This window comes from Burkholderia sp. CpTa8-5 (assembly GCF_017815045.1).
In the GTDB taxonomy this organism is placed as follows: Bacteria; Pseudomonadota; Gammaproteobacteria; order Burkholderiales; family Burkholderiaceae; genus Burkholderia; species Burkholderia sola.
In genome coordinates this window covers 513,469-569,309 of record NZ_JAGIQD010000001.1, presented here as the reverse complement: position 1 = coordinate 569,309, position 55,841 = coordinate 513,469, and the positions used below count along the sequence as shown (strand labels likewise).

The 55,841-nt window shown below is 67.2% G+C and carries 56 protein-coding genes and 1 pseudogene (2 of these 57 only partly in view); 29 read left to right on the top strand and 28 right to left on the bottom strand.

Annotated elements, in window-relative coordinates:
• Both J8I35_RS02545 and J8I35_RS02540 read right to left on the bottom strand, forming a co-directional pair.
• Positions 1–575: the 5' portion of a D-amino acid dehydrogenase gene (locus J8I35_RS02545; protein WP_050016941.1), read on the bottom strand. The gene continues 670 nt to the left of window position 1, outside the view; 575 of the gene's 1,245 nt are visible here — the first part of the coding sequence; the start codon lies at positions 573–575; the stop codon falls past the left edge of the window.
• A gap of 17 nt (positions 576–592) precedes the next feature.
• Complete coding sequence (locus J8I35_RS02540) at positions 593–943, bottom strand: RidA family protein (RefSeq protein ID WP_176015987.1); 351 nt, start codon at positions 941–943, stop codon at positions 593–595.
• 318 nt (positions 944–1,261) lie between these two features.
• Here J8I35_RS02540 and J8I35_RS02535 point away from each other — a divergent pair, with 318 nt between their 5' ends.
• From J8I35_RS02535 to J8I35_RS02470, 14 genes are all read left to right on the top strand, one after another.
• The gene (locus tag J8I35_RS02535) at positions 1,262–2,362 is read left to right on the top strand and encodes an ABC transporter substrate-binding protein (RefSeq protein WP_209924384.1); all 1,101 of its coding nucleotides are present in this window, start codon (positions 1,262–1,264) and stop codon (positions 2,360–2,362) included.
• 32 nt (positions 2,363–2,394) lie between these two features.
• Complete coding sequence (locus J8I35_RS02530; protein WP_050016938.1) at positions 2,395–3,288, top strand: branched-chain amino acid ABC transporter permease; 894 nt, start codon at positions 2,395–2,397, stop codon at positions 3,286–3,288.
• A complete protein-coding gene (locus J8I35_RS02525) occupies positions 3,281–4,168 on the top strand; it encodes a branched-chain amino acid ABC transporter permease (protein WP_080334364.1) in 888 nt (295 codons plus the stop codon). The genes J8I35_RS02530 and J8I35_RS02525 overlap by 8 nt, the downstream gene beginning before the upstream one ends.
• Positions 4,165–4,950 carry an ATP-binding cassette domain-containing protein gene (locus J8I35_RS02520; protein ID WP_050016937.1) on the top strand — a complete coding sequence of 262 codons (786 nt, stop codon included), beginning with the start codon at positions 4,165–4,167 and terminating at the stop codon, positions 4,948–4,950. Before J8I35_RS02525 ends, J8I35_RS02520 begins: the two co-directional genes overlap by 4 nt.
• Complete coding sequence (locus tag J8I35_RS02515) at positions 4,947–5,666, top strand: ABC transporter ATP-binding protein (RefSeq protein WP_050016935.1); 720 nt, start codon at positions 4,947–4,949, stop codon at positions 5,664–5,666. Before J8I35_RS02520 ends, J8I35_RS02515 begins: the two co-directional genes overlap by 4 nt.
• Positions 5,663–7,060 carry an MFS transporter gene (locus J8I35_RS02510; protein WP_209924383.1) on the top strand — a complete coding sequence of 466 codons (1,398 nt, stop codon included), beginning with the start codon at positions 5,663–5,665 and terminating at the stop codon, positions 7,058–7,060. Before J8I35_RS02515 ends, J8I35_RS02510 begins: the two co-directional genes overlap by 4 nt.
• A gap of 90 nt (positions 7,061–7,150) precedes the next feature.
• Entirely contained in the window at positions 7,151–8,047 is an 897-nt protein-coding gene (gene rfbA, locus J8I35_RS02505) for a glucose-1-phosphate thymidylyltransferase RfbA (protein ID WP_124630955.1), read from the top strand.
• A complete protein-coding gene (rfbC, locus tag J8I35_RS02500) occupies positions 8,044–8,625 on the top strand; it encodes a dTDP-4-dehydrorhamnose 3,5-epimerase (protein ID WP_050016929.1) in 582 nt (193 codons plus the stop codon). The genes rfbA and rfbC overlap by 4 nt, the downstream gene beginning before the upstream one ends.
• Complete coding sequence (rfbD, locus tag J8I35_RS02495) at positions 8,622–9,506, top strand: dTDP-4-dehydrorhamnose reductase (RefSeq protein WP_124679675.1); 885 nt, start codon at positions 8,622–8,624, stop codon at positions 9,504–9,506. The genes rfbC and rfbD overlap by 4 nt, the downstream gene beginning before the upstream one ends.
• Positions 9,503–10,519 (top strand): dTDP-glucose 4,6-dehydratase, encoded by a 1,017-nt coding sequence (gene rfbB / locus J8I35_RS02490; protein ID WP_209924382.1) that lies wholly within the window; start codon positions 9,503–9,505, stop codon positions 10,517–10,519. Before rfbD ends, rfbB begins: the two co-directional genes overlap by 4 nt.
• A 172-nt stretch (positions 10,520–10,691) precedes the next feature.
• The gene (locus J8I35_RS02485) at positions 10,692–10,883 is read left to right on the top strand and encodes a hypothetical protein (RefSeq protein WP_209924381.1); all 192 of its coding nucleotides are present in this window, start codon (positions 10,692–10,694) and stop codon (positions 10,881–10,883) included.
• Positions 10,884–11,247: 364 nt separating this feature from the next.
• The gene (locus J8I35_RS02480) at positions 11,248–11,691 is read left to right on the top strand and encodes an Hsp20/alpha crystallin family protein (protein ID WP_209924380.1); all 444 of its coding nucleotides are present in this window, start codon (positions 11,248–11,250) and stop codon (positions 11,689–11,691) included.
• A 36-nt stretch (positions 11,692–11,727) separates the two neighbouring features.
• Complete coding sequence (locus tag J8I35_RS02475) at positions 11,728–12,153, top strand: Hsp20/alpha crystallin family protein (protein WP_209924379.1); 426 nt, start codon at positions 11,728–11,730, stop codon at positions 12,151–12,153.
• Between the two features lie 67 nt (positions 12,154–12,220).
• Positions 12,221–12,412, top strand: coding sequence for a hypothetical protein (locus tag J8I35_RS02470; protein WP_124592782.1), 192 nt, complete (start codon positions 12,221–12,223; stop codon positions 12,410–12,412).
• 15 nt (positions 12,413–12,427) lie between these two features.
• On the opposite strand, the gene J8I35_RS02465 is transcribed toward J8I35_RS02470, so the two are convergent.
• The 4 genes from J8I35_RS02465 to J8I35_RS02450 all read right to left on the bottom strand — a co-directional run bounded on the left by J8I35_RS02465 (position 12,428) and on the right by J8I35_RS02450 (position 15,873).
• Positions 12,428–12,859, bottom strand: a complete 432-nt coding sequence (locus tag J8I35_RS02465; protein WP_209924378.1) for a hypothetical protein — start codon at positions 12,857–12,859, stop codon at positions 12,428–12,430.
• A complete protein-coding gene (locus tag J8I35_RS02460) occupies positions 12,835–14,118 on the bottom strand; it encodes a DUF6402 family protein (RefSeq protein WP_245170050.1) in 1,284 nt (427 codons plus the stop codon). The genes J8I35_RS02465 and J8I35_RS02460 overlap by 25 nt, the downstream gene beginning before the upstream one ends.
• 87 nt (positions 14,119–14,205) lie before the next feature.
• Positions 14,206–14,754, bottom strand: coding sequence for a hypothetical protein (locus J8I35_RS02455; RefSeq protein ID WP_209924377.1), 549 nt, complete (start codon positions 14,752–14,754; stop codon positions 14,206–14,208).
• A gap of 51 nt (positions 14,755–14,805) precedes the next feature.
• Entirely contained in the window at positions 14,806–15,873 is a 1,068-nt protein-coding gene (locus J8I35_RS02450) for a hypothetical protein (protein ID WP_209924376.1), read from the bottom strand.
• A gap of 264 nt (positions 15,874–16,137) precedes the next feature.
• Between J8I35_RS02450 and J8I35_RS02445 the strand changes: the two genes are divergently transcribed.
• On the top strand, positions 16,138–16,437 hold the full coding sequence (locus J8I35_RS02445; protein WP_209924375.1) for an H-NS histone family protein: 300 nt from the start codon (positions 16,138–16,140) through the stop codon (positions 16,435–16,437).
• 415 nt (positions 16,438–16,852) lie between these two features.
• The gene (locus J8I35_RS02440; protein WP_209924374.1) at positions 16,853–17,278 is read left to right on the top strand and encodes an Hsp20/alpha crystallin family protein; all 426 of its coding nucleotides are present in this window, start codon (positions 16,853–16,855) and stop codon (positions 17,276–17,278) included.
• Between the two features lie 144 nt (positions 17,279–17,422).
• Here the strand turns inward: J8I35_RS02440 and J8I35_RS02435 are convergent, their stop codons facing one another.
• From J8I35_RS02435 to J8I35_RS02415, 5 genes are all read right to left on the bottom strand, one after another.
• Positions 17,423–18,421, bottom strand: coding sequence for a transketolase family protein (locus J8I35_RS02435; protein WP_209924373.1), 999 nt, complete (start codon positions 18,419–18,421; stop codon positions 17,423–17,425).
• On the bottom strand, positions 18,418–19,263 hold the full coding sequence (locus tag J8I35_RS02430) for a transketolase (RefSeq protein WP_209924372.1): 846 nt from the start codon (positions 19,261–19,263) through the stop codon (positions 18,418–18,420). The genes J8I35_RS02435 and J8I35_RS02430 overlap by 4 nt, the downstream gene beginning before the upstream one ends.
• 49 nt (positions 19,264–19,312) lie before the next feature.
• Complete coding sequence (locus J8I35_RS02425) at positions 19,313–20,638, bottom strand: MFS transporter (RefSeq protein ID WP_209924371.1); 1,326 nt, start codon at positions 20,636–20,638, stop codon at positions 19,313–19,315.
• Between the two features lie 74 nt (positions 20,639–20,712).
• Positions 20,713–21,462 (bottom strand): glucose 1-dehydrogenase, encoded by a 750-nt coding sequence (locus J8I35_RS02420; RefSeq protein WP_124557460.1) that lies wholly within the window; start codon positions 21,460–21,462, stop codon positions 20,713–20,715.
• A gap of 148 nt (positions 21,463–21,610) precedes the next feature.
• Positions 21,611–22,510: a LysR substrate-binding domain-containing protein gene (locus J8I35_RS02415; RefSeq protein ID WP_209924370.1), complete on the bottom strand. Its 900-nt coding sequence runs from the start codon at positions 22,508–22,510 to the stop codon at positions 21,611–21,613.
• Here J8I35_RS02415 and J8I35_RS02410 point away from each other — a divergent pair.
• Genes J8I35_RS02410 through dctA form a run of 3 tightly spaced genes read left to right on the top strand, consistent with a single transcriptional unit; the run spans position 22,509 to position 25,040 of the window.
• Positions 22,509–22,736 (top strand): hypothetical protein, encoded by a 228-nt coding sequence (locus J8I35_RS02410; protein WP_209924369.1) that lies wholly within the window; start codon positions 22,509–22,511, stop codon positions 22,734–22,736. The genes J8I35_RS02415 and J8I35_RS02410 overlap by 2 nt on opposite strands.
• Positions 22,737–22,753: 17 nt before the next feature.
• The gene (locus J8I35_RS02405) at positions 22,754–23,674 is read left to right on the top strand and encodes a LysR family transcriptional regulator (RefSeq protein ID WP_050016900.1); all 921 of its coding nucleotides are present in this window, start codon (positions 22,754–22,756) and stop codon (positions 23,672–23,674) included.
• Between the two features lie 34 nt (positions 23,675–23,708).
• Positions 23,709–25,040, top strand: a complete 1,332-nt coding sequence (dctA, locus tag J8I35_RS02400; protein WP_209924368.1) for a C4-dicarboxylate transporter DctA — start codon at positions 23,709–23,711, stop codon at positions 25,038–25,040.
• A gap of 24 nt (positions 25,041–25,064) precedes the next feature.
• Here the strand turns inward: dctA and J8I35_RS02395 are convergent, their stop codons facing one another.
• Positions 25,065–25,847 carry a substrate-binding domain-containing protein gene (locus J8I35_RS02395; protein ID WP_124592774.1) on the bottom strand — a complete coding sequence of 261 codons (783 nt, stop codon included), beginning with the start codon at positions 25,845–25,847 and terminating at the stop codon, positions 25,065–25,067.
• A gap of 61 nt (positions 25,848–25,908) precedes the next feature.
• Positions 25,909–27,204 (bottom strand): MFS transporter, encoded by a 1,296-nt coding sequence (locus tag J8I35_RS02390; protein ID WP_209924367.1) that lies wholly within the window; start codon positions 27,202–27,204, stop codon positions 25,909–25,911.
• 345 nt (positions 27,205–27,549) lie between these two features.
• On the opposite strand from J8I35_RS02390, the gene J8I35_RS02385 reads away from it, so the two are divergent.
• The gene (locus J8I35_RS02385; RefSeq protein ID WP_209924366.1) at positions 27,550–29,058 is read left to right on the top strand and encodes a GGDEF domain-containing protein; all 1,509 of its coding nucleotides are present in this window, start codon (positions 27,550–27,552) and stop codon (positions 29,056–29,058) included.
• Between the two features lie 111 nt (positions 29,059–29,169).
• Here J8I35_RS02385 and J8I35_RS02380 read toward each other — a convergent pair whose 3' ends face one another.
• Positions 29,170–30,075: a LysR family transcriptional regulator gene (locus J8I35_RS02380; protein ID WP_209924365.1), complete on the bottom strand. Its 906-nt coding sequence runs from the start codon at positions 30,073–30,075 to the stop codon at positions 29,170–29,172.
• A 110-nt stretch (positions 30,076–30,185) separates the two neighbouring features.
• Here J8I35_RS02380 and J8I35_RS02375 point away from each other — a divergent pair, with 110 nt between their 5' ends.
• Both J8I35_RS02375 and J8I35_RS34485 read left to right on the top strand, forming a co-directional pair.
• Entirely contained in the window at positions 30,186–31,049 is an 864-nt protein-coding gene (locus J8I35_RS02375) for an NmrA/HSCARG family protein (protein WP_089490487.1), read from the top strand.
• A 43-nt stretch (positions 31,050–31,092) separates the two neighbouring features.
• Positions 31,093–31,308 (top strand): annotated as a pseudogene (locus J8I35_RS34485) (hypothetical protein); the annotation flags it as partial.
• Here the strand turns inward: J8I35_RS34485 and J8I35_RS02370 are convergent.
• The 14 genes from J8I35_RS02370 to J8I35_RS02305 all read right to left on the bottom strand — a co-directional run bounded on the left by J8I35_RS02370 (position 31,289) and on the right by J8I35_RS02305 (position 49,027).
• Positions 31,289–32,173 (bottom strand): GNAT family N-acetyltransferase, encoded by an 885-nt coding sequence (locus tag J8I35_RS02370; protein ID WP_209924364.1) that lies wholly within the window; start codon positions 32,171–32,173, stop codon positions 31,289–31,291. The pseudogene J8I35_RS34485 and the gene J8I35_RS02370 sit on opposite strands and share 20 nt — an antisense overlap.
• Before the next feature lie 81 nt (positions 32,174–32,254).
• The gene (locus J8I35_RS02365) at positions 32,255–33,442 is read right to left on the bottom strand and encodes a M20 aminoacylase family protein (protein ID WP_124637581.1); all 1,188 of its coding nucleotides are present in this window, start codon (positions 33,440–33,442) and stop codon (positions 32,255–32,257) included.
• Positions 33,443–33,511: 69 nt separating this feature from the next.
• Positions 33,512–34,969 carry an aldehyde dehydrogenase family protein gene (locus J8I35_RS02360; RefSeq protein ID WP_209924363.1) on the bottom strand — a complete coding sequence of 486 codons (1,458 nt, stop codon included), beginning with the start codon at positions 34,967–34,969 and terminating at the stop codon, positions 33,512–33,514.
• Positions 34,966–36,243 carry an FAD-binding oxidoreductase gene (locus J8I35_RS02355; RefSeq protein WP_124637579.1) on the bottom strand — a complete coding sequence of 426 codons (1,278 nt, stop codon included), beginning with the start codon at positions 36,241–36,243 and terminating at the stop codon, positions 34,966–34,968. Before J8I35_RS02355 ends, J8I35_RS02360 begins: the two co-directional genes overlap by 4 nt.
• Before the next feature lie 133 nt (positions 36,244–36,376).
• Positions 36,377–37,702 (bottom strand): FAD-binding oxidoreductase, encoded by a 1,326-nt coding sequence (locus J8I35_RS02350; RefSeq protein ID WP_050016878.1) that lies wholly within the window; start codon positions 37,700–37,702, stop codon positions 36,377–36,379.
• A 2-nt stretch (positions 37,703–37,704) separates the two neighbouring features.
• Positions 37,705–38,439: a cupin domain-containing protein gene (locus J8I35_RS02345; RefSeq protein WP_209924362.1), complete on the bottom strand. Its 735-nt coding sequence runs from the start codon at positions 38,437–38,439 to the stop codon at positions 37,705–37,707.
• Positions 38,440–38,560: 121 nt separating this feature from the next.
• Positions 38,561–38,992 carry an AraC family transcriptional regulator gene (locus J8I35_RS02340; protein ID WP_050016963.1) on the bottom strand — a complete coding sequence of 144 codons (432 nt, stop codon included), beginning with the start codon at positions 38,990–38,992 and terminating at the stop codon, positions 38,561–38,563.
• Positions 38,993–39,015: 23 nt separating this feature from the next.
• Positions 39,016–40,350, bottom strand: a complete 1,335-nt coding sequence (locus tag J8I35_RS02335; RefSeq protein ID WP_209924361.1) for an FAD-binding oxidoreductase — start codon at positions 40,348–40,350, stop codon at positions 39,016–39,018.
• 139 nt (positions 40,351–40,489) lie between these two features.
• Positions 40,490–42,358, bottom strand: coding sequence for an ABC transporter ATP-binding protein (locus J8I35_RS02330; RefSeq protein ID WP_209924360.1), 1,869 nt, complete (start codon positions 42,356–42,358; stop codon positions 40,490–40,492).
• On the bottom strand, positions 42,358–43,314 hold the full coding sequence (locus J8I35_RS02325) for an ABC transporter permease (protein WP_050016872.1): 957 nt from the start codon (positions 43,312–43,314) through the stop codon (positions 42,358–42,360). Before J8I35_RS02325 ends, J8I35_RS02330 begins: the two co-directional genes overlap by 1 nt.
• A 30-nt stretch (positions 43,315–43,344) precedes the next feature.
• A complete protein-coding gene (locus J8I35_RS02320; RefSeq protein WP_176015956.1) occupies positions 43,345–44,298 on the bottom strand; it encodes an ABC transporter permease in 954 nt (317 codons plus the stop codon).
• A gap of 79 nt (positions 44,299–44,377) precedes the next feature.
• Positions 44,378–45,961, bottom strand: coding sequence for an ABC transporter substrate-binding protein (locus J8I35_RS02315; protein ID WP_209924359.1), 1,584 nt, complete (start codon positions 45,959–45,961; stop codon positions 44,378–44,380).
• Positions 45,962–46,641: 680 nt separating this feature from the next.
• A complete protein-coding gene (locus tag J8I35_RS02310; RefSeq protein ID WP_050016867.1) occupies positions 46,642–48,180 on the bottom strand; it encodes a methyl-accepting chemotaxis protein in 1,539 nt (512 codons plus the stop codon).
• A 178-nt stretch (positions 48,181–48,358) separates the two neighbouring features.
• On the bottom strand, positions 48,359–49,027 hold the full coding sequence (locus J8I35_RS02305; RefSeq protein ID WP_050016866.1) for a haloacid dehalogenase type II: 669 nt from the start codon (positions 49,025–49,027) through the stop codon (positions 48,359–48,361).
• Between the two features lie 463 nt (positions 49,028–49,490).
• On the opposite strand from J8I35_RS02305, the gene J8I35_RS02300 reads away from it, so the two are divergent.
• The 7 genes from J8I35_RS02300 to J8I35_RS02270 form a co-directional block, all read left to right on the top strand.
• The gene (locus J8I35_RS02300; protein ID WP_209924358.1) at positions 49,491–50,351 is read left to right on the top strand and encodes a GNAT family N-acetyltransferase; all 861 of its coding nucleotides are present in this window, start codon (positions 49,491–49,493) and stop codon (positions 50,349–50,351) included.
• A 12-nt stretch (positions 50,352–50,363) separates the two neighbouring features.
• Positions 50,364–51,290: a glyoxylate/hydroxypyruvate reductase A gene (locus J8I35_RS02295; protein ID WP_209924357.1), complete on the top strand. Its 927-nt coding sequence runs from the start codon at positions 50,364–50,366 to the stop codon at positions 51,288–51,290.
• A gap of 163 nt (positions 51,291–51,453) precedes the next feature.
• The gene (locus tag J8I35_RS02290; protein WP_124592765.1) at positions 51,454–52,854 is read left to right on the top strand and encodes an aspartate aminotransferase family protein; all 1,401 of its coding nucleotides are present in this window, start codon (positions 51,454–51,456) and stop codon (positions 52,852–52,854) included.
• 85 nt (positions 52,855–52,939) lie between these two features.
• Positions 52,940–53,431: a winged helix-turn-helix transcriptional regulator gene (locus tag J8I35_RS02285; protein WP_006749694.1), complete on the top strand. Its 492-nt coding sequence runs from the start codon at positions 52,940–52,942 to the stop codon at positions 53,429–53,431.
• A gap of 105 nt (positions 53,432–53,536) precedes the next feature.
• Positions 53,537–55,009 (top strand): NAD-dependent succinate-semialdehyde dehydrogenase, encoded by a 1,473-nt coding sequence (locus J8I35_RS02280; RefSeq protein WP_209924356.1) that lies wholly within the window; start codon positions 53,537–53,539, stop codon positions 55,007–55,009.
• 130 nt (positions 55,010–55,139) lie between these two features.
• Positions 55,140–55,736, top strand: coding sequence for a TetR family transcriptional regulator (locus J8I35_RS02275; protein WP_209924355.1), 597 nt, complete (start codon positions 55,140–55,142; stop codon positions 55,734–55,736).
• Between the two features lie 50 nt (positions 55,737–55,786).
• Positions 55,787–55,841 carry the 5' end (the start) of an MFS transporter gene (locus J8I35_RS02270; RefSeq protein WP_209924354.1) on the top strand. Its footprint extends 1,427 nt past the window's final position, so 55 of the gene's 1,482 nt are visible here — the first part of the coding sequence; it begins with the start codon at positions 55,787–55,789; the stop codon falls past the right edge of the window.

Genomic DNA, 55,841 nt, shown 5'->3' with positions numbered 1-55,841 from the left:
CAATGGATCGCGCCCGCGATCCCGGCCGCCGCGTGGCGCAGCGCCGGCTCGCGTTCGACGGTGGCCCGCGCATCGAGGATGTCGAGCGGCAGGCCGTTGTCGGTCAGAATCCGCATGTTCGCGACGCCGCGCTCGAACGATGCAGGGTCGCGATACAGGTACAACAATCCTCCGCTCGTCCGGTCGTACTCGAGCAGTTCATCATTCGTCGCCTGCTGAAGCCGCTGCTGCGCGTAACGACACAGCCTCACCTTGATCGACGTGTTGCGGCGCGAACGCTCGGCCGTGCAGTTCTGCAGGAACAGCGCGCACCAGGCCCACATCCGCCAGTCGGGCGTCCATTTGAGCCGCAGCGCCTGGCCGTCGGCAAACAGCGACTTGAACAGAATCTTCGGCGCGCGCGGCGATGCCCAGGTATACGAATGGCCGGGCGCGATCAACCCCGCATTCGCGAAGCTCGTTTCGAGCGCGACGCCGTCGCGACGTTCGATCACCGTCACCTCGTCGCCGGCCTTCGCGAGAAAATACGCAGTCGTTACGCCGACGATGCCGCCGCCGAGCACGATCGTCTTCATACTCCGCTTCTCCTGTACTAGCTCGCGGCGATCGCCGCGATCTCGACCGTGTACTGCGGAAACGCGAGCTTCGATTCGACGCACGCGCGTGCCGGTGACTCGCCCTGCGGCACCCACGCGTCCCATACGCTGTTCATCTCGGCGAAGCTGCGATAGTCGGCCAGCCAGATGCTCGCGGACACGATCCGGCGCTTGTCGAGCCCCGCGTCTTCGAGCAGCCGGTCGATCTTGTCGAGAATCTGCCGGGTCTGCCCCGCCACGTCGAGCGACGTGTCGTCCGCCACCTGCCCCGCGACGAAGGCCAGCCCGCCCGCGACCACCAGTTGGCTCATCCGTTCACTTACGCCGTATCGCTTGATCTCCACCATCTGACTGCCCTCCGAGGTCGTGTCGAGTTGGGCAGATTTAAGCACTGCAATTCACCTCTGTATACACTTTTTTCAGAAATATTCTCGATTGCGCCGGATTGGCGCGCCCATGCACCATGGCTATCCACGCGCTTTATCCGCGTGCATAAATGCATGAAAACAGGGAAAATTTTCTATCTCAAACAAGACTTTCGCTATTCCTCACAGCGGCTCGAAAATTTATTTGCAAACGATTTTTGTTCTGTGATTCTGTCGACACTTCTGTATATCAAACCATGCCGCCAACCGTGCGGCCGACCATGCGACGGGAGAACGAAGATGAAGGCAAGTCAGTGGAGTGTCGGTGTCTGGATCGCGCTCGGGGCGCTTGCGTCGGGCGCTGCGCACGCCGACGTCAGCGTGGGTGCGGTGCTGCCGCTGACCGGCGCGAGTGCGTCGATCGGCGAAGACCAGCGCCGCGGCATCGAGCTGGCCGTCGCGCAGATCAATGCGAAAGGCGGCGTGCTGGGCCAGAAGCTCGCCGTGCGCATCGAGGATTCGGGCGGCTCGGCCAATACCGCGCTCGACGCCGCGCGCAAGCTCGCGACCGTCGAACACGTGTCGGTCGTGCTCGGCGAATTCTCGTCGTCGGTCACGATACCGGTCGGACAGTTCCTGGTGCGCCAGGGCGACGTGCACATCAACATCGGCTCGTCGAGCCAGCAGGTGCGCAAGATCGGCGCGGGCTCGTTCAGCGTGATCGGGCTGGACGACCTGTCCGCGCGCTTCGCCGCGCAGGACGTGTACGCCCGCAAGCTGCGTCGCATCGCGCTGATCGCGCCGAACAACGGCTACGGCCAGGGGATTGCCGGCGAATTCAGGAAGCGTTTCGAGGCGCTCGGCGGCACGGTGGTGTCGACGGTGCTCTACACGGAAGGACAATCGACCTATCGCCGCGAACTGGAGCAGGCATCGCGCGCGCAGCCCGACGCGTATGTCTACAGCGCCTATGGCCAGGAAGCCGCGACGCTGAACCGGCAGGCATTCGAGATGCGGCTCAACCAGCATCCGTGGTACGGCATCTACCTGACGATGTGCACGAGCGACACGCCCGCGCAGATCGCGCAAGGCCAGATCGGCCTCGAAGTCGCCGCGCTCGGCGCGGGCGCGAAAGCGTATGCGAGCGCCTATCAGGCCGCGTACAACGAGGCCCCGCGCTCGGCGTTCGGCAGCTATGCGTATGACGCGACGCTGTTGTCCGCCGCGGCGATCGGCCGCGCGCAATCCATCGACCCGGCGAAGATTCGCACGGCGCTCGCGGCATTGGGCAAGTCGTATACCGGCGTGACCGGCGCGATCGCGTTCGATGCCGACGGCCAGCGGGAAGTCCAGCCGTACGAGAAGGTGGTCTACCGCCAATCGGTCGTCGCGCAGCAGTAAGCGCCCGCCCGGATGAACCAGAGGATCTCGCCATGCTGTCATTCATTGTCGACGTATTGATCCGCACCGCCGATCTGCTGCTGGTATCGGTCGGCCTGTCGACGCTCTATTCGCTGATCCGCTTTCCCAACATCGCGCATGTCCAGTACGCGATGCTCGGCGCATTCGCGACGCTCTGGCTGGAACGCGCGGGGCTGCCGTTCGCGCTCGCGACGGCCGTGTCCTGCGCGCTGGTCGGCACCGCCGCGACGCTGCTGAACCTGTTCGTGTTCGCGAGACTGCTGCGCTCCGGCAGCGCGGTGGCGATGATCGGCTCGCTTGCGATCTCGATGCTCGCGGTCGCGCTGGTGCTCGGCGTCGCCGGCTCGCGGCCGCAGCAGTATGCGCAGGACGTGCATCCGCCGATGGTGATCGCCGGCGTCGCGCTGTCCGTGCCGCAACTGGGCTCGATCGCATGCGGCGCCGGCGCGCTCGCGATATTCGCGGCGCTGCTGTACCGCACCGGCCTCGGGCGGGCGATGCGTGCGCTCGCGTCGAATCGCGCGCTGGCGCTCGCGACCGGCATCGACGCGACGCGCGTGACCAACGTGATCACGTTCGCGAGCGGCGTGCTGGCGGCGCTCGGCGGCACGATGCTCGGCGCCACCGAGAGCGTGCATGTGAATCTCGGCTATGGACTGCTGATCCCGGTGTTTTCCGCTGCGATCCTGGGCGGCCTCGGCAATCCGCTCGGCGCCGCGGCCGGTGCGCTGCTGATCGCGGTGGCCGAAACCGTCGCGCTGAACGTCGATTTCGGCGGGCTCGTCGATCGGCCGATGCAATTCTTTCCGGTCGAGTACGTCGGCGCGGTGTCGTTCGCGATCCTGCTCGTCGCACTGATCTTCCGGCCTTACGGCATCTTCGATCGGGAGGTACGGCGTGTCTAGCTTCGTCATCCATCTGCTGACCGTCGGCTGCCTGTACGCGACGATGGCGCTCGGGTTGAACCTGCAGGCCGGCTATGCGGGACTCGTCAATTTCGGCTTCATTGCGTTCAGCGGGCTCGGCGCGTACGCGGCCGGCATCGCGTCTCGGCTCGGCTGGCCATTGCCTTCGGCGCTCGCGCTCGCGCTGGCCGCGGCGGGTGCGCTGGCGATCGTCGTCGCGCGGCTCGGGCGGCAGCTCTCCGCCGACTACTGGGGGATCGCGACGCTCGCGATCGCCGAGATCCTGCGCACGATCGCGCTCAACGAAAGCGGGTTGACCGGTGGCGCGCAAGGCATCGGCGGCATCGCGCCGCTATTCCCCGGGCTGCGCGCGCCGTGGGCCGAACTCGCGTTCCTCGCGGTCACGGCCGGCTGCCTCGCGCTCACCTACGCGACGTACCGGCGCCTGACCGCGAGCCGCTTCGGCCGGGCGCTGAAGGTGATGCGCGAAGAACCCGCGCTCGCGGTCTGCTTCGGCTACGATCCGCTCGCGCTGAAAACGCGCGCATGCATCGCGGGCGCGCTGCCCGCCGCGCTCGCCGGGGCGCTCGCCGCGTGGTACATCGGCTATGTCGGGCCGGACGCGATGATCGCGTCCGAGACCTTCGCGCTGTGGACCGTCGTGATGGTCGGCGGCCTCGGCAGCCACCTGGGTGTGCTGGTCGGCACGCTGATCGTGCAGGCCGTCTACGCGCTGGCGCCGTTTCTCAAGGACTGGCTCGATGTCGGCAGCGACCTGACCGGCGCGGTGCGGCTGGGCCTGGTCGGCCTGATGCTGCTCGCGTGCGTGCTCTGGCGTCCGCACGGGCTCGTACCCGAGCGCCTGGAGGTGCGGCCATGAGCACGCTGCTCGATCTCGACGGCGTGACGATCCGCTACGGCGAGAACGTCGTCTTGTCCGGGGTCACGCTGTCGGTCGACGGCGGCGAAATCGTCGGCCTGCTCGGCCCGAACGGCTCCGGCAAGAGCACCGCGCTCAACGCGATCACCGGCTTCGCGCCGCTCGCGGCGGGCGCGATCCGCTTCGACGGTCGGCGGATCGACGCGCTGTTGCCGCACAAGATTGCGCGGCTGGGCGTGCGCCGCACGTTCCAGTTGCCGTCGATGCCCGCACGCATGTCGGTGCTCGAACTCGCGATGGCGGCTTCGTCCGCGCGCCACGGCATCGCCGCCGCCCTCTGGCCCGGCCGTGCGACGCGCGCGCTCGATGCCGATACGCGTGCACGCGCTGCCGCGCTGCTGGACGAGCTGAAACTGTCCGGCGTCGCGCACCTGTCCGCCGCGTCGATTTCCGGCGGCCAGAAGAAGCTGCTGGGCATCGCGTGCGCGATGATGACCGCGCCCAAGCTGCTGCTGCTCGACGAGCCGACCGCCGGCGTGCACCCGAACCTGCGCGGCGAGCTGATCGACGAACTGCGACGGATTCGCAAGCAAGGCGTCACGCTGGTCGTCATCGAGCACGACATGCATTTCATCCGCGAGCTGTGCGACCGCTGCGTCGTGCTGGACCGCGGCGTGACGATCGCGAACTGCCGGCCGGCCGAGCTGGAGCGCAACCGTCGCGTACTCGACGCGTATCTCGGGCGCGCCCATGCCGCCCCTCGTCCGCTGGAGGCGTCATGATCGACGTGCGCGAACTCGTCGCCGGCTACACGCCCGAAGTCGACATCCTGCATGGCGTGTCGCTCACGGTCGGGGCCATCGACATCGTGACGATCCTCGGCCCGAACGGCTGCGGAAAATCGACGCTGCTGAAGGCGATCGCAGGCTTCGTGCTGCCGCGGGCCGGCAGCGTGACGATCCAGGGCACGGACGTGGCGCGCGTGCCGGTTCATCGCAAGATCCGCGAGTACGGGATCGGCTTCGTGCCGCAGACCGACAACGTGTTCGCGTCGCTGACCGTGCGCGAAAACCTGATGCTCGGCGGCCAGTCGATGTCGGCGTTTCCGCGCGAGGCGCGGATCGACGAGCTGTGCGAGCAGTATCCGGTGCTGCGGCGTCGCTACCGGTCGCTGGCGGGCGCATTGTCCGGCGGCGAGCGGCAAATCGTGTCGCTCGCACGCGCACTGATGCCGCGCCCGGTGTTGCTGCTGCTCGACGAGCCGTCGGCCGGCCTGTCGCCGAAGATGGTCGACGAGGTGTTCGACGCGATCGTCCGGATGCGCGACACCGAGCATATCGGCGTGCTGATGGTCGAGCAGAATGCGATCGAGGCGCTGCGCATCGCGGATCGCGGCATCGTGCTGACGATGGGGCGCGTCGCGCTCGAAGGCGCCGCGGCCGAGCTGCTCGACAGCGACGAGATGCGACGCCTGTACCTCGGCGGGAGGGCCGCATGAACGGCGGGCGCGCCACGCCGGTCGCCGGCGCGTACGCCGCCGCGGCCGCGCGTCCCGTGCTCGTGATGGTCGCGCTCGCGTGCGGTTTCGTGATGGCCATGCTCGACGTGACGATCGTCAACGTCGCGCTGAAGGCGATGGAAACCAGCCTGTCGATGTCGCTGACCGCGCTGGTGTGGGTCGTCGATGCGTACACGCTCAGCTTCGCCGCGCTGCTGCTGCTCGGCGGCGCGCTCGCGAACCGCTACGGATCGAAAGCCGTCTACGTCGCGGGGCTCGCGCTGTTCGTCGGCGCGTCGGTGCTGTGCGCGGCCGCGCAGTCCAGCGGCGCACTGGTCGCAGCGCGCCTTGCACAAGGTGTCGGCGCGGCGCTGTTCATGCCGAGTTCGCTGAGCCTGCTCACGCTCGCGTTCCCGCCAGGGCCGATGCGCACGCGGATGATCGGCATCTGGGGCGCGCTGGTGTCGGCCGCGATGGCGCTCGGGCCCTGCGTCGGCGGCGTGCTGGTCGACGCGATCGGCTGGCGCGGCATCTTCTGGGTGAATTTGCCGGTCGGTGCGGCCGGCCTGTGGCTCACGTACCGGCATATCGCGCGGGCGCCGCGTCATCCCGGCCCGTTGAATGCGCTCGGCCATCTGTTCGGCGCGCTCGCGCTCGCCGCGCTGAGCTTCACGCTGATCGAAGGGCCCGGCGCCGGCTGGCGCTCGCCGTCGATCCTCGCCGGCGTCGCCACGACGTTGGCCGCCACCGCGGCATTTGCGTTACGCGAGCGCTACGCGCACTCGCGCATCCTGTCGCCGGCGCTGCTCGCGAATCGGCGTTTCGTCGCGGGCAGCACGCTGGGTCTCGCGATCAACTTCGGCATTCTCGCCGAGATCTTTCTGTTGAGCCTCTATTTGCAGAACGTCCGCGGCGCGAGCGCGCTCGTGGCCGGGTTCGAATTGTTTCCGCTGATGGCGATGTTCGGCATCGGCAATCTCGCGTCCGCGAAAGTCAGCGCCCGGTTCGGCGCGCGCCGCACGCTGCTCTCGGGGCTCGCGCTCGCCGCGCTCGGCAGCGTGGCGCTCGTCGGCGTCGCGGCGATGCCGTATCCGGTGCTGGCCGTCGCGATCGGCTTGGCCAACTTCGGCGCCGGCCAGGCCATTCCGGCGATGAATCTCGTCGTGATGCAGTCGGCCGATGCGGCGGACACGAACCTCGCCGCCGCGTCGCTGAACGCGAGCCGGCAGATCGGTTCGCTGGTCGGCATCGCGATCGCATCGGTGATCCTGCACGTGATCGACGATCCGGACCGCGCGACGGCCGTCGGCTTCGCGGTGATCGCCGCGCTGTACGCGCTCGGCTTCGCGATCGTATTCCGTGCGATTCACGTTGGCGGTGCCGAGCAGCCGTAGCGAGGCGCGCACGGGTATCGACGTTCGTCGACGCATTCGGTGTATTCCGCGTATCACGCACGCACTTTTCCTCTTGCAGCGAGGGACCTCATGCAAACAGCGATTGGCCGTAAAGGACTGATTCTGGCGGGCGGCTCGGGCACCCGGCTCCACCCGCTCACGCATTCGGTATCGAAGCAATTGATGCCGGTGTACGACAAGCCGATGATCTATTACCCGCTCAGCACGATCATGCTGTCCGGCATCCGCGACGTGCTGATCATCTCGACGCCGCGCGATCTCGACGCGTTCCAGCAACTGCTCGGCGACGGCAGCCAGTGGGGCATGAGCCTTTCGTATGCGACGCAGCCGAGCCCCGACGGTCTTGCGCAGGCGTTCGTGATCGGCGCGCCGTTCATCGGTCGCGACGCGGCGACGCTCGTGCTCGGCGACAACATCTATCACGGGCCCGCGCTGTCGTCGCTGCTGCAGCAGGCCGCCGCGCGGACCGCCGGCGCGACCGTGTTCGGCTACTACGTGCGTGATCCGGAGCGCTACGGCGTCGTGTCGTTCGACGCGGACGGCCGCGCGATCGACCTCGAGGAGAAACCGCGCGAGCCGAAGTCGAATTACGCGGTCACCGGCCTCTATTTCTACGACAACGACGTCGTCGAACTGGCGAAGGCCGTGCGCCCGTCCGCGCGCGGCGAACTGGAGATCACCGACCTGAATCTCGCGTATCTCGCGCGCGGCGCGCTGAACGTCGAGATACTCGGGCGCGGCTACGCATGGCTCGACACCGGCACGCACGAATCGCTGCTCGACGCGGCCAATTTCATCCAGGTGATGCAGGCGCGGCAGGGCCTGCAAATCGCGTGTCCCGAGGAAATCGCGTACCGGCTCGGCTGGATCGATGCGGAGCAGCTCGAAACGCTGGCCCACAAACTCGCGAAAAGCGGTTACGGCCGCTATCTGCTCGATCTGCTGAGCAAGGAGGTCGCGGCATGACACGGGTGATCGAAACGCCGTTGCCCGGCGTGCTGCTGATCGAGCCCGGCGTGTTCGGCGACGCACGCGGCTTTTTCGTCGAAAGCTTCCGGGCAAGCTGGCTGCGCGACGCCGGCGTCGACGCGACCTTCGTCCAGGACAACCAGTCGCGCTCGCGGCGCGGCGTGCTGCGCGGGCTGCACTACCAGCGCGTGAATCCGCAAGGCAAATTGGTGCACGCGGCGCGCGGCGCGGTCTACGACGTCGCGGTCGACATCCGGCGCGGCTCGCCGTGCTTCGGCTGCTGGTTCGGGGCGCAGCTCGACGACGTATCGCACCGGATGCTGTGGATTCCGCCCGGCTTCGCGCACGGCTTTTGCGTGTTGTCCGACGAGGCCGACTTCGCGTACAAGTGCACGCAATACTACGATCCCGATTCGGACGCCGGCGTGCGTTGGGACGATCCGGATATCGGCATCGACTGGCCGGACGCCGGCGCGCCGTATCAGTTGTCGGACAAGGATCGGCGGCAGCCTCCGCTCGCCGAACTGGCAGCCGGCGCGCCGGCGCTGCTGCCCGCATACGGGAGTGCGCGATGACGATCGTCGTGACCGGCGCGCTCGGCCAGGTCGGCCGCGAACTGGTGTTGCGCGCGGGCGGGCAGCCGCTCGTCGGGCTGTCGCGCGCCGCGCTCGACATCGCCGATGCAGGCGCGGTGCGCCGTGCGTTCGACGAACACCGGGCCGCGCTCGTGATCAATGCCGCCGGATGGACCGCCGTCGACCGCGCGGAGGCCGAGCCCGATGCCGCGTGGCGGGCGAACCGCGACGGGCCGGCCGTGCTGGCCGACGCGTGCGCCGCGCTCGGGATTCCGTTGATTCATCTGTCGACCGACTACGTGTTCGACGGCCGCATGCCCGGCCCGTACGCGGAAACCGCCGCCGTCGCGCCGCTCGGCGTGTACGGCCGGAGCAAACTCGCGGGCGAGGAAGCGGTGCGCGAGCGACTGCCCGACCGTCACCTGATTCTGCGCGTCGCCTGGGTGTTCGGCGCGCACGGCGGCAATTTCGTGCGCACCATGCTGCGGCTGGCGCGCGAGCGCGAGGTCGTCGGCGTCGTCGCCGATCAGTACGGCGGCCCGACGCATGCCGGTGCGATCGCCGACGCGCTGCTGACGATCGCGGCGCGATACCGGGCCGGTGAAGCGCTGCGCTGGGGCACCTATCACCTGTGCGGCACGCCCGTGACGACATGGCACGGCTTCGCCGAAACGATCTTCACCGAGGCGCGGCGCGCCGGCCTGATCGACCGCGTGCCGCTGGTCCGGCCGATCCGGACCGACGCCTATCCGTTGCCTGCGCCGAGACCGGCGAATTCCGCGCTCGACTGCAGCCTCCTGCGAGAACACTTCGGGGTCGAATCGCCTTCGTGGATCGCGGGTCTCACCGACGTGTTTGCCACCTGGAAGCGAACCTCATGAGCTATCGACCGAAACATGTTCTCGTGACGGGCGGCGCCGGTTTCATCGGCGCCAATTTTGTCCGGCATCTGCTCGAAAGCGATCCGCAGGTCAGCGTCGTCACGCTGGATCTGCTGACCTATGCGGGCAGCCTCGACAATCTCGGCGACGACCTGCCGGGCGCCGATCGTCATCGCTTCGTCCTCGGCGACATCTGCGACCGACCGCTCGTCGAGTCGCTGCTACGCGACCATGCGATCGACACCGTCGTCCACTTCGCGGCCGAAAGCCACGTCGACCGCTCGATCGACGGCCCCGGCGAATTCGTTCGCACGAACGTGCTCGGCACGTGGACGCTGCTCGACGCGTGCCGCCAGCTGTGGCTGAACGATCAAAAACTGGGCAGGGCCGACGCCCTCGCGCGCCGCCGCTTTCACCATATCGGCACCGACGAGGTGTACGGCTCGCTGGGTCCCGACGACCCGCCTTTTTCCGAAACGACACCGTATGCGCCGAACTCCCCGTACTCCGCCACCAAGGCAAGCTCGGACCATCTCGTCCGCGCCTATTTCCATACGTACGGATTGCCCGTCACCACGACGAACTGCTCGAACAATTACGGGCCGCGCCAGCACGGCGAGAAGTTCATTCCGACCGTGATCCGTCATTGCCTCGAAGGCACCGACATCCCCGTGTACGGCGACGGCGCGAACGTGCGCGACTGGCTGTACGTCGACGACCATTGCCGTGCGATCGACGCGGTCATCCGGCGCGGGACGGTCGGCGAGACGTACACCGTCGGCGGCTGCAACGAATGGCGCAACGTCGACATCGTCGCGCTGATCTGTACGCTGCTCGACGCGCGACGGCCCGAACACGCACCGCATGCGCGCCTCGTCCGGTTCGTCACCGATCGCGCCGGTCACGACCGGCGCTATGCGATCGATGCGGGGAAGCTCGCCCGCGAATTGCAATGGCGGCCGGCGGAGAGCTTCGAAACGGGGATCGTGAAGACGCTGGATTGGTATGTATAGAGCGGTGGCGCTCGGCACGTCGATGTCGCGCCGTGCCGAGGGTCGAGGTCAATCGCCGGGCCATGGTTGCTGACGGTATCGCGCGAACCTTTCTATTTGAAAGCTTGGCGCGGCCCGCGCCTTGCTCACCTGCAACGTGCGCAACATCCCAGGTTGCGACCAGGAGAGCGAGATGACACGTCAACAGCCACAGGCAGACAAGCAGACAGGTAGCGAGAAGCCCGCGGAGAAACGCGACGATGGGCAGCAGACCTTCGAAACCGATATTTCGGAAACCGGCGAGGACGGCACCACGGTGCGTCAGGCCGAGGTTCGCGAGGACGACCTGTCCGAAGTGAAGCCGCCGTCCGGGCCGTCGCGCTGAACAGATGGACGCGACGGCGCAGGTACGCCGCCGCGTCATTTCCAGCGTGCCGTTGCAAATTCCGCCCTCTATCGCCGTGCCCGATCCGCGCAACGTCGGACATATCGGACCCCGTCATCGCGACGCCGATCATGCCGGCGCCCCGACGATGAGTCTCCTGCAGGGCACACGCACGTAGCGACGGAATGCCGTCGCCCTCCCCCTTGAAATTCGCGCGCCGTATCCTATTTTAGGTATCGCTCAAGGCAGTCGCGGTTGACGCGCTGCGTGTTTCGATTTGTTAGTCAGCGACCCTGTCGCGGATGGACGAACTGGAGCGCGTGGTCCGGTTCGTCCCTTCGCACGGGGACAACAGGAGCCAGTCATGAGCGATGTCTTCTTTCCCACCGATCTGCTGGCGGAACTCGACCGCCTGCAACGGCAGATGGCCAGCGTGTTCACGGGTTTTCCGGCCAGTCTGCGCGCCCCGCGGCCCGGTGCGTTTCCACCGGTCAATATCGGCAGCACCGACGACACGATCGAGATCGTCGCGTTCGCGCCGGGTCTCGACCCCGCCGAGATCGACATCTCCGTCGATCGCGGGCTGCTGACGATCAGCGGCGAGCGTACGCCCCCGGACGATGGCGCGACCGACGACGAGCGACGCATCTACGCGAACGAGCGGTTCATGGGCGCGTTCCGCCGCGTGGTCGAACTGCCGCAGCATGCGGACCCCGACAAGATCGAGGCGCGCTATACGAACGGCTGCCTGACGATCAGCGTCGGCAAGTCGGAAGCCTCGAAGCCGCGGGCGATTGCCGTCCAGTAAACAGCACGACGTCACGAACGCATGACGGAGGACATCATGAGTGACACGAACACCACTGAACTGACGACTCATCCGGCCGATACGCGAACGGCCGTGACGAACCGTGAAGCGGCTCAGCGCGACACGCCGCGCACGCGGATTGCGCCAGCCGTCGACATCGTCGAGGATGCGCACGGCATCACGTTGTACGCGGACCTGCCGGGTGTGCCGCGCGACAAGCTCGACGTCCGCGTGCACGACGGCAGCCTGGCCATCGAAGCGGAAGCCGTCGTCCCGACGCCGGCGGGATTGCGTCTGCAGCACGGCGAAGTGCAGCATCCGCACTTCTCGCGCGCATTCACGCTCAGCCCGGATTTCGACGTGTCGCGCATCGACGCGCAACTGCGCGACGGCGTGCTGAAACTGAGCATCCCGCGTCGCGAAGAAGCGAAGCCGCGGCGAATCCAGGTGACGGCGGGGTGAGGAGGTTCGCCGCAAGCGCTACATGAAGCGGCGCAAGCCGCGAGGCTTGCGCCGCTTCATGCGCAGAATGCGAGCGTCCCGCGTCGGCGCAGGCGGCCCGGGCGTTGCGCGTCGACACGCGGCTGTCGAACGGCCGACCGATCATCCGAGCCACGACCGGATGTCGCTCGGCACCACGTCGATCTACGTGTCGCCGGAAGAGGCGCGGATGCGCCGCGAGGCGGCGAAGTACCATGCCCGGCTAACACGCGACGTCTGAGTGCGTCTCCCGATCTTATGAAAAGAACGCGAGCAGTCGTTGCAGCAACGGTATGCGTGCCGTCCACCAGTCCGTTCGGGACGGCGGCATGGCAATGAAGCGCAACGGAGACGACTTCGATTGGTCGTAGTAGAAAATGTTGTCGTCGCTGTACCGCAGTTCCGTGGGTGCTGCATCGTTGAGCGTGCGCACCGCAAAATAACGCTCCGCCAGCACGTCTCCTGCCGGACCCATCACCCGGAGTCGAATTTCGTCACCATCGGCAAAAGAGCGGGGCGCCCCACATAGCTCGATCTTGTACTTCTTGCCACCGAACTCTTTCGTTCCCCCGTTAAGATCCTGCGTATAGCTCTCGCAACCTTCGTATGACTTCCGTAACGCAAGAGACGGAATCGCTAGTACCAAGACAAGCGCGATCGCGATTACATGTTTTCCGGTGATCTGCATATTTCGCCGAGATTGATCTTAATGGGATTGGTCAGCTTGAGATATTGCAGATTTGAATATATCACGAAATCCTCTCCGCGATTATGCTTGTTTCTCCAATCGTTGTACGTTCGGTTGAAAACAGGATAGTGCACGTCGCATGCTCTAAATTTTTTGACGATGCCTTTACGGATATCGATCGGTTTATCTAGAAAGTCATCAATCAGATACTTCCATTTGATCTTGGACTCGACGTCGGGCGAATTTCCGAGGTTCGAGTTCACGCCGCTCCGGTACAGAAGCTCCCGAATTCTCCCACCATTCGTGATCACCATGCCGCTTTTATTCCAGTGTCCCAAATACTGACTACTCGATCCCGGCTTCCCGTCATTGAAGGAGTAGCTGTCTTTTATGTAGGCGTAGATATGGGTTATGGATGCAGTCAGGTCAGCGCAGTACGATTTCGTCTTCTCCTGGTTGTTGTATTTGTAATATCTGTCTCCGGAAAACTCGACGCGCCCGATCGCAGCATAGATGTTGAAGTTGGCCAGGGCAGCGGTCAAATCGGTCGGCGCATAAGGAAGGCCGCCCGTCGTGTCAAAGCTGGACACTTTCACCCACTGGAATTGCCACTTCCTGCAAAACTCGACGAGATTGCCCTTGTCGCCAACCGTCTGGAAATCAAAATCCACCGACGAGCCGAATTTTTCCTTCACCACATCCCGCAGCAGATCTCTCAACAGCACTCTGGCATTCTCGTTGTAGATGCTTTTCGAGATAAGCTCGTCATAACGCTCGCGGACCTTCCCGAACTTTAGCGCCCATTCAAGCGTCACGATCGTGTTATCAAAGGGTTGGTCCGTTTTGAAACTGTTATCCCAAACGTGTTTCGGGCCGCTGAACCATCGCCTGGCAAGCTTGGCTGCAACAGGCCATTTCATCCGCTCCATCGCAGTGGGAACGTCCAGTAAATCGAAGGGTGGGGGATTCTCGCAATCCTCCGCGTCGGCTGGCTCTGTCGGCTTGGGAGGTGGAACCTGCTTGGCGGGTGGCGCCTTTGCCGGCTCCAACGCTTTCGTCGTCTCGGGCTTCGTCGGCATGGGCTCCGGAAGCTTGAACGGCTTGGGTTCGCCAGGAGCAAGCCGATCCATGCAGATGCCTTGCGTTGTATTCAAAGGAACGCATCCATCGGCCCCGGCGTATTCCTTCCACTTCGGCAGTGAAAATGGAATGGACGACGACTTAATTTCATAATACGGCACTTTCTTGACGTCTGGCATAGGGCCTTGGATATCGACTTTTCAAACGGACAGGCATCAGATTAATCGATGCATCTGAAAATCGAACGGCAATAATGAAAACAACTGTCAGATCAAGCCGCGATCGCGCAGGATGAAACGGTAGGGGCAATCCGCCGGCGGCACGATCGACACGGAAGGCTTGGTCGCCAGTCGAGCCAACATTGCGCTTTCGAGTTCGGCCGCCTGGTTGTCCAACCACCCTGGCTGCCAGGTTCGGGCCCACGCGAGCCAGGCCGCTGGCGACAGGCTGGCGGCCGCGGTCGGCCTCGATGGCACGTAAACCGCGTCACGCCACGAGAGGCCCGAATGGAACCGCACGCCAGTGACTCGAAGATGCTTGCGTGTGCAAACGAAGATGAACGCGCGGTGTGGCCGCTCGTCATACAGCACATCCGGCTCATGCACACCTCTCGCCGGCGCAGCGGAAACCGGTCCAGTCCATTCGAATTCCAGGGTAGCGCCGGTTCGCTCGGCCTGGTCGCGGTTGTAGAGGCCACCATCAATGTAAGCGTTCATGCCTGCGTCACCGAGGATCGGGCCGCCGATAAACGAGCCGGATTCTACGATGTCGCGCGCAATGTACGGCGCTGTTTCATGCGTCAATTTGATCGGCATAGCTCGACACTGTGTTAGAAAAGTGGCCGGCCATGCCGGCTTGGTTGTACGTCACCGGATCCCCGCTGCCTTACGCTCGAGCGGCGAGAATTTGCGTAGCGACGCGTAGGGATCGACGAGCCGTCGCGGCGCACGAAGCAGCTTGACGCCAGGTGTTAGCAAGCCGCCAAAGCCCAAGCCGGCGACGACTCCGGCCGCGATGCGAAGATTCGACCAGTCTGCTGGCATGATGCAAATCAACATGATCGCGATGATGCTGACGCCGAACATTACCTTCAGAAAGAACCATGGTGCTGAGAGCGCGTCGATGTCGAGGATCGAGCACGGAATCTCTTCCGATTCGTATTCCTCTTTCTCGCGGATCAACTCCAAGTCGAGCGGTGCCGGCCGACTGGAGACCGGATTGACCAGGCGTTCGGTAAGCGCTGCAGTGACTACTTCGACCGCAGGGAACTCGTGCGGCCACCGATGATGTTCCGCCACACCGTAGGCCCGCAGGATCGGCAGCACCCAGGCAGGATGGTTGATCGGTTCTAGCAGTTGGCCGTCTAGCACGGCCCAATACATGGCCTGCTGCGCGTGCTTCGCCGCGTAGACCGCGAGGTGATCGGCGGCCGGGTAATCGTACGGCGCAACGTGCGCCGGGATCCATTGCGCACCCATATCGCGGAAGAATCCCACGCGATTCTTGCCCTCGTGCGCCAGAAATAGACCGAGCGGTTTGATCCAGATGAACTCGGCTCGATCGTAGCCTTCTGCCGTCGCGCGAGCCGGGTCTTGCAACCTGGCCAGCAGAGCCGGTCGCTCGTTCTCAGGAACAGAGGAGGTAGTCCATCGCCAGCTCGCGCCGATCGTCTGCGAAACAGGCGCAAGCGCGCTAAACGAATCGCCGCACGGTTCGAGATTGCTGAACGGAAAGACGGTTCTGAAAAAAGATGCTCCGATCCGTGGGCCGTAGGCACCGTCGTGGAACGGTTCAATGAGACGCCGACCGGCCGCACTGCGGCATGCGAGCTCGTCGACTTCGTATTTTGCGTCGACGAGCAGCTTGATCTCGTCGCGCAGCTTCGAGGAAATGTTGTCCACGACGGCTTCGAGTGAGGTGGTAGTTGCGCTCATCGCTTGTTCCATTTTCAAGTCGCTCTCAACCGACTGACCGGGTATATGTGCGCCTCGTGCGAGCGTAGCTCTACATTGAAATCAAAATCTAGAGACGTATGAAATGCAACATTTGCACATGGACGTCGCATACCCGTCTTCGAACCTTGTGCCGCGAAAAACGGAAACCGACCGTATTTGTGGTTATGCCGGAACCGTGTCGACGAGACCGAGTTTTCCGACTAGGCTACTCATTCGCTGTTTAACTGATTATCCTCTATCTCCATGGCAACTTATCTTGAATTGAAAGCGCAGGCTGATGCATTGGCACAGCAAGCAGAAGAAGCACGTCTCGCTGAGCTGGACAACGTCATTGCAACGATGCGCGAGCAGATCGCTGAGTACGGCATCACGGCAGAGCAGCTGTTTGGTCGCCGACGTGCCGTAGCGGCAGTAGCGCGCGCGCCGCTGGCACCTAAGTATCGTGATCCGAAAACGGGTGCGACCTGGGGTGGCCGCGGTAAGGCGCCGCGATGGATTGCAGGGAAGAATCGTGCCCGCTTTCGGATTCAGGAAGCCGAATAACTCGAAAGTTTGCCTAACGGAGTTGCGGTGATCGGGTAGACAGACTGGGTTCGGACGTGACGGCTTCGAGCTCGGATCTCGTCACGACACCGGGGAGGACAGTTGCCGCAGCAGGCGAACTCGTTCTGGCTCGATAGCCGGCAACGGACATGGTTGCACCGTTTGCGCGCGGCGTGGGGCGAAGACGTCGTCGTTCAGATATACGGCGGGTGGGTACGATTGCGCGGCGATGACGGCGACTGGCGCTTCGCCAGCAAGGCGGAACTCCATTTCGCGACGCTGCGCAGACGGCGTCAAAGCCAATCAGCAACTCTTTGATTAATAAGTACCTTATTTAAAGGGCGGACCGGAGAGCCTTGTCGCAGCTAGATCGGCCTACACCGGTAAACTGCACCGAAATCCAGGGGACCTCATCATGAGTGACACGAACACCACTGAACTGACGACCCGTTCGACCGATACGCGAACGGCCGTGACGAACCGTGAAGCGGCTCAGCGCGACACGCCGCGCACGCGGATCGCGCCCGCCGTCGACATCGTCGAGGATGCGCACGGCATCACGCTGTACGCGGACCTGCCGGGCGTGCCGCGCGACAAGCTCGACGTCCGCGTGCACGACGGCAGCCTCGCCATCGAAGCGGAGGCCGTCGTCCCGACGCCGCCGGGATTGCGTCTGCAGCACGGCGAAGTGCAGCATCCGCACTTCTCGCGCGCATTCACGCTCAGCCCGGATTTCGACGTGTCGCGCATCGACGCGCAACTGCGCGACGGCGTGCTGAAACTGAGCATCCCGCGGCGCGAAGAAGCGAAGCCGCGGCGGATCCCGGTGACGGCGGGGTAAGCGAATACGCCGCAAGCGTTGCATGAGGCGGCGCAAACCCGAGGCTTGCGCCGCTTCATGCGCAGAATGCGAGCGAGCGTCCCGCGTCCGCGCAGACAGCCTGAGCGTTGCGCGTCGCCCCGCGAGTGTCGAACGATCGACCGATCACCCGAGCCACGACCGGATATTCACGCGCATCGCGCCAGCCGAGATTCCGTAGCGCTCATGCAACGTCGGCAGCGCGCCCGCGGCGAGATACGCATCCGGCAGCGCGATCTGCCGGAACGGCACCGCCACGCCCGCCGCAAGCAACGTGGTCGCGACCGCTTCGCCGAGCCCGCCGATCGTCGTATGGTTCTCCGCGACGATGACCATGCGCCCTTTTCGCGCAGCCTCGCGGACGATGGTCGCCGTGTCGAGCGGCTTGATCGTCGGCACGTGCAGCACGGCGACATCGACGCGATCGGCTTCGAGCGCCTTCGCCACCTCGAGCGCACGCATCGTCATGATCCCGGACGAGATCAGCAGCACGTCGTTGCCGTCGCGCAGCAGCTTGGCCTTGCCGAGTTCGAAGCGGTAATCGTATTCGTCGAGCACGGCCGGCACGTTGCCGCGCAGCAGGCGCGCATACACCGGCCCCTTGTGCGCGGCGATGGCCGGCACCATCTGTTCGATGTCCAGCGCGTCGCACGGATCGATCACGGTCATGTTCGGCATCGCACGCATCAGCGCCAGATCCTCGGCGGCCTGGTGGCTCGGCCCGTAGCCGGTCGTGAGCCCAGGCAACGCGCAGATCAGCTTCACGTCTAGATCGTCTTCGGCGATCGCCTGATGAATGAAGTCGTACGCGCGGCGAGTCGCAAACACCGCATAGGTCGTGACGAACGGCTGCGCGCCTTCGTGCGCGAACCCGGCGGCGGCCCCCATCAGCAACTGCTCGGCCATGCCCATCTGGTAGTACCGCTCGGGGAAGGCCTTCGCGAAGAGGTGCAGGTCGGTGTATTTGCCGAGATCGGCCGTCATGCCGATCACGTTGCCGTTCGTGCGGGCGAGTTCGGTCAGCGCATGGCCGAACGGCGCGGAGCGGGTCGCCTGCCCTTCGGCCGCGATGGAGGCGATCATCGCCGACGTCTTCAGGCGCGGCTTGTTGTCGACGGTGCTCATGCGTGTCTCCCTGCTTCGAGTGCGTCGAGCGCGAGTTGCCATTCGTGCGCATCGACCCGGATGAAATGGCTTTTCTCGCGTGCTTCGAGGAACGGCACGCCGCACCCCATCTTCGTGTCGCAGACGATGATGCGCGGCTGCGGTGCGTCATGCTGGCGCGCGTGGTCGAACGCGCGTTTCACCGCGTCGATGTCGTTGCCGTCCACGCGTTGCACGTACCAGCCAAAGGCCTCGAGCTTGTCGACCAGCGGCTCGAACGCCATGACCTGCGTCGACGGGCCGTCGGCCTGCTGGTTGTTCACGTCGACGATCGCGATCAGGTTGTCGAGCTTCCAGTGCGCGGCCGACATCAGCCCTTCCCAGATCGCACCTTCGTCGAGTTCGCCGTCGGAAAACAGCGTGTAGACGAACGCATCCGAGCCCTTGCGCTTCAGCCCCAGACACCGGCCGACCGCGATCGTCAGGCCCTGCCCGAGCGAGCCGCCGGACATTTCCATGCCGGGCGTGTAGCTCGCCATGCCGGACATCGGCAAGCGGCTGTCGTCGCTGCCGTAGGTGTCGAGTTCCGCGGCCGGCAGGATGCCGGCTTCGAACAGCGCCGCGTACAGCGCGATCGCATAGTGCCCGTTCGACAGCAGGAAGCGGTCGCGCCTTTCCCAGTCGGGATCGTCGGCGCGATAGCGCATCGCGCCGAAATACGCGACGGCCAGCACGTCGGCGATGTCGAGCGCCTGGCCGACATAGCCCTGCCCCTGCACTTCGCCCATCAGCACGGCGTTTCGTCGGATGCGGTACGCGCGCTCGGCGAGCGGGACCGCGTCATGGATGGTTTCGGTAGCCATCGATTACTCCAGTATCAGGTCGGAAGGAATGCAAATGAATCGGCGGTTGTCAGCGGTTCACGGACCGGGGCACGACGAACACCAGCAGCGCACCGGCCGCGATCGCGACCGAGATGAACACGAGCCCCGCGGTGGACTTGCCGGTCAGGTCGTTCAGCCAGCCGACGATCGCCGGCGAGAAGAAACCCGCTAGATTTGCGAAGCAGTTGACCGCGGCGATGCCCGCCGCCGCCGACATCCCGCCCAGCAACGCGGTCGGCAGCGACCAGAACTGCGACGACGACGCGAGGATGCCGGCCGACGCGATGCTCAGGCACACGATCGACGCGCCGACGCTGCCGAGCATCGGCAACGTGGCGAAGCCCGCCGCCGCGACCAGCATCGGCACCGCGAGATGGAAGCGGCGCTCGCGGCGACGATCCGCGCTGATGCCGATCAGCGGCAGCGCGACGATTGCACAGGCATACGGAATCGCGGTGAACAGGCCGACCCACAGCGGATCGGCGACGCCGGCCTTGCGAATGATCGTCGGCAGCCAGAACGTGAGGCCGTACTGCCCGAGCACCACGCAGAAGTAAATCGCGGCCATCACCCACAAGCGGCGATCCGCGACGAACGTTCGAATCGACACATGGGCGGTGGTGTGCGCGGCGTCGGCCGACACGTTGCGCGCGAGCAAGACTTTTTCCGCGTCGGTCAGCCACTTCGCGCCGGCGATGCCGTCGTCGAGATACAGCAGGATCGCGAAGCCCAGCACGAACGAAGGCAGCGCCTCGAGCAGGAACAGCCACTTCCAGCCGGCCATCGACATCGCGCCGTGCAGCGAGTGCATGATCGCGCCCGACAGCGGCCCGCCGATGATCCCGGCGAGCGGAATCGCCATGAAGAACAGCGACAGCGCCTTCGCGCGCCGCGCCGACGGGAACCAGTACGTGAGGTACAGGATCACGCCCGGCGCGAAGCCGGCTTCGGCGACGCCGAGCAGGAACCGCAGCGCGTAGAACGCAGCGGGCGATTTGACGAACACGAAGCTCGCCGAAATCACGGCCCAGGTCAGCATGATGCGCGCGAGCCAGCGGCGCGCGCCGACGCGATGCAGGATCAGATTGCTCGGCACCTCGAACAGGAAATAGCCGAGGAAGAAGATGCCTGCGCCCATCCCGTAGACCGTCTCGCTGAAGCGCAGGTCGTTGAGCATCTGCAGTTTCGCGAAGCCGACGTTGACGCGGTCGAGATACGCGCCGAGGTAGCACAACATCAGAAACGGGATCAGCCGGCGCGCGACCTTCGCGTAGGTCGCCGCTTCGAACGTCTGCGCGTCGTTCCGCTGCAGAGGCTCGCCCTGGACCGGCGATGCGGGGTACTTTGCTCTCATCCTTGTCTCCTGCCATGGCCCCGGGTTGTCCCGGGTGCATGATGGTCGGCGCCGCGCATCGGGCGGCGCCGTTCTCAGTGAATCAGCATCCCGCCGTTGACGTCGAGCGTGATGCCCGTCAGGTAGCTCGACAGGTCGCTCAGCAGGAACAGGCACGCATGGGCGACGTCGGCGGCATCGCCGAGCCGGCCGAGCGGAATGCCCTTGACGATGTCCTCGCGCATGTCGGGCGTCAGCTTGTCGCCGGTGATGTCGGTCTGGATCAGGCCGGGCGTGATCGAATTGACGCGGATGCGGTCGGCGCCGAATTCGCGCGCCATCGCCTTCGCGAGGCCGAGCACGCCGGCCTTGGCGGCGCTGTAGTGCGGGCCGCCGAAGATGCCGCCGCCGCGTTGCGCGGACACCGACGACATGCAGACGATGCTGCCGCCGCGCTGCGTCTGCATCGCGGGCAGCACGGCTTGCGACATGTACAGCGTGCCGCGCAGGTTCACGTCGACGATCGCATCGAAATCACGCGCCGAGATATCGAGCGTGCGCACGGGCTGCGTGATGCCGGCGTTGTTGACGAGACCGTCGATGCGGCCGAAGTGCTCCAGCGTCGCGCGAGCGGCCGCCGCGCACGCGTCGCGGTCGGTCACGTCGCACGCGAGGCCGAGATGGCCGGCGCCGAGTTCGGCGGCGGCCGTTTCCGCATCCTCGCGGCGAAGGTCGAGGATCGCCACGCGTGCGCCCTGCGCGGCCAGCGCGCGGGCCGTGGCCTTGCCGATCCCGCGCGGCGACGCGGCGCCGGTGACGATGATGGTCCGGTTGTCGAGCAACATCGCTTGTCTCCTGTGTTGATGTGTTGTCCGGAGTGTCGGCTCACCGGACACCCGCATCAACGCGGAAACGCTCAGCCATAGTTGAGAAAAATTCAGATGACGGCGCGCGGCCCGCCGATGCTGCAACGCAAAATCACGGATGCGCCGCTCAGCCCGCCCCGCCGTGCGCCGCGACCTCCCGCTCGATCCACGCCAGAAAGCGCTTCACGCGCGGCAGTTCCGCGTTCTGCCGCGGGTAAACGAGATGATGCGCGCCGACTTCGACCGCATGGGCGTCGCCGAACACCGGCACCAGCAGCTCTTCGCGGATCCTCACCGACGCGAGCATCAGGCTTTCGAGCGCGATACCGAGGCCGAGCGCGGCGGTCTCGAGCGACATGTACGAACGGTCGAACGAAAAATCGAAGGTCTTCTGCGCCGCCAACGGCACGCCGGTCCGGCCGAACCACTGCTTCCACTGGACCAGCGGCGTTTCGGAATAGATCAGCCGGTGCGCGAGCAGGTCTTCCGGCGCGTTCACCGGATGCCGTTCGAGATAGCGCGGCGACGCGAGCGGCGCGATGAACTCGCCGCGCACGGTCCGGACCTCGAGGTTGTCCCAGTTGCCGTAGCCGTGCCGGACGTCGATATCGTAGAAGCCGTTCGAGAACGACACGTTTTCGTACGAGCACGCGAGGTTCAGCTGGATATCGCCGTTCGCCTCCTGAAACGACGACAGGCGCGGCAGCAGCCACATCAGCCCGAAGCTCGGGCTCGAATGCACGCGCAGGATATCGACCTCGGTTCGGCTCGACGCGCGCTCGGTCGCGCGGCTCAGATCGGCCAGCGAGCCGGTGACATCGGCCAGGTAGCGTTCGCCGGTCGGCGTGAGGACGAGGCCGCGCCCCGAACGCTGAAACAGCGGCTGCCCGATCTGCGATTCAAGATTGCTGAGCTGATGACTGACGGCGGATGCGGTCAGGCCGAGCTCTTCCGCCGCGCGGTTCACGCTTTTGGTCCGGGCGACGCTTTCGAACGCGATGATGGCCTTGAGCGGCGGAATGCGCATGCTGGAATCCGTTGAAGAGAGCGGCCCGGCGCTGCGCCAGCGCTGGCGCATTACCCGCCCAAAAGCGATACGGTACATCAGGAAGCGGCGTCGGGCGGCCCGATTCGCGGCTCGGCCCGCGCGATTCCGGCCGGCCGTGCCGCACACCGCGCCGCGCCAACGCGGCCGCATCGACGACGCCACACGCCTGACGCCCACGGAATCATGCAAAATGCTGCGCATCTGAGTGGCGGAGTTCGACCGGTGGGCATCAATTTCGATTTGACGGACTTGCAGGCGTTTCGCGCGGTCGTGGAAACCGGCAGTTTCCGCAAGGCCGCCGAAGCGGTCAGCCTGTCCCAGCCTGCGTTGAGCCGCCGGATCGACAAGCTCGAAGACGCGCTCGGCGTGCGGCTCTTCGAGCGCACCACGCGCCGTGTCGCGCTCACCACCGTCGGCCGCGTGTTCGCGCAGAGCGCCGAACAACTGCTCGACGATCTCGACGCCGCGCTGCTCGGCATCCGCGACGTGTCGTCGAGCCGCCTGGGCCATGTGACGATCGCGTGCGTGCCGTCGGTCGCCTACTATTTCCTGCCGCCGATCATCGCCCGCTATCATCAGCGCTTTCCGCGCATCCGGGTGAAGCTGCTCGACGCCAGCGCCAACGAAGTGCTGGGCGCCGTCATCAGCGGCGAGGCGGATTTCGGCGTGAGCTTCATCGGCAGCCAGGAGGCGGAGGTCGAGTTCAAGGTGCTGCTCCAGGAGCGGTTCGTCGCCGCCTGTCGCCGCGACCACCCGCTCGCGCGCAAGAAGCGCGTGACCTGGAACGAGCTTTACGAGCACGATTACGTGTCGGTGGACAAGACGTCCGGTAATCGCCTGCTGCTCGACCAGGCATTGGCGGCCGTCGCGCCGCGCAAGCCGAGCGTCTGCGAGGCGCGCCACGTCACGACCCTGCTCGGGCTGATCGAGGCGGGGCTCGGCGTCGCCGCGGTGCCGTCGATGGCGATGCCGGGGCATGACCACCCTGTCCTCACGAGCGTGCCGCTCGTCGAGCCGGCCGTGAAGCGGCGCGTGGGTATCGTCAAGCGGCGCGGGCGCTCGCTGACGCCGGCCGCCGAGGCGTTCCACCGGATGATCGTCGACGCGAAGCGCGGCGACGCCGGCGGCGGCACATCGGCATGACGACGACGGAACGGAAACGAAGGAAGGCTGCATCGTGAGGTGGACCCGGCTGTTCAAATCGCTGTACGTGCAGGTCCTGCTCGCGATGATGCTCGGCATCGGCATCGGTCACGTGTGGCCGGAGGCGGGCGCGATGCTCAAGCCGCTCAGCGACGCGTTCGTCGCGCTCGTGAAGATGACCATCGCGCCGATCGTCTTTTGCACGATCGTGTCGGGCATCACGTCGCTGTCGAACGGGCGGGCCATCGGCCGCACGATCGTGCGCGCACTGGCGCTTTTCTATCTGTTGACGGCCGCCGCGCTCGCGTTCGGGCTCGTCGTCGCCTACGTGCTGCAACCGGGCGCCGGCATGCACATCGACGTCCGTCATCTGGATGCGAGCATTCTCGCGCCGTATGCGAAGCATGCGGCGCCGCGCAGCCTGGTGGCGTTCGCGCTCGGCGTGATTCCGGACACGATGCTCGGCGCATTCGCCACCGGCGAAGTGTTGCCGGTGCTGCTGCTGTCGCTGTTGTTCGGCTTCTCGCTGAATGCGCATCCGCGCGCCGCCCGGCCCGTGCTGGCGCTGATCGACGGCATCGCGCAGGTCGTCTTTCGCGTGCTCGCGATGATCATGCGGCTCGCGCCGCTCGGCGCATTCGGTGCGATGGCGTTCACGGTGGGCCGCTTCGGGATCGGCTCGGTCGGCTCGCTCGCGAAGCTGATGGTGTGCTTCTACGTGGCCTGCGCGCTGTTCGTCGCGCTGGTGCTCGCCCCGCTCGCGCGACTGCACGGATTCGCGCTGTGGCGGCTCCTGCGCTACCTGCGCGAAGAGTTGCTGATCGTCCTCGCGACCTCGTCCACGGAGCCGGTCCTGCCGCGCCTGATCGTCAAGCTGGAAGCACTCGGCTGCGACAAGGGCGTCGTGGGGCTCGTGCTGCCGGCCGGCTATTCGTTCAATCTGGACGGCACCGCGATCTATCTGACGCTCGCGGCGTTGTTCATCGCGCAAGCTTGCGACGTCCCGCTTTCCGCGCCGCAGGTCGCGACGATGCTCGCGATCATGCTGGTCACGTCGAAAGGGGCGGCCGGCGTGTCCGGCAGCGGGCTCGTCGCGCTGGTCGCGACGCTCGCCGTGATGCCCGACCTGCCGGTCGCCGGGGTCGCGCTGCTGGTCGGCATCGACCGCTTCATGTCGGAGGCGCGCGCGCTGACCAGCGTGATCAGCAACGCGTGCGCGGTGATTTTCGTGTCGGTGTGGGAAGGTGCGTGCGACCGCGCGCGTCTGGTGCAGCGGCTCGCGGCGGCCGGGCCGGCGTCGCCGGACGCGGCCGATGAAGACAGTGCCGCGGCAGACGGCGGCGGGAGTGACGGGAAGACGGTCTGATCGGCACCTTCCCGTCGATCGGGTTCAATGCGCGGAAACGGAATCCAGGCCGGTCGACTTCACGTCGGCCTGCACGTCGGGCGACGCAAGATAGTCGAGCAGCGCCTTCGCTTCCTTGGGGTGCTGCGCGCCGACCGGGATGCCGGCGGCGAAGCGCGTGACGGACTGCAGCGATTCGGGGATCTTGCCGACGAAGGTCGCGCCCTTGACGGGCAGCAGCTCGCTGACCTGCTGGAAGCCGATTTCGTAGTCGCCGTTCGCGACCACCGACGCCACCGGAATCCGCGGGATCATCTTCGCCTTCGACTTCACCTGTTCCTCGATCCCGAGCTTCTTGAACAGTTCGCGTTCGATATACACGCCGCTCGCGCTGTCCGAATAGGCGATCGATTTCGCGTGCAGCAGCACCTGCTTGAGCCCTTCGGCGGTGCTGATGTCGGGCTTGGCCGCGCCGTCGCGCACGACCATGCCGATGCGCGAGTCGGCCAGATCGACGCGGGATTCGGGGATGACCTTGCCCTGCTTGATCAGATCGTCGAGCGCGTAGCCGACCATGATTACGGCGTCGGCCGGCTCGCCGCGCGCGAGCCGGTTCGGAATCGCTTCGGGCGACTTGCCCATCGACGGGCCGAGCGCGGTCGCGAGCGTATTGCCCGTCGTGGACGCGAACCGCGGGCCGAGCACCTTGTAGGCGGCGGTGAAGCCGCCCGAGCTCATCACGTGCAGTTCGGCGGCCTGGACGTTGGCCGCGACCGCGGCGGTGGCGACGAGCGCGGTCGCGCAGTATTTCAGGAACAGGTTTCTCATGGTCGTGTTCGTGGTCGTGCGAATGCGTGGGTGGGGATGAACGTACCGGATGGCCCGGACATCAATGCGCGGGCGTCAACGTCGCCGTGCGGTGACGATACAGCGCGAACGTCGCGAGCAGCGCGCACACCGCGGCGAAGCTCATCCAGTAGCCCGGTGCGGCCTTGTCGCCCGTCGCGTGAATGAGCGCGGTCGAGATGGCCGGCGTGAAGCCGCCGAACACGGCCGTCGCGAGGCTGTACGCGAGCGAGAAGCCCGCGACGCGCACCTGCACCGGCATCACTTCGGTGAGCGCGACGACCATCGCGCCGTTGTAGATCCCGTACATGAACGACAGCCAGAGCAGCACGAGCAGCATGTTGACGAACGACGGCGCGTGAGCGAGGAACGACAGCGCCGGATACGCGGTCACGACGGTGAGCATCGTCATGCCGACCAGCAGCGGCCGCCGGCCGATCCGGTCGGACAGCGCCCCGCCGATCGGCAGCCACACGAAGTTCGACACGCCGACGCACAGCGTCACGAGCAGGCTGTCGGCGGTGCTCAGATGCAGCACGGTCTTGCCGAAGGTCGGCGCGTAGACGGTGATCAGATAGAAGCTCGTGGTGGTCATCGCGACCAGCATCATGCCGGCGATCACGACGCCCCAGTTCTGGACCAGCGTACCGAACACTTCCTTCATGCCCGGACGATGCTTGCGGGCCTTGAACTCCTGGGTTTCCTCCAGGTTGCGGCGCAGCATGAAGATGAACGGCACGATCATGCAGCCGACGAAGAACGGCACGCGCCATCCCCAGGCGCCGATCTGCGATGCGCTCAGCCACTGATTGAGCGCGAAGCCGAGGGCCGCCGCGACGACGATCGCCACCTGCTGGCTGGCCGATTGCCAGCTCGTGAAGAAGCCCTTGCGGCCCGGCGTCGCGAGCTCGGCCAGATAGACCGACACGCCGCCCAGTTCCGCGCCCGCGGAAAAGCCCTGCAGCAGCCGGCCGATCAGCACGAGCACGGGCGCGAGCAGGCCGATCGTCGCGTAGCCCGGCACGAACGCGATCAGGATGGTGCCGCTCGCCATGATCGACAGCGTGACGATCAGCCCCTTGCGGCGGCCGACCTCGTCGATGTACGCACCCAGCACGATCGCGCCCAGCGGGCGCATCAGGAAGCCGGCGCCGAACACGGCGAAGGTCATCATCAACGATGCGAACTCGCTTTGCGCGGGGAAGAAGACGTTGGCGATCTGCGTGGCGTAGAAGCCGAACAGGAAGAAGTCGAACTGCTCGAGAAAGTTGCCGGCCGTGACGCGAAAGATCGCGGCGGCCTTCGAGCGTTCGGCCGGAAGGCTGGACGAGGGGTGCATCTGGGTGTCTCCTGAAAATCCTGGAATACGCGGGAGGGGCTGGTCGATTGTCGTTTTCCGGCATGTTGGCGCGGTATCGATCAAACGATAAGTGCGATTTTTGGAAGGATTGATGCAGTGTGGTTATCAATCGACGTGATTTGCACGGGTCCGGGGCCGCGCCCGGGCCGTCTCGCCGCATGGCCGCGTGGCCGCACACGTTTGCGTCGTCGCGTCGGGCCGTGGTCGTCGACGGGCTGTCGACGGGCAGCCATGCCGGCCTCGATTTTTTGTTAACCGTGCCGTTAACGGGAATTGGACCCGCGCCGGCGCTAGTGCAGCCGGCATCTCAACACGAGCGCGAGCATGCCCGCATTCACTTCGATCGAGAAAATCGCCGACTGGGCCGGACGCCACCCGTTCGTCGTCGGCGCGTTGGGCACGCTGATGTCGCTTGCGGCGCTCGCGATCAGCGCGGTGACGCTGTGGGTCGCGCGCAGCGAAGTCGTCGAGCATGCGCACGAGACGTCGCGCAACGTCGCGGCCGTGCTCGCGAGCCAGATCGCGAGGACGGTCGAAACGTCGAACAATGCGCTGATTGCGCTGGCGGCCGACCTCGGCAAGCCGGCCGTGCAGCGCATGGACGCCGGATTGCGGCACGACCTGCTGTTCGAGCGCACCGCCGCGCAATACGTGACCGGCATGGGCGTGACCGACAGTCGCGGCCGGCTGATCGACGGGTGCTGCAGCACGACCCACCGCTGGGACTTCGCCGATCGCGACTACTTCAAGGTCCATCGCGATGCGGACAACATCGGGCTCTACGTCTCCCAGCCCTATCGCGCACGCTCGCGCGGCGGCAAGGAATCCATCGCGCTGTCGCGACGCATCGAGCGGCCGGATCATGCGTTCGACGGGATCGCGGTCGTCGCCGTCGATCTCGCCTACTTCGAGCAGTTGCTGTCCCGCCTCGATGTCGGGCCGAACGGGGTCAGCGCGATCGTGCGCGCGGACGGCACGATCCTCGCGAGAAACCCGTCGTTGAACGAAGGCCAGATGAACCTCCTGCGTCGCTCGACCTCCTTCAAGCGGATGGTAAACAGCGAATCCGGCTTCTATCCCGCGCGTTCGAGCATCGACGGCATCGTGCGGTTGTATACCTACCAGCGGATACCGGGCACCCCGTTGATCGCGGTCGTCGCGCCGGCCGAACACGACGTGCTGGCCGGCATCCGGCGCCTGTCGTGGACGGTCGGCGTGTCGGCATCCGTGATCTGCGCATTGTTCGGTGCGGTGGTCTGGCTGCTGGCCTTCGCGTTGCGCGACAATTTCCGCAAGCAGACGCTGCTGACCGATCTCACGCGTACCGATCCGTTGACCGGATTGCGCAATCGTCGCGCGCTCGATACCGCGCTGGCCGACGAATGGGAGCGGTTGCAGCGCGGCAGCGGCGGCACCCTGTCGGTGCTGTTCATCGACGCCGATCACTTCAAGCAGTACAACGACCGGCACGGGCATGCGCAGGGCGACACCGCGCTGCGCTTTCTCGCCGAATGCATCCGCGCGCATACGCGGCGGCGCGGTGACCTCGCCGCGCGCTACGGCGGCGAGGAATTCGTCGCGGTGTTGCCCGATACGGATGAAAGCGGCGCCGCGCGGGTCGCCGAAGCGATTCGCCGCGAGGTGGAACGCAACCGGCTCGACGGGTTTGCGGAAACCGTTCCGCCTTTCACCGTCAGCATCGGCTGTGCGACCGGCCGGCGCGCGCGGCACGCTTCCATGCACGCGCTGTCGCACCAGGCGGACATGGCGCTCTACCGCGCGAAGCGCGAAGGCCGGAACCGCGTGTGTTGCGCGCAGCCCGAGCCGGCATGAAACGCGGCGGTCCGAATCGGGACGGGCGGCGGCACCCGCGCTGCCGATCGCGACGGCATTCCGCTCAGGACGTCGCGGCGACGCGCGTGCGCGGCCTCGACCGTGGCCGTTTCACTGCCCGGGTTCGATATACGCGGCCAGTTCTTCCGGCTCACCTGACGGAAACGCGTCCTTCAGGTGATCGAGAAACGCGGACACGCGCGTGCTCAGTAACCGCCTGGACGGATACAGCGCCCACAGCGCGATATCGGAACCCGGCACGTCGCCCCAACTGACGAGCGTGCCGGCGGCCAGGTCGCGGCTCACCAGTGACGCCGGCAGGCACGCGGCGCCCAGGCCGAGGCGGACCGTATCGCGCACCATGCTCAGCGACGACAGCCGTGCCACGGGGTCGATCGGGATGCGCGCCGTCCCGGCCGGCCCGGCGACCTCCCAGGCAGTGTGCGTGTCGTTCGCGCCGCGCACCACGGCCGGTGCCGGTGCGGGCGCGTCGTCGCCCGGCCGCGGCAATTCGGGCCGCGCGACGACCACCAGCCGGTCGCGCAAGAACACGCGCCCGATCAGGCTCTCGTCGGGGTCCGGGTTCACGCGAATCACGAGGTCGTACCCTTCCTCGATCATGTCGACGGGCCGGTCTTCGGTCGTCACCTCCAGCCGGACGTCCGGGTATCTCAGCGCGAACGTCGCCACCAGCTTGCCCATCGCGAACTGGGAAAACAGCATCGGCGCGCTGATGCGCAGCCGGCCGCGCGGCCGCTCGCTCCCCGCTGCGATCGCCGACGCGCTGTCGGCCAGCTCCGCGAGCAGCGCGCCCGTCCGCTCGTAGAGCGCGCGCCCTTCCTGCGTGAGCTTCACGCCGCGCGAGCCGCGCTCGAACAGACGCAGCGACAGGGTGTTCTCCAGTTCCGCGACGCGGCGCGACAGCGTCGCCTTCGGGCGATCCGCGACCCGCGCAGCCTCCCCGAAGCTGCCATGGCGGGCGACGAGATTGAAATCGGCGAGAGCGAGCAGGTCCATGTGTTCCACCAGTGAGACGACATGTCTATTTATCACATCTTCCGGATCATAGGTGGATCACATAACTTACGTGGGCAGTCAATCCCATCGTTATCTCAGGAGTGAACATCATGACCATTCTCGTTACCGGCGCCACCGGCCGTGTGGGCCGCCAGGTCGTCCGTCAACTCGTCGATCGCGGCGCCGACGTGCGCGTGCTGGTGCGCGATCCGGCCAAGGCCGATTTTCCGGCGGCCGTGACCGTCGTGCAGGGCGACATGCTCGACGTCGACGCGCTGCGGGCGGCCTTCTCCGGCGTGCGCACGCTGTTCCTGCTCAACGGCGTGGCGGGCGACGAATTCACGCAGGCGCTGATCGCGCTGAACCTGGCCCGCGAAGCGGGCATCGAGCGCGTCGTCTATCTGTCGGTCCTGCATGCCGACCGCTTCGTGAACGTGCCGCACTTCGCGGTGAAATTCGGCGCCGAGCGGATGATCGAGCAGATGGGCTTCGGCGCGACGATCCTGCGGCCCGCGTATTTCATGGACAACGAATCGATGGTGAAGGACGTGATCGTCGGGCACGGCGTGTACCCGATGCCGATCGGCGGCAAGGGCGTCGCGATGGTCGACGTGCGCGACATCGCGGAAGTCGCGGCGATCGAGTTGATCCGCCGCAACGATGCGCCGGGCAAGCTGCCGGTCGACACCATCAACCTGGTGGGCCCCGACACGCTGACCGGCACGCAACTGGCGTCGATCTGGTCGGACACGCTTGGCCGCCCCGTTGCGTATGGCGGCGACGATCCCACGCCGTTCGAAGACAATCTGGCGACGTTCATGCCGAAATGGATGGCGTACGAAATGCGGCTGATGGCCGAGCGCTACGTCAGCGACGGGATGGTGCCGGAGGCCGGCGACGTCGAGCGGCTGACCGCGATCCTCGGCCGCCCGCTGCGGACGTATCGCGACTTCGTGGCCGCGCTGGCGCGTTGAGCGGCGTCCCGGGCGATGCCGAGCGCTTACACCCGTCTACTGGATGCACGTCGTGCCGCGCGGCACGCGGCACAACCCGGTCGCCGACGATGAATGCTGGATCGTGCTGATCGAGCCCGTGCCGACGCGGCACACCGGAGACGTGCAGTCGCCGTTGACCCGCGCGATCGACGAGCAACTGGGCCGGACGCGCCGACGTCACCGCACGCGCGAGGCAAGCCCGCGCGTGCGGCCGAGGGCTACAGCATCGCCTGACTGACGAGTGCGTACTGTCCGCAGACGGGGTCGGCCGGCCCTTCGTGCGCCGAGGCCGGCGCGTTGCGCACCATCTTCGAACACGTATCGACCCGCGCCAAACCCTGTTCGGCCAGCCAGTCCGGCAAGCCGGTCCCGTCCGGCACGTCGATGCGGACGAATTCGCCTTCCCGTTGCGTCAGCCAATGGCTGACGAGCGCCTTCGCATACGCATCGTCGCTCGCGCGCGGCGCCGCCACCGGACCGATCACGTCGCCGCGACCGAAGCGCCGCAGCACCGAAAACGCGACCACCTCGCCATCGCGTTCGAGCACGACGCTTTCACCGCGCTGGAACAGCGCGGCCATCAGCGCATCGCGCTGGAGGCCGGACGCGCGTGCGTCCAGCTCGACGAGGCGCGGCCAATCGGCCGGCGATCCTGCCCGCAGCCGCACGCCTTCGGGCAGGACCACGTCGGCCGGCTGCACCACGTTCCCCTGATACTGGCTCAACGATCCGCACACGTTGAAGCCGAGCTTTTCATAGAGCGGCCGACCGGCCGGCGTCGCATGCAGAAACGTGATGCGTGGCCCAAGTTCGTCGATGAGTATCTCCATCAGCTTGCGGCCGATGCCGCGCCCTTGGTGCGCGTCGGACACGATCACATGCCCGATCGCCGCGCGGTCGGCACCGTACTTCCAGCACATCGCCGTACCGATGACCACGCCGTTTTCCTCGGCCGCGAACGCGATCGACGTGTCGGCGGAAAACTGCCAGTCTTCCGCCCTGAACGGCCAGCGAAGCGCCACCGAGAGCGCGTGGGCCGCGGGGACGTCCGCGGCGGTGAAGCGCCGGTAGCGAAGCGCCGGCATCGTGTCGGAATCGTTCATCTCGTTTTCCTGTTTCATCAAGCAATCGTTACAAAAGTGTCGTCGTGCGCCACGGCCCGACTTCAATGCCGGCTTCGCGCATCATCGCGATCGCGCGAAGTAATGCTGCGCCAACGCGACCCAATACCGGACGCCGGCCGGAATGATGTCGTCGTTGAAGTCGTATTTCGGGTGATGCAGCGCCGGTGAGGCCGCGCCGTCCTGCGCATTGCCGATCAGCACGTACGCACCCGGCCGTTCCTCCAGCATGAAGCCGAAGTCCTCGGACGTCATGTTCGGCGGCACGTCGCGCTCGACGCGCGCGTCGCCGAACGTATCGCGAATCACCGCTTCGCACAGCGCCGTCTCGGCCGGCGTGTTGACCGTCGCCGGGTAGTACTGAAAAAACTCCACGTCGACCTGCGCGCCATAGGCCGCCGCGAGCCCTTCGCACGCGAGCCGCACGTCGCGCTGCAGCTTCTGCTGCAACGCCGACGACAGCGTGCGGATCGTGCCGCGCAGCTCGGCGGTGTCCGGAATCACGTTGTCCGTCGTGCCCGCATGGAACATGCAGACGGAAATGACCGCCGGGTCGACAGGGTCCTTGTGCCGCGCGGCGATGGTTTGGCACTGCAGCACCATCGAGCACGCAAGCGGCACCGGATCGATGCCCAGATGCGGCTGCGCCGCGTGCGCGCCCTTGCCCGTCACCGTGATCCTGAAGCGCGAGCCCGCGGCCATGATCGGGCCGGTGCGCAACCCGAAATGCCCGGCCGGCAGACCGGGCCAGTTGTGCATGCCGAATACCGCTTCCGTCGGGTATTGCTCGAACAGCCCGTCGTCGATCATCTTGCGCGCACCCGCGCCGCCCTCTTCACCCGGCTGAAACACGAAATGGACGGTACCAGGCAACTGCGGCAGCGCCTTCAGCACGCGCGCGGCGCCGAGCAACATCACGGTATGGCCGTCATGGCCGCACGCATGCATGATCCCGTGCGTGCACGACGCGTGCGCGAAGTCGTTGGCTTCGTGGATCGGCAACGCGTCCAGATCGGCGCGCAGCACGATGCCGCGGCGCGGATCCGCGCCGGGCAGGCTCGCGACGACGCCCGTGCCGCCGAGCCCGCGCGACACCGCATAGCCGAGCGCCTCGAGCTCGCGGGCGACGACGTCCGCCGTCCGGTGTTCTTCGAATCGCAACTCGGGATGCGCATGCAGATCGCGGCGCAGCTTCGCCCAGTGCGCGTGATGCGTTTGCAGCGATGTGTCGGGAATCACGGGGTTGTCCAATTTCGGCACCTTCGGAATGTAGCGGGCTTCGAACTGTACTGCCGGCGCGAATCGCGCGCAGCGACTGCGTCAGTCGTAAAAGCCGACGATCGACTTGATCTCCATGTACTCCTCCATCCCTTCGATCCCGTACTCGCGGCCGTTGCCCGACTGCTTGTACCCGCCGAACGGCGCCTGAGGGTCCCATGCCGGGTAGTTCAGATGCACCTGCCCCGCCCGGATGCGGGCGGCCACCGCGCGTACGCGGTCCTTGTCGGTGCCCTGCACGTGCGCGCCGAGCCCGTAGACCGTATCGTTCGCGATCGCGATCGCTTCGTCGACGGTGTCGTAAGGCAGGATCGCGAGCACCGGGCCGAAGATTTCCTGCTGCGCGATCGCCATGTCGGTGCGCACCTCGGAGAAAATCGTCGGCCGCGCATAAAAGCCGCGCTCGAGACCCGCGGGCCGGCCGGGGCCGCCGGCGATCAGCTTCGCGCGTTCGTCGATACCCACGTCGATCATCTGCGCAACCCGCCCGAACTGTGCGCGATTGGCCAGCGGCCCGTGCGTCGTGGCCTCGTCGAACGGATCGCCGACGACGAGCGTTTGCATCGCCGCGACGGCCAGTGCCTCGACCTCGCCGAGCACGGCGCGCGGCACGATCATGCGGGTCGGCGCGCTGCACGACTGCCCCATGTTGCGGAACGCGGCGGCCACGCCGGGCGGGACCGCACGCGACAGGTCCGCGTCCGGCAACACGATATTCGGCGACTTGCCGCCCAGTTCCTGCGCGACGCGCTTGACGGTCGGCGCGGCCGCCTGCGCGACGAGCACGCCGGCGCGCGTCGAGCCGGTGATCGACACCATGTCGACCTCCGGGTGCGACGAAAGCGCCGCGCCCACCGTTTCGCCGCTGCCGCTCACGAGGTTGAAGACGCCGGCGGGCACGCCCGCATCGGCGATCACTTCCGCGAACAGCAGCGCGCTGAGCGGCGACAGCTCGCTCGGCTTCAGCACGACCGTGCAGCCGGCCGCGAGCGCCGGCCCGACCTTCGCGGTGATCTGGTAGATCGGCCAGTTCCACGGCGTGATCAGCGCGCACACGCCGATCGGCTCGCGCACGACCGCGGTCGTTCCGCGCCGCTCGATGAACGGGTAGCGCGCGAGGTTGTCGCGTGCGACGCGGATATGTTCGGCCGCGAGCGGCACGTGCGCGGCACGCGCATAGCCGATCGGTGCGCCCATTTCCATCGCGAGCGCGGCGGCGAACAGTTCGGCGCGCTCGAGCAGCAGCGCATGGATGCGGTCGAGCACCGCCGCGCGTTCCTGCGGTGATGTCGCGGACCAGCGTGCAAACGCATTACGCGCGGCCTGCACCGCGCGGTCGGCGTCGCGCGCGCTGCCCAGCGGAATCTCGCACAGCGTGTCTTCCGTGGACGGGCTGACGACCGCGAACCGGTCGCCGCCTTCGGGCAGCACCCAGTCGCCGTCGATGAAGAAGCGATCGAGCCTTCCGGCTTGCATCAGGTGAACAACGGGTGAATTCATTGGAGAGTGTCCTTGAGTCGATACCAGGCGCCGACGAACGGCAAAAACCAGGGTTTGCCGAAGTGGCCCGGAATCGCGGGCCAGTCGAATCCTTTCCACGGGTTGAGGTCCGCGCGTCCGTCCATGATCTCTGCCATCAACGTGCCCATCAGCGTGGCCATGTGCGTGCCGTGGCCGCTATAGCCCATCGAGTAGTAAACGCCGTCGCGCTCGCCCGCGCGCGGCAGCCGGTTGGCCGTCATGTCGACCATCCCGCCCCAGCAGTAGTCGATGCGTACGCTGGCCAGCCCGGGAAACACGGCGGCCAGTTGACGCCGCAGGATCGCGCCGCTCTTTTCGTCCGAACGCGGATTCGACGTCGCGAACCGCGCGCGGCCGCCGAACAGCAGACGGCCGTCGGGCGTCGTCCGGAAGAAGTTGACGAAGTTCTTCGTGTCGGTGGCCATCCGGCGTGTCGGCAGCAGGCGATCGAGCAGCTCGCGCGGCAACGGCTCGGTGACGATGATGAAGGCGCCCACGGGCACGACCCTGCGGCGAATCCAGCCGAACGGCCCGACGTGCGAAATGCCGCTCGCGAGCAGCACCTGGCGCGCACGGATTTCACCGAGCGGGGTGCGCGCCGCATAGGTGCCGCGCGTGTCCCGCTTCAATTCCAGCACCGGCGCCTGCTCGACGATGTGCGCGCCGCGCGCCTGCGCAGCGCGCGCCAGGCCGCGTACGTAACGGCCGACATGCATCCCCGCGCTCTTGCCGAACAGCAGCCCGCCGTGATAACGATCCGAGCCGATCTCGTCGCGCAGCTCGGCCTTCGTCACCAGGCGCGTGTCGGGGTCCACGCTCGCCGCGAGCAATGCCTGGCTGCGCGCGAGCTTGTCGTAGTGCTCGGGCTTCGCCGCGAGCTTCAGCTTGCCGGTGCGGGCGAAATGGCAATCGATCGACTCTTCTTTCACGAGCCGCTCGACCGTGTCGACGCCCGCGTCGAACGCCAGATAGAGCCGGTTCGCCAGTTCCGTACCGAGACGTTGCGACAGCGACGCGTAATCCTGCGCGAAGCCGTTGTTGCACATGCCGCCGTTGCGGCCCGACGCCGCCTGGCCGACGGTGCCCGCCTCGCAGACGATCACGCGCGCGCCCTTCTTGGCCAGCGCCAGCGCGGCGGCCGAACCGGTGATCCCGCCGCCCACCACCAGCACGTCGCAGCTGCCGTCGGGCAATTCCGGCGAGTGGCTCACGAATGGCTCCGACGTATCGAGCCAGTACGAACTGAAACGCATCACGCACTCCCAAGCTGTCGCATCGCACTGACGGACCGGCGAACGTTCGCCGCACCGATCCGGCCGCTCGCGGGCGGTCCGGCTCGATGCGCGTCGTACTCAGGCGACCGCTCATCCATGTAACGGCGTTGCATCAAAAATCGGCGACCTTGCCCCACGCGGACTCGCTGAACCGGCCGGGCCGGTACGGCGCCGGGTCCACGAAAGGTTGCGCACCGGATGCGAGATCGGCGATCAGGTGCCCGGCGCCCGGGCCGATCCCGAAGCCGTGCCCCGAAAACCCCGCCGCGAGGATGAGCCCCGGCACGCCCGGCACTTCGCCGATGCCCGGCACGCCGTCCGGCGTGCTGTCGACGAACCCGGCCCACGCGTGCGTGATCTTCGCTTCGCGCAGTTCGGGCAGCAGTTCGGACGCGCGTCGGTACGTTTCGGTGATCGTCGGCATGTCGGGCTTCGGATCGAGAATGCGTACGGCTTCCATCGGCGTCGGCGCGTCGAGGCGCCAGCGCTTCAACGTTTCATGGCCGCCACGCACGCCTTCGAGGCCGCCCGGCAGCAGATTGCGCCAGCGTTTCGCGAACATCGGCACGAATTGCGGCGCGAAGCGCAGGAACTGCGGCGTCAGGTCCACGCGCGCGCGGCCGCTGATCGCCAATGCGTAGCGTCCGTCGCTGCGGCGCGTGATGGACACGCCGGACGTGTACATCGCATCCGGCAACGGCGTGTCGACGGGCGACACGCTCAGGATCGACTGACGGATCGACGCTTGCGGAAACCGGATGCCGAGCTGGCGGCAGAACGACGACGCCCATGCGCCGCCGGCCATCACGGCCGTTCGCGTCTTGATGACGCCCGCCTCGGTGACGACGCCCGCGACACGGCCGCCTTCGAGCTCGATGCCGCGCGCCGCGCAGTGCTGGTGGACACTGCCGCCCAGCTTGATCAGCGCGGCGGCCACGGCCGGCGCGGCCTTGCCCGGATCGGCCGTGCCGTCGGTCGGCGAGAACACGCCGCCCTTCCACTGCTGCCCGGTCGCCCGTCCGCGCTCGGCGGCCTGCTTGCTGTCGAGCATGTATGTGGTCACACCGGCGGTCTTCGCGAATTCGCCCCAGCTGGCCCAGCGGGACAGCTCGGCCTCGTCGTTGCTGAGATACAGCAGCCCGCAGCGATGAAAGCCGGTGTCTTCTCCGGATTCGGCGGCGAATCGTTCCCACAGATCGATGCTCTTGCTCGCCATCGGCAACTCGCGCGCATCGCGGTTCTGCTGGCGGCACCAGCCCCAGTTGCGGCTCGACTGTTCGGCGCCGATGCGCCCTTTCTCGACGAGCGCGACCGATATGCCGCGGCGGGCCAGGTAGTAGGCGGTGAAGACGCCGATGATGCCGCCGCCGATCACGACGACGTCGGCCGCGGCCGGCGGCGTGGACAAGGTTTCGATATGGCGCAGCGGAGGGGACATGCTCAGTCTCGTTCGGTGGAGGGTTTGACGTTCTGCATCACGTAGAACTTCGCGACGCGTTCGCTGCTTTCCCACCCGATCGACGCGCCGCGCGGCACGAACAGCGCGTCGCCGGTGCCCAGCGACTGCACGCTGCCGTCGGGCGCCGCGAACCGGACGCCGCCGTCCAGCAGGAACATGAACTCGTTCGCGCGATGCGGCCGGACGATCCGGTGATACGGCGTCGAATCCCACGTGCCCGCGCAGTACCCGGCGCCGTCGTCGGTGAACACGTTGTCGCTGCGGCATTGCGGCGCGGGGCCGAGCAGCACCTCGGCCGGCAGCGTGGCGGACGGTTTGAAGTTCGCGTCGGCGTGCAGCGCGAAGATGCCGCGTTTCGTCGGTGTCTCGCACGTTGCCGCGCAGAACATCAGCAGTACCGGCGATGCCGCGGCGATACGCAGCGCGGTGCCGCAGCCGATCACGGCGCCTTGCCCAGGGCCGACCACCAGCGGTGCGGCCCCGGGCGCTTCGAGCGTCAACTCGCCCTGGACGACGACGAGGGTTTCGATGTGCGGAAAGCTCGGCACATCCAGTTCGCCCACGAAGCCGATGCGCCCCGCGGCCATCGCGTCGGGGCCTTCCCACGCGATCTCGCGATGCGACGCGAACGGATCGCTCGCGCCGAACGCCTGCTTGCTGAATGCGGTGGAAGACGGTGCGCCGTCGGCCCGGTGCAACACGAAAACTGCGGTCATTTCTGCTCCTGTGCAGTGCGTGACGGATTCGTTCGAAAGCGGTCACGCGATATCGGAAATCGTCGTTCGCCGGCTCGCCTGCCGGAAAATCCTCAGCGGGGCATGTCGTCCATACGTGTGCTTACGCCGCGTGACACGATGCATCGCGGCGTTCGGCGCGCATGCGCGTCGATGGCGCTCGCACCGGTGCGCCGCCCGTACGGGCGACCATGTAATCGCGCGGCGTGATCCCGAGCACGCGCCGGAAATGCCGGCACAGATGGCTCTGATCGAAGAAGCCGACGTCGGTCGCGACGACCGACGGCGCGAGACCGGCGCGCAACAGGTCCTGCGCCCGCCGTATCCGCACGAGACACAGATACCGGTGCGGCGACAGCCCGGTTTCGCTGCGAAAGCGCGCGGTGAAGCGCGACACGCTCAACCCGGCCACCGCCGCGAGCGTGTCGAGGTTCAGCGGCTGCGCGAACGACGCGTCGATCGTGCGCAGCACGTCGCCGATCGCCGGCGACACGGGCCGCGCGACACGCGGCGAGCCAACGAATTGCACTGTCATGTCGAATTCTCCCGGCGCGCGCTTCAATGCAGGAAATCCTGCATCCGGTAATACGCGCCGACGAGCGGCAAAAACCACGCGTGCCCGAAATGGCCGGGTATCGCCGGCCAGTCGAGCTCGCGCCACGGGTTCGACGCGGCCGCGCCATACAGCACGTCGGCCATCACGCGGCCCATGTGCACCGACATCTGCACGCCGTGGCCGCTGTAGCCCATCGAGTAATAGAGCCCGTCGTGCTGGCCCGCGCGCGGCAGCCGGTCGGCGGTGATGTCCACCAGCCCGCCCCAGCAGTAGTCGAGCCGCACGCCGGCCAGTTCCGGGAAGTAGCCGGCCATGCCGGCGCGCAGGACGTCGCCGCTCTTCGCGTCGGAGCGCGGGCTCGACATCGCGAAACGCGCGCGGCCGCCGAACAGCAGCCGGTTGTCGGGCGTCACGCGGAAGTAGTTGCCGATCTGGCGCGACGTCACGTAGGCGCGGCGATGCGGAAACAGCCGGTTCAGCTGCGCATCCGGCAGCGGCTCGGTCACGACGATGAAGCTGCCGACCGGCGCGATGCGTCGCCGGAACCACGCGAACGGCCCGTGCTGCGATGCGCCGGTGGCGACCAGAACGCGGTCGGCAACGATCGTGCCGCGGGTGCTGGTGATCCGGTGGCGCTCGCCGTCGAGCCGGTCGATCTGCGTGACGGCCGCGTGCTCGACCACGCGTGCGCCGGCCCGCACGGCCGCTTGCGCGAGGCCGACGCCGAACTTGCCCATGTGCATCTGTGCGCCGTTGCGCTGCAGGAGCCCGCCGTAGAAGCCGTCGGATGCGATTTCGTCGCGGATCCGCGACGGTTCGATCAGTTCGATATCCGGATCCACGTCGCGCCGCAATGCGTTGAAGGTCTTTTCGAGCGCCGCGAAATGCTGTGGCTTCGCGGCGAGCTTCAGCTTGCCGGCGCGCCGGAAATCGCAATCGATCGCCTGTTCGGTCACGATCGTCTCGACGCTCTTCACCGCGCTTTCGTATGCGAGATAAAACTGCTTCGCCTGCGCGGCGCCGATGCGGGCGGCCAGCGACGCGTAGTCCTGCGCGACGCCCGTATTGCACTGGCCGCCGTTGCGGCCAGACGCTTCGCCCGCGACCTGCGCGGCTTCGAGCACGACCACCGAAACGCCGCGCTGCGCGAGCGCGAGCGCCGCCGACAAACCGGTGAACCCGCCGCCGATCACGACGACGTCGGCCCGCCCTTCGACGGGGCCAACGCTTCCGGCGCGAAACGCGGGGCGGGTATCCAGCCAGTACGATTCCAGTTTCATCGGATCCTTCTCGAGCATTTCCGCAACGACGATCGGCGACCGTTCAATGAGAATCATTTAATCACCGTCAAAAACCGCAGTTGCCGCGTATTCGCGCGCGGCACGCGTGCAAATTGCCGTTTTGCGCGACCGCCGCGGCAGACTATGCGGCGGCCCGTTCACCGCCCTGCGCGATGAACGGTTCGCGCGCCACGCACTACAGCTGCAGCGGCGCGACACCGGCGGGAATCGGCTCCGCCTGGAAGCGCGCGAGATCCTCCTCGCTGCGATGGCACAGCACCTGCGCGCCGTTGCCGAGCGTGCGCAGCGACGGGGCCGTCCGGTTGCACACGCCGTCCACGCGCATCGCGCAGCGCGACAGGAACGGACACAGCTCGTCCTCGTTCTCGCGCGCGCCGATCGGCACCAGCGGCCGGTGGCAACGCTCGGCCGCATCGTCGAGCCAGCCCGCGCGCAACTCCGGCGCGGACGACACGAGCAGATGCGAATACGGGTGATAAGGCGGCGCGCACAGCGCGTCGCGACTGCCCGTCTCCACGCGGCGGCCCGCATACAGCACGACGATGTCGTCGCTGATCGCGCGCACCTTCGCGATGTCGTGCGTGATGAACACGTACGACACGCCGAGCTTTGCCTGCAGGTCGCGCAGCAGCTCGATGATCGCGGCGCCGACGACGGTGTCGAGCGCCGACGTGACCTCGTCGCACAGGATCAGGTCGGGCTCGGCCGCGAGCGCGCGCGCGAGGTTCACGCGCTGCTTCTGCCCGCCCGACAGCTCGCCGGTCCGCCGCGACGCCACCGCCGGCGGCAGCCGCACGAGTTCGAGCAGCTCCGCGACGCGCTGGCGGGCTCGCGCGCCCTTGATCCCGTGGTAGAACGCGAGCGGTCGTGCGAGCGTGCGCTCGACGGTATGCACGGGATTGAGCGCGGTATCGGCGTTCTGGAACACGATCTGCACGCGGCGATGCTGCTCCTTGGTGCGCTTGACGATATCGCGTGCGAGCGGCACGCCGTCGAGCAGGATCTCGCCACCGGTCGCCGGCACGAGGCCCGCGATCACCTTCGCGAGCGTCGTCTTGCCAGAGCCCGATTCGCCGATCACGCCGACCGTCTGCCCGCGCCCGATGCGCAGGTCGACTTCGTGCAGGATCACCTTCGCGGGCCAGCCGTTCGCGGCGCGGCCGCCGTAGCCCGCGATCGCGCCGCGCACGTCGAGCAGCGGCGCGGGCGCGGCCGGTCGTTGCGCTTCCACGTCGCGCTCCGCATCGTTCGGCGTGACCGCCGCGATCAGGCTCTGCGTGTACGGGTGCGTCGGCGCATGCAGGATCTGTTCGGTATCGCCCGCCTCGCGGATCACGCCGTCGCTCAGCACGACGATCCGGTCGGCCATCTGCGCGACCACGGCCAGGTCGTGCGACACGTACACCGCGCTCATCCCGCAGCGCTTGATCACGTTCTTGAATGCCTGCAGCACGTCGATCTGCGTGGTCACGTCGAGCGCGGTGGTCGGCTCGTCGAGGATCACCAGCTCCGGATCGGTGATCAGCGCCATCGCGGCCATCAGCCGCTGCAACTGGCCGCCCGATACCTGGTGCGGATAGCGTTTGCCGATCGTCTCCGGCTCGGGCAGCGCGAGCGCGCGAAACAGCTCGATCGCCTTCGCCTGCGCGTCGCGCTTCGTCATCGTCTTGTGGATCAGCGCGCTCTCGATCACCTGGTCGAGAATCGTGCGCGACGGGTTGAACGCGGCGGCCGCGCTCTGGGCGATATACGCGACCTTGCGGCCGCGCAGCGCGGTCAGCGCCGGTCCGGAAAGCGTGCACACGTCGGTGCCGTCGAGCTTCACCGAGCCGCCGGCGATCCGGCATCCGGCGCGCGCATGGCCCATCAGCGACAGCGCGATCGTCGTCTTGCCGGAGCCCGATTCGCCGATCAGCGCAAGCACCTCGCCGCGCCCGATGTCGAAGTCGACGCCGTGGACGATCGTCGTTTCGTCGCCGCCCGGCCGGCCGCCGACCACGCGCAGTCCGCGCACCTCGACGAGCGGATTCGATTCGTGTCGCATCAGTGTCCTCCGGCGGCGCCGGCCGCGCCCTTGCGGCGGCCGCGATGCGGCAGACCGTCGATCAACAGGTTGACGCCCACCGTCAGGATCGCGATCGCGACCGCGGGCATGATCGCGACGGCCGAGCCGTCGCCGAGGCTCGCGATGTTCTCGCGCACGAGCGAGCCGAGGTCCGCGTACGGCGGCTGCACGCCGAGCCCGAGAAAGCTCAGGCCGCTCAGCAGCAGCACGACGAACGTGAAGCGCAGCCCGGTGTCCGCCAGCATCGGGTGGATCATGTTCGGCAGCATCTCGACGCACGCGATGTACAGCGCGCTTTCGCCGCGCGCCTTCGCCACCTGCACGAATTCGAGCGTGCTGATGTTGACCGCCAGCGCACGCGCGATCCGGTACGAGCCCGGCATGTAGCTGACCGCGGCGGTGAGCACCAGCAGCGGCAGCGACGAGCCGAATGCGGCGACGAACATCAGCGCGAACATCTTCGACGGAATCGACGTGAGCGCGTCGAGCAGCCGGCTCATCGTCTCGTCGACCGCGCGGCCCGACACGGTCGCGAGCAGCCCGAGCGTCGTGCCGGTCACCGCGGCGAGCAGCACCGCGGCCAGCGCGAGCAGCACGGTCAGCCGCGTGCCGTACAGGATCCGGCTCAGCATGTCGCGGCCGAGGAAGTCGGAGCCGAACGGCAGCTTCGCGCTGAACGACGCGAACACGTCGGGCGTGACGATCGCGCCGACGTCATGCGGCGCGATCAGCGGCGCGAACACCGCAACGAACAGCATCAGGCCGGCCATCGACAGGCCGACGCGGCCGCCGGTCGTCAACGCGAGGCGCGTGGCGCGGCGCTTGCGCGGCTGTTCGGGAGCAGGCGCGGCAGGCGGCATGCTGCCCCGCCCGAGGGGCGGGTCGCCGGAGGGCGGCAGCGCGCTGCTGCGTTGTACGGGTTCGATCGGTTGCATGGGCGGCATCTCGGAAGAAAGACGAAACACTCAGGTGCGCAGTCGCGGGTTCGACACGATCGAGCACAGGTCGGCGAACAGCACGAGCGTCAGGTACGCGACGCAGAAGATCAGCGTGCACGCCTGGACCAACGGGAAATCGCGATTGCTGACGGCGTCGACCATCAGGCTCGCGAGGCCCGGATAGTTGAAGATCGTCTCGACGACGATCACGCCGCCGAGCAGATACGACAGGCTCAGCGCGATCGCATTGGCGATCGGGCCGATCGCGTTCGGCAGCGCATGGCGCAGCACGACGCGCGCCGGGCTCGCGCCCTTCAACGTGGCCATCTCGACGTACGACGCGCTCAGTTGCTCGATCACCGCGGCGCGCGTCATGCGCGCCATCTGCGCGATCACGACCGCGCACAGCGTCAGCACCGGCATCGCATATGCACGCAGGAAATCGTGCAGGCTTTCGATCGGGCCGCTGTACGACAGTGCGGACAGCCAGTGCAGCTTCACCGCGAACACGAGCACGGCGACCGTCGCGATCAGGAATTCCGGCGTCGCGACGAGCGACAGCGTGCCGAGGCTGATCACGCGGTCGATCGCCGACTCGCGCTTGACCGCCGCGAGGATCCCGAGCAGCAATGCGATCGGCACCGACACCGCGGTCGTGATCGCCGCCAGCGCGAGCGACTTCGGCAGGCGCCCGCCGATCAGTTCCGACACCGGCATGTCGCCGGAAAACGACCGGCCGAAATCGCCGTGCAGCAGCCCGCCGAGCCAGTGCAGGTAACGCACGTGCGCCGGCATGTCGAGACCGAACTGCTGGCGCAGCGCGGCGACCGTCTCCGGCGTCGCCGACTGGCCGAGCGCGGCCTGCGCGGCGTCGCCCGGCAGCAGGTTCGTGATCGTGAAAATGATCGCGGACACGATCAGCAGCGTCAGCGCGGTGACCGCGATGCGCCGGCCGATCAGCCCGATGAGAACTCGGTTCATGGAGCGACACTCCCGAAAAGCCCCCGCGCGGCCGGCGCGGTCGCCCGCACCGGCCACGCAACGGCGGCCAGCAACAACGTCATGCGTTCCACCACACGTTCTCGGCGAACGTGAAGCCCATCATCGGCCCGGTGGGGATCGAACCGAGGCCCGCGAGCCGCTTGTCGTAGCCGTCGAGGAAGCTGATGAACGCGGGAATGCCGACCCGCCCCTGCTGCGCGACGATCACCTGCATGTCGCCGTACATCTGCTTGCGCTTCGCGTCGTCGGTTTCCGAACGCGCGGCGAGCAGCAACTGGTCGAACTTCGCGTTCTTCCAGCCCGACTCGTTCCACGGCGCATCCGACTTGAAGAACTGCGTGAACAGCACGTCGGCGCTCGAGCGCGGGTTGATGTTGCCGAAGGTGAGCGGGTGCTTCATCCAGTGGTTCGACCAGTAGCCGTCGGGCGACGCGCGGTTGACCTGCAGGTTCAGCCCGATCTTCTGGCCGGCCTGCTGCAGCAGCACGGCCATCTCGATCGACCCGTTCGCGTCGGACGTCGCATAGATCGGCGGCAGCGCGGCGCCGAGCGCCCCCGCCTTCTGGAGCAGGAATTTCGCCTTGTCCGGATCGTGCGCGCGCTGCGGCAGCGACGCGTTGAAGTAGCGATGCCCCGGCGGAATCGGCTGGTCGTTGCCGATCACCGAATAGCCGCGGAACACCGCCGTGCGAAGCTGTTCGCGATCGAACAGGTACTTCATCCCTTCGACGAAATCGGGGTTCGCGACGATCGGGTTGTCGCTGCGCATGATCAGGTCGGTATAGAGGCCGGACTTGGTTTCCTTCAGTGCGTAGCCCGGCGTCGACGAGACCCGCTGCGTCGAGCGCGGATCGATCGCGTTGATCAGGTGCACGTCGCCCGACAGCAGCGCGTTCAGGCGCGCGGCGCTGTCGCTGATGCCGATCAGCTCGATCTCGTCGAGATACGGCTTGCCCGGCTTGAAGTAGCTGTCGTTGCGCACGCCGATGGTCGACACGCCCGGCTTGAACGACTTCAGCTTGTACGGGCCGCAGCCGACGCCGGTCGAGAAGTCGGTCGTGCCGTCCTTGACGATCACGAGCTGCGGCGTCGCGAGGATCACCGGCAGATCGGCGTTCGCGCTCGCGAGCGTCAGCGTGACTTCGTCGGGGCCGGTCGCCTTCGCATCCGAGAACTGTTCGGCAAGCGTCTTGACCTTCGACGCGGTGGCCGGGTTCTTGTGGCGCATCAGCGAAAACACCACGTCGGCCGGGCCGACGGGCTTGCCGTCGTGGAACGTGACGCCCTTGCGCAGCTTGATGATCCAGGTCTTCGCGTCGGTCGTCTGCAGCGACTCGGCGAGGTTCATCTGCGGCGTCAGGCTCGCATCGAGCTGCGTGAGACCGCTGTAGAACATGAAGAAGCGCGTGTAGTCCGCGCCCGTCGAGCCCTTGGCCGGGTCGAGCGTATCGGCCGTCGAGCCGGCTTCGTTCGCAACCCGGATCTTGCCGCCGCGCTTCGGCGCGGGCGCGGCGAATGCCGAATCGGGGGTCATCAGCAGTCCGCCGGCGCCGGCGGCCATCATGCCGCCCGCCGCCATGACCTTCATCATGTCGCGGCGCGTGAAGCCGCCCTTGCCGCCGTTGTCGATATCGTCGCTCATCCGAACTGCTCCTGACTGTGGGAAGTGGGTCCAAGGGTCCAGCGTGGTTGTTCAATCGCGCCGCGCCCGCTTGCTGGTGGCGGGCGCGACGTCGTACACATGCAATTCATTTAAGCATCGCCAAAATGCGGTTTGTCGCGATTCGGGCGCCCCGCACGATACGAATCGACCGTTTTAGGCCGCCCGCGCAGCATGAATTGCTGCGTGCGCGCACGTGTCGCCGTTGGCCCGGTGGCGTGTCGCGGTGGTTGCCGAATCGGTGTCGATGCAGGAAATCGTAAGGCCGCAGCCGCCGCAGATTGCGCCGACAAAATTGCCCGTTCGGCATCCGGCGCGCGTTTGGCTCACGCAAACCGCACGTTTGTGTCGAATGCGTGTGCGCATGCCGACGACGGCCGAAATGAGCGGCGCATTGCGACAGATCGCCGCATGCACGGGCGTCGACGGTGGGGACCGCGACGGGACGTCGCACAGGAAAGTTCAGAGGAATGCCGCTCGATCGGAGCGGCTTGGCGGGAAGACGGGAAGATCACGGGACTACCGGGAAACCGGGACCGTGCAGCCGTCAGGCGCCGCGCCCGCGTGCGTCACCGGCATGTCGACGCGCACGCCGGGCGGCCGCCAGCGCGGCGCCCGAGAAGCAGAGGATGCGCCGGCCTCGAACGGACGGCGCGAAGCCGTCACGCAGCGAGCCGGAAGACCGATACGGCGGCCCGCAGGCGCGCCGCCTGCTCGTCCAGCGACGAGGCGGCCGCGGCCGCCTGCTCGACGAGCGCGGCGTTCTGCTGGGTGACTTCGTCCATTTGCGCGACCGCCAGCCCGATCTGTTCGATGCCGGTGCTTTGCTCGGCCGATGCCGCCGAAATCTCGCCCATGATGTCGGCCACCCGGTCGATCGACCGGACGATCTCCGTCATGCGCTCGCCGGCCGTCTCGACGAGCCGGCTGCCGCTGCCGGCCCGCTCGACCGACGCGTCGATCAATCCCTTGATGTCCTTCGCGGCCGCGGCGCTGCGTTGCGCGAGCGAACGCACTTCCGACGCGACGACGGCGAACCCGCGCCCCTCCTCGCCGGCCCGCGCGGCTTCCACCGCGGCGTTGAGCGCGAGAATGTTGGTCTGGAACGCGATGCTTTCGATGACGACGGTAATGTCCGCGATCCGCACCGATCCGTCCGAAATCTGCCGCATCGTTTCGACGACCGCCTGCACGGCGGCGCCGCCGAGTTCGGTCGCATCCTTCGCCTGGGCCACGAGCGCATTCGCCTGACGTGCGTTGTCGGCGTTCTGTTTGACCGTGGACGTGATCTGCTCCATGCTCGCCGCCGTTTCCTGCAACGACGCGGCCTGCTGCTCGGTGCGCTGCGACAGATCCAGGTTGCCTTGCGCGATCTCGCCGGTGCCGGTGGCGATCGAGTGGGTCGTGGTCTGGATCTCGGCGATGGTGTCGGTCAGCCGCGCCTTCATGTCGCCCAGCGCGACGAGCAGGCTGCCGGGCGCGGCGTGCGCCGTATCGAACTGCACGTCCAGTTCGCCGGCGGCGATGCGGGCGGCGATCTGCGTCGCATGCGCGGGCTCGCCGCCGAGCGTGCGCCTGACGCTGCGCAGCACGCCCCATGCGATGGCCGCGAGCGCCGCGGCGATGACGAGCGCGACGGCGCCGAGCACCATCGCGAGTCGGGCAAACGCCGCGTTGATGTCGTCGTAGAAAAATCCGGTGCCGATCCACCAGTTCCAGTCCGGAATCGCGACCACGCCCTGCAGCTTCGGCTCCAGGTCCGCGTCGGGGCTGCGCTTGATCAGCACGTCGACGAGCGCGAAATGCGCCTGCGCCATCCCCGCGCGGTACGCCTCGCTGTCGGTCATGCCGCTGGTCGTGCGGTTGCCTTTCGCGCGCGTGCCGATGAATTTCGCGTTCGGGTGCACGAGGTTGACGCCGTCCGACGTCGTGACCCAGAAGTAGCTCTTCGAATTCGCGTTGAGCGCCGCCAGCGCGGCCTTGGCCTGCTGCTGCGCCTGCTCCTGCGTGAGCGTGCCGCTCGTCTGCAGCGCGCGATACGAATCGACCAGATGCTCGGCCTTGGTCAGCAGAATGACGATCTCTTCGCGGCGGCTGTCGATCAGCGCGTCGCGCAGCGTGTGCAGCGACAGCGCGGCGAGCAGGACGACGCCGAGCAGCGCCGCGGCGACGAGCATCAGCAGTTTGGTGGACAACTTCATGCGGGGGCCTCGAAATATTAACCGTTCGGTACATATATCGGCCCGGGCGGCCCCGCCTTGAACGACTCGATATCGGTAATTACCCTCGTTTCGACCGCTGATCGAACGCGTGACGGGACGCGCCGGCATCACGGCCGCGTCCCGTCGCGCGTTCGATGGATCTGCCGGCGCAGCCGGCTTACAGCCCGAGCTGCGTCGCGAGCTGGCCGATGTCCGACACTTCGTAATAGTTGTAGAACGGCGTGCCCGGCTCGTGGCCGCGGTTCACGAACGCCTTGTGCTTGATCCCGAGATCCTCGGCCGTCATCAGGTCGTAGCGCAGGCTCGACGACACGTGCAGCACGTCCTCCGGCTTGCAGCCGAGCTTGTCGAACATGTATTCGAAGCCCTGCATCCGCGGCTTGTACGATTGCGCCTGCTGCGCGGTGAACACCGCGTGGAACGGCGCGCCGAGCTTGTCGACGTTGCTCATGATCTGCTCGTCCATCGCATTCGACAGGATCACCAGCTTGTACTTCGACGCCAGCCGCGACAGCCCGGCCGGCACGTCCGGGTGCGGGCCCCACGTCGGCACCGCATGATAGAAAAGCTCGGCCTCGGCTTCGTCGAACTTCACGCCGAGCCGCGCGCAGGTGCGGCGGACCGAGTTGACGACGACGTCGCGGTACGGCTTCCACGCACCGAGCACCTCGTCGAGCCGATAGGCGGCGAACGCGCGCACGAAGGCCTCCATCGCGGCCGGCGACAGCCGGTCCGCATAGATTTCGCGCGCCGTCTCGGCCATCCGGAAATGGGTCAGCGTGCCGTAGCAGTCGAAGGTGATGTACTTCGGTTCAAACTGGATCATGGTGACGTCCTGTCGGTGTGAAGCCCCGGCAGGGCCGGGGGTGGGCTGGGTTTAACGAAATTGAATCAGGGCAAAAAGTCGTTCGCGCATCGTTCGGCGTCGCTCAAAACGCAGAATCGCCGCGTGTTGCCCGGCACATGCAGCACGATCTGCGGCGCGATCGGGCGCGGCGCGGCCGGCCGGTGGGCGGCGTGCTGCCGCAGCGGGCTCGCCTGCCGGCGCGGCCCTCCGGGCAGGCGGCAGCGCGGCCGTGCATTTATCGTAGCGGCGTTCCCACAGCAGGAGTGGTGGGATTGACCGGCCGCGCCGGCACGATCAGCGCGTTCGTCCGCATCGATCGAACGGGTTTGCGTCGATCTCGCGGGCGCGTCCGTCACCGCCGGAAAACAGGCGAATCGTCCTATCCGCGCCCGTGGGTCGCTGGCAGAGTCGATAGGTCATTTCTACCCATCCGGAGTCCGGCGTGTCCGACCTCAATTCTTCCCGCACGCTCACCTATCGCCCGTTCGCCGAAACCGACCTGCCCGCCGCCCATCGGCTGTCGGAGGCGGTCAAGTGGCCGCACCGGCTCGACGACTGGCGCTTCGCGTTCCAGCTCGGCAGCGGCATCGTGGCCGAAGACGAGACCGGCGTCGTGGGGACCGCACTCGGCTGGCGCCTCGGCGAATCGCACGCGGCGCTCGGCATGGTGATCGTGTCGCCCGAGCGGGCGGGCGGCGGCATCGAGCGCGAGCTCCTGGCCCGCGCGCTCGACGGCTTCGGTACACGAACCGTCTTTCTGCATGCGATGCCGGGGCGCGAGCCGCTGTACGCCGCGCTCGGCTTCGAGCCGATCGATACGATCGACCAGCATCAGGGCGCGGCGTTCCGGCCGCCGCTGATCTCGCTGCCGCCCGGCGAGCGCCTGCGCCCGCTCGGCACCAACGACGGGCCGCGCCTCGCCGCGCTCGCGTCGCGCGCGGCCGGCTACGAACGCGGCGCGGTGACCGACGCGCTGCTCGACGTCGCGAACGGCATCGCGCTCGATCGCGACGGCGAGTTGCTCGGCTTCGCGCTGTTCCGCCGTTTCGGCCCGGGCCACGTGATCGGTCCGGTGATCGCGCCGGATGCGCTGCGCGCGCAGGCGCTGATCAGCCACTGGCTCGCGTTGAACGAGGGGATGTTCGTGCGGCTCGACTTGCCCAGCGACAGCGGGCTGTCCGACTGGCTGGAAGGGCTCGGGCTGCCGCGCGTCGATACCGTCGTCGCGATGGCGCGCGGCGCCACGCCGGCGCGCGACCCGGCGCTGCGTGCGTTCGCGATCGTGAGCCAGGCACTCGGCTGAAGGACACCGACGATGAGCTTCCTGTACAAGGCCGACCCGGTGCGCGGCGCGCAGTGGGCGGCACGCTTCGCGCAACAGGCGCCCGACCTGCCGTTCCGGATCTGGCCGGACCTCGGCGACGCCGCGGCCGTCCGCTATCTCGCCGCCTGGCAGCCGCCGGACGATCCGGTCGGGCTGCTGCCGAATCTCGAAGTCGTGTTCTCGGTCGGCGCCGGCATCGACCAGTTCGACCTGTCGCGCGTGCCTTCGCACATCCCCGTCGTGCGGATGATCGAGCCGGGCATCGTCGAAGGGATGGTCGAATACGTGACGCAGGCCGTGCTGACGATCCATCGCGACCTGTTCGACTATGCGGCCCAGCAACGCGACCAGGTGTGGCGCGAGCATCCCGTACGCGCGGCCGCGTCGCGGCGCGTCGGCGTGCTCGGGCTCGGCACGCTCGGCCAGGCCGTGCTCGACACGCTGCGGCGCTTCGGTTTCCCGTGCGCCGGCTGGAGCCGCACGCCGCGCACGCTCGACGGCATCGACTGCTACGCGGGCGATGCGGCGCTCGACGCGTTCCTCGCCCGCACCGACATCCTGATCTGCCTGCTGCCGCTCACCGACAGCACGCGCGGGCTGCTCGGCGCACGCGTGTTCGACGCGCTACCGGCCGGCGCGTCGCTCGTGCAGGTCGGGCGCGGCCCGCAACTCGATGAAGCCGCGCTGCTCGCGGCGCTCGCGAGCGGCCGCGTCGACAGCGCGATCCTCGACGTGACGGACCCCGAACCGCTGCCGGCCGGCCATCCGTTCTGGACGCATCCGCGCGTTCGCATCACGCCGCACATCGCCAGCGCGACGCGGCCCGACACCGCGGTCGACGCGGTGCTCGCGAACCTCGCGCGCCATCGCGCGGGGCAGCCGATGATCGGCGTCGTCGATCGTACGCGCGGCTACTGACCTGCTGCGCGCCCGGCCCGCCGGGCGCGCAGCAGAAAATGCCGAAGCGCCCCGCACAAACGCCGCGCGCATACGTTTCAGGCCGCAAATTGAAGACGCATGCGGAATTCTCGCCCGTTAGCATGAACTCACCGCTGACACCTGACGAGAGTCCCGCCTTCCCATGAACCAAGCCGCGCTGATCGAAGCCGATCGTCAACATCTGATCCACCCCGTCGTCAACTACCGTGCGCACGAGGCGCGCGGCGTCACCGTGCTCGAATCCGCGGACGGCGTGTTCCTGCGCGACGCCGCGGGCCACACGCTGCTCGACGCGTTCTCGGGCCTGTGGTGCGTGAACGTCGGCTACGGCCGCGACAGCATCGTGAAGGCCGCCGCCGACCAGATGGCGAAGCTGCCCTACGCGACCGGTTATTTCCACTTCGGCTCGCAGCCGGCGATCGAACTCGCCGAACGGCTCGCCGCGCTCGCGCCGCCGTCGCTGAACCGCGTGTACTTCACGCTCGGCGGTTCGGACGCGGTCGATTCCGCGATCCGTTTCATCACGCATTATTTCAACGCGACCGGCCGCCCGTCGAAGAAGCAGATGATCGCGCTGGAACGCGGCTATCACGGTTCGTCGTCGGTCGGCGCCGGCCTCACCGCACTGCCCGCGTTCCACCGTCATTTCGACCTGCCGCGCGCTGACCAGCACCATATTCCGTCGCCCTACCCGTACCGCCATCCGCTCGGCGACGATCCGCAGGCGCTGATCGCCGCGTCGGTCGCCGCGCTCGAAGCGAAGGTCGCCGAACTCGGCGCGGACAACGTCGCCGCGTTCTTCTGCGAGCCGGTGCAGGGTTCCGGCGGCGTCATCGTGCCGCCGGCCGGCTGGCTGAAGGCGATGCGCGACGCGTGCCGGCGTCTCGGCATCCTGTTCGTCGCCGACGAGGTGATCACCGGCTTCGGCCGCACCGGCCCGCTGTTCGCCTGCGAGGCCGAGCAGGTCGATCCGGACCTGATGACGGTCGCGAAGGGCCTGACCGCCGGCTATGCGCCGATGGGCGCGGTGCTGATGTCCGACGAAATCTACGAAGGGATCGCGGGCGACCGCGCCGATGCGCCGGTGGTCGGCCACGGCCATACGTATTCCGCGCACCCGGTGAGCGCGGCGATCGGCCTCGAGGTGCTGAAGCTCTATCACGAAGGCGGGCTGCTCGCGAACGGCCAGGCGCTGGCGCCGCGCTTCGCCGCGGGGCTCGACGCGCTGCGCGCGCATCCGCTCGTCGGCGACGCACGTTCGGTCGGCCTGCTCGGCGCGCTCGAACTGGTGGCCGACAAGGCGCACAAGGCGCGCTTCGACCCGGCGCTGAACGTGCCCGACAAGATCGCGGCCGCCGCGTACGCGAACGGCGTGGTGTTCCGCGCGTTCGGCGACGGCGTGCTCGGCTTCGCGCCGGCGCTGAGCTTCACCGCGGGCGAGTTCGACCTGCTGTTCGAACGCGTGCGCAAGACGCTCGACGACGTACTGGCCGATGCGGGCGTGCAGCGCGCGCTCGACGCCGCGCACGCGCAGCCGGCCTGACCGGACAAGGGAAAGCCGGGCTTGTGGCCGCCATCGTTCGACTCTAAAGTAACCGGACATTCCATTTTTGCCTTCTCACGTGAACATGACGGACAGCAAGCTGGATCGCATCGACCTGCGCATCCTCTCCCAGTTGCAGAAGCGCGGCCGCATGACCAACGTCGAGCTGGCCGATGCGGTCGGGCTGTCGCCCAGTCCATGCCTGATCCGCGTGAAGCGGCTCGAGAAGGCCGGCTACATCGGCGGCTACGGCGCGCACATCCAGCTCGAGAAACTCGGCGACGTGCAGGTCGTGTTTACCGAGGTCACGCTGGCCGACCACCGGCGCGAGGATTTCGACCGCTTCGTCGCGGCGATCCGCAACGTCGACGAGATCGTCGAATGCCACCTCGCGAGCGGCGGCTACGACTATCTGCTGAAGTTCATCACGCGCAGCGTGAGCCATTACCAGACGATCGTCGAAGGGCTGCTCGAGCAGAACATCGGCATCGAGAAGTATTTCAGTTACGTGATCATCAAATCGCCGTTCGTCAAACGGCACTACCCGCTCGAATCGCTGTTCGGCGAACGTCACTGACGTAAGCGCGACACCCCTGAACGCGGCAGCCCGCTGTCCGCGTGGGGTCGTCGCGCGCCCGCTCCGCTGTCGTTGCCGCCGAACCGCTTCATTCAAGGAACTGTCATGCCGCTTACGCTGTCCCGAACCGAACTCGTCCGCACCGCCAACCTGATCGACGGCGCCTGGCGCGATGCGCTCGACGGCCGCCGCTTCGCCGTCACCGATCCGGCCACGCTCGATACCGTTGCCCACGCACCCGACAGCGGCGCCGCCGACGCCCGCGCGGCGACCGACGCGGCGGCCCGCGCGCTGCCCGCGTGGCGCACGACGCCCGCGCGCGAACGCGCCGCGATCCTGCGTGCCTGGCATGCGGCGATCGTCGCGCACACCGACGATCTCGCGAAGCTGATGTCGCGCGAACAGGGCAAGCCGCTTGCCGAAGCGCGCGGCGAAGTCGCGTACGGTGCGTCGTACGTGCTGTGGTTCGCCGAGGAAGCGACGCGCACGTACGGCGACCTGATCCCGCAGCAGCAGCGCGGCAAGCGGCTGAGCGCGGTGAAGGAGCCGATCGGCGTCGTCGCGGCGATCACGCCGTGGAATTTCCCGCTCGCGATGATCGCGCGCAAGATCGCACCCGCGCTCGCGGCCGGCTGCACGGTCGTCGCGAAGCCGGCGGAGGACACGCCGCTGACCGCGCTCGCGCTCGCGTTTCTCGCGCAGGAAGCCGGCGTGCCGGCCGGCGTGCTGAACCTGATTACCGCGTCGCGCGAACGCGGCGTGGAAGCCGCGGCCGACTGGCTCGCCGACGGCCGCGTGCGCAAGATCACGTTCACCGGCTCGACGGCCGTCGGCAAGCTGCTCGCGCGCGACTCGGCGGCGACGTTGAAGAAGCTGTCGCTGGAGTTGGGCGGCAATGCACCGTTCATCGTGTTCGACGATGCGGAGCTCGATGCCGCGGTCGACGGGCTGATGGCCGCCAAGTTCCGCAACGGCGGGCAGACGTGCGTGTCGCCGAATCGCGTGTACGTGCAGGCCGGCGTCTACGATGCATTCGCCGCGAAGCTCGCCGCGCGCGTCGCCGCGCTGAAGGTTGCGCCGGCGACGGACCCGGCCGCGCAGATCGGCCCGATGATCAACGCGCGCGCGGTCGACAAGATCGCGCGGCACGTCGGCGATGCAGTGGAGCGCGGCGCGCGCGTGCTGACGGGCGGCAAGCGCCTGACCGAGCTCGGTGCGAACTATTACGCGCCGACGGTGCTCGCCGACGCCACCGCCGACATGCAGCTGACCTGCGAGGAAACCTTCGGCCCGGTCGCCGCGCTGTTCCGGTTCGATACGGAGGACGAAGCGGTCGACGCCGCGAACGACACGCCGTTCGGGCTCGCCGCGTATTTCTACACGCAGGACGTGCGGCGCATCGCGCGCGTGTCGGCGCGGCTCGAAACCGGCATCGTCGGGATCAACGAAGGCGCGCTCGCGAGCGAGGCCGCGCCGTTCGGCGGCGTGAAGGAATCGGGCTATGGTCGCGAAGGCTCGCGTTATGGCCTCGACGACTATCTGTCGATCAAGTATCTGTGCCAGGGCGGGCTCGACTGACCGAATGAACCCGGGCCGTCCGCGAGGACGGCCATCGCCGCGCCCGGTCGACACACACGTTGACATCGGAACCGATCGGTCCATATAATCACTCCAACTTCAGGCACCGCATCGTTTGCGAAACCGATCAATGGCAAATCCGGCTGGCGTGGGCCGTCCGCGCGAATTCGAACTTGGCGATGCCGCGCGCGACGCGATGGACGTTTTCTGGGACCGCGGATACGAGGGCGCGTCCCTGCCCGACCTGATGGCCGGCACCGGCCTGTCGCGCGGCAGCCTGTACAAGGCGTTCGGCGACAAGAAGGCGCTGCTGCTGGCGGCGCTCGACCTGTACATGGCCGATGGGCTCAAGGCGACCGCGGACATCCTGTCGCAACCCGGCGCCGTGAAGGATGCGATTCGCGATTCGCTGCTGCGCTATGCGCGCCTGTCCGTCGGCGACGCGGGCCGGCGCGGATGTCTCGCGGTCGCGATGACCACCGAACTGGCCGCGCGCGACGCCGATGTCGCGGAACGCACCGGGCGCCTGTTCCGGCGGCTGCAGCAGCTCTATGCCGGTGCAATCGTCCGTGGCCAGGCAAGCGGCGAGATCGCGGAGCAGGACGAACAGGTGCTGGCGCGTTTGCTCGTCTGCCAGATCGAAGGGATGCGCGTGCTGGGGAAAACCGGCGTGTCCGAGCCCGACATGCTCGCGCTGGTCGACCGCACGATGCGCATCCTCGACTGATATTTTTTTACCCAATTTGGAACCGAATGGTTCCGTATGGAGAGCCGTCCATGTCACGAAATGACCCCGTCTCACCCGACCCGCGCCGCTGGGCGATGTTTGCGG

Coding starts and splice junctions, on each gene's coding strand:
- J8I35_RS02540 (WP_176015987.1), bottom strand. CDS start 943: ATGGTGGAGATCAAGCGATACGGCGTAAGTGAACGGATGAGCCAACTG.
- J8I35_RS02535 (WP_209924384.1), top strand. CDS start 1,262: ATGAAGGCAAGTCAGTGGAGTGTCGGTGTCTGGATCGCGCTCGGGGCG.
- J8I35_RS02530 (WP_050016938.1), top strand. CDS start 2,395: ATGCTGTCATTCATTGTCGACGTATTGATCCGCACCGCCGATCTGCTG.
- J8I35_RS02520 (WP_050016937.1), top strand. CDS start 4,165: ATGAGCACGCTGCTCGATCTCGACGGCGTGACGATCCGCTACGGCGAG.
- J8I35_RS02515 (WP_050016935.1), top strand. CDS start 4,947: ATGATCGACGTGCGCGAACTCGTCGCCGGCTACACGCCCGAAGTCGAC.
- J8I35_RS02510 (WP_209924383.1), top strand. CDS start 5,663: ATGAACGGCGGGCGCGCCACGCCGGTCGCCGGCGCGTACGCCGCCGCG.
- rfbA (WP_124630955.1), top strand. CDS start 7,151: ATGCAAACAGCGATTGGCCGTAAAGGACTGATTCTGGCGGGCGGCTCG.
- rfbC (WP_050016929.1), top strand. CDS start 8,044: ATGACACGGGTGATCGAAACGCCGTTGCCCGGCGTGCTGCTGATCGAG.
- rfbD (WP_124679675.1), top strand. CDS start 8,622: ATGACGATCGTCGTGACCGGCGCGCTCGGCCAGGTCGGCCGCGAACTG.
- rfbB (WP_209924382.1), top strand. CDS start 9,503: ATGAGCTATCGACCGAAACATGTTCTCGTGACGGGCGGCGCCGGTTTC.
- J8I35_RS02485 (WP_209924381.1), top strand. CDS start 10,692: ATGACACGTCAACAGCCACAGGCAGACAAGCAGACAGGTAGCGAGAAG.
- J8I35_RS02480 (WP_209924380.1), top strand. CDS start 11,248: ATGAGCGATGTCTTCTTTCCCACCGATCTGCTGGCGGAACTCGACCGC.
- J8I35_RS02475 (WP_209924379.1), top strand. CDS start 11,728: ATGAGTGACACGAACACCACTGAACTGACGACTCATCCGGCCGATACG.
- J8I35_RS02470 (WP_124592782.1), top strand. CDS start 12,221: ATGCGAGCGTCCCGCGTCGGCGCAGGCGGCCCGGGCGTTGCGCGTCGA.
- J8I35_RS02465 (WP_209924378.1), bottom strand. CDS start 12,859: ATGCAGATCACCGGAAAACATGTAATCGCGATCGCGCTTGTCTTGGTA.
- J8I35_RS02460 (WP_245170050.1), bottom strand. CDS start 14,118: ATGCCAGACGTCAAGAAAGTGCCGTATTATGAAATTAAGTCGTCGTCC.
- J8I35_RS02455 (WP_209924377.1), bottom strand. CDS start 14,754: ATGCCGATCAAATTGACGCATGAAACAGCGCCGTACATTGCGCGCGAC.
- J8I35_RS02450 (WP_209924376.1), bottom strand. CDS start 15,873: ATGAGCGCAACTACCACCTCACTCGAAGCCGTCGTGGACAACATTTCC.
- J8I35_RS02445 (WP_209924375.1), top strand. CDS start 16,138: ATGGCAACTTATCTTGAATTGAAAGCGCAGGCTGATGCATTGGCACAG.
- J8I35_RS02440 (WP_209924374.1), top strand. CDS start 16,853: ATGAGTGACACGAACACCACTGAACTGACGACCCGTTCGACCGATACG.
- J8I35_RS02435 (WP_209924373.1), bottom strand. CDS start 18,421: ATGAGCACCGTCGACAACAAGCCGCGCCTGAAGACGTCGGCGATGATC.
- J8I35_RS02430 (WP_209924372.1), bottom strand. CDS start 19,263: ATGGCTACCGAAACCATCCATGACGCGGTCCCGCTCGCCGAGCGCGCG.
- J8I35_RS02425 (WP_209924371.1), bottom strand. CDS start 20,638: ATGAGAGCAAAGTACCCCGCATCGCCGGTCCAGGGCGAGCCTCTGCAG.
- J8I35_RS02420 (WP_124557460.1), bottom strand. CDS start 21,462: ATGTTGCTCGACAACCGGACCATCATCGTCACCGGCGCCGCGTCGCCG.
- J8I35_RS02410 (WP_209924369.1), top strand. CDS start 22,509: ATGCTGGAATCCGTTGAAGAGAGCGGCCCGGCGCTGCGCCAGCGCTGG.
- J8I35_RS02415 (WP_209924370.1), bottom strand. CDS start 22,510: ATGCGCATTCCGCCGCTCAAGGCCATCATCGCGTTCGAAAGCGTCGCC.
- J8I35_RS02395 (WP_124592774.1), bottom strand. CDS start 25,847: ATGAGAAACCTGTTCCTGAAATACTGCGCGACCGCGCTCGTCGCCACC.
- J8I35_RS02390 (WP_209924367.1), bottom strand. CDS start 27,204: ATGCACCCCTCGTCCAGCCTTCCGGCCGAACGCTCGAAGGCCGCCGCG.
- J8I35_RS02385 (WP_209924366.1), top strand. CDS start 27,550: ATGCCCGCATTCACTTCGATCGAGAAAATCGCCGACTGGGCCGGACGC.
- J8I35_RS02380 (WP_209924365.1), bottom strand. CDS start 30,075: ATGGACCTGCTCGCTCTCGCCGATTTCAATCTCGTCGCCCGCCATGGC.
- J8I35_RS02375 (WP_089490487.1), top strand. CDS start 30,186: ATGACCATTCTCGTTACCGGCGCCACCGGCCGTGTGGGCCGCCAGGTC.
- J8I35_RS02370 (WP_209924364.1), bottom strand. CDS start 32,173: ATGAACGATTCCGACACGATGCCGGCGCTTCGCTACCGGCGCTTCACC.
- J8I35_RS02360 (WP_209924363.1), bottom strand. CDS start 34,969: ATGAATTCACCCGTTGTTCACCTGATGCAAGCCGGAAGGCTCGATCGC.
- J8I35_RS02355 (WP_124637579.1), bottom strand. CDS start 36,243: ATGCGTTTCAGTTCGTACTGGCTCGATACGTCGGAGCCATTCGTGAGC.
- J8I35_RS02350 (WP_050016878.1), bottom strand. CDS start 37,702: ATGTCCCCTCCGCTGCGCCATATCGAAACCTTGTCCACGCCGCCGGCC.
- J8I35_RS02345 (WP_209924362.1), bottom strand. CDS start 38,439: ATGACCGCAGTTTTCGTGTTGCACCGGGCCGACGGCGCACCGTCTTCC.
- J8I35_RS02340 (WP_050016963.1), bottom strand. CDS start 38,992: ATGACAGTGCAATTCGTTGGCTCGCCGCGTGTCGCGCGGCCCGTGTCG.
- J8I35_RS02335 (WP_209924361.1), bottom strand. CDS start 40,350: ATGATTCTCATTGAACGGTCGCCGATCGTCGTTGCGGAAATGCTCGAG.
- J8I35_RS02330 (WP_209924360.1), bottom strand. CDS start 42,358: ATGCGACACGAATCGAATCCGCTCGTCGAGGTGCGCGGACTGCGCGTG.
- J8I35_RS02325 (WP_050016872.1), bottom strand. CDS start 43,314: ATGCAACCGATCGAACCCGTACAACGCAGCAGCGCGCTGCCGCCCTCC.
- J8I35_RS02320 (WP_176015956.1), bottom strand. CDS start 44,298: ATGAACCGAGTTCTCATCGGGCTGATCGGCCGGCGCATCGCGGTCACC.
- J8I35_RS02315 (WP_209924359.1), bottom strand. CDS start 45,961: ATGAGCGACGATATCGACAACGGCGGCAAGGGCGGCTTCACGCGCCGC.
- J8I35_RS02310 (WP_050016867.1), bottom strand. CDS start 48,180: ATGAAGTTGTCCACCAAACTGCTGATGCTCGTCGCCGCGGCGCTGCTC.
- J8I35_RS02305 (WP_050016866.1), bottom strand. CDS start 49,027: ATGATCCAGTTTGAACCGAAGTACATCACCTTCGACTGCTACGGCACG.
- J8I35_RS02295 (WP_209924357.1), top strand. CDS start 50,364: ATGAGCTTCCTGTACAAGGCCGACCCGGTGCGCGGCGCGCAGTGGGCG.
- J8I35_RS02290 (WP_124592765.1), top strand. CDS start 51,454: ATGAACCAAGCCGCGCTGATCGAAGCCGATCGTCAACATCTGATCCAC.
- J8I35_RS02285 (WP_006749694.1), top strand. CDS start 52,940: ATGACGGACAGCAAGCTGGATCGCATCGACCTGCGCATCCTCTCCCAG.
- J8I35_RS02280 (WP_209924356.1), top strand. CDS start 53,537: ATGCCGCTTACGCTGTCCCGAACCGAACTCGTCCGCACCGCCAACCTG.
- J8I35_RS02275 (WP_209924355.1), top strand. CDS start 55,140: ATGGCAAATCCGGCTGGCGTGGGCCGTCCGCGCGAATTCGAACTTGGC.